Annotated in this window: 58 protein-coding genes (2 of these 58 running past the window's edge); 38 read left to right on the forward strand and 20 right to left on the reverse strand. The window is 41.1% G+C overall.

What is annotated here, in order from left to right; translation table 11 throughout:
* On the forward strand, window positions 1–662 hold the end of the coding sequence (locus EW142_RS05210) for a pyridoxal phosphate-dependent decarboxylase family protein (RefSeq protein ID WP_130610636.1). Its footprint begins 781 nt before the window's first position; 662 of the gene's 1,443 nt are visible here — the last part of the coding sequence; the start codon falls outside the window, past its left edge; the stop codon is at window positions 660–662.
* Here EW142_RS05210 and EW142_RS05215 read toward each other — a convergent pair.
* Window positions 655–2,454 carry a glycoside hydrolase family 15 protein gene (locus tag EW142_RS05215; protein WP_130610639.1) on the reverse strand — a complete coding sequence of 600 codons (1,800 nt, stop codon included), beginning with the start codon at window positions 2,452–2,454 and terminating at the stop codon, window positions 655–657. The two genes, EW142_RS05210 and EW142_RS05215, sit on opposite strands and share 8 nt — an antisense overlap.
* Before the next feature lie 100 nt (window positions 2,455–2,554).
* Between EW142_RS05215 and EW142_RS05220 the strand changes: the two genes are divergently transcribed.
* From EW142_RS05220 to EW142_RS05310, 19 genes are all read left to right on the forward strand, one after another.
* On the forward strand, window positions 2,555–4,765 hold the full coding sequence (locus tag EW142_RS05220) for a bifunctional alpha,alpha-trehalose-phosphate synthase (UDP-forming)/trehalose-phosphatase (protein ID WP_130610642.1): 2,211 nt from the start codon (window positions 2,555–2,557) through the stop codon (window positions 4,763–4,765).
* Window positions 4,762–6,294 carry a nuclear transport factor 2 family protein gene (locus tag EW142_RS05225; RefSeq protein WP_130610645.1) on the forward strand — a complete coding sequence of 511 codons (1,533 nt, stop codon included), beginning with the start codon at window positions 4,762–4,764 and terminating at the stop codon, window positions 6,292–6,294. Before EW142_RS05220 ends, EW142_RS05225 begins: the two co-directional genes overlap by 4 nt.
* A 6-nt stretch (window positions 6,295–6,300) precedes the next feature.
* Window positions 6,301–6,930 (forward strand): TMEM175 family protein, encoded by a 630-nt coding sequence (locus EW142_RS05230; RefSeq protein ID WP_130610648.1) that lies wholly within the window; start codon window positions 6,301–6,303, stop codon window positions 6,928–6,930.
* Window positions 6,927–8,258 (forward strand): M28 family peptidase, encoded by a 1,332-nt coding sequence (locus EW142_RS05235; RefSeq protein ID WP_130610651.1) that lies wholly within the window; start codon window positions 6,927–6,929, stop codon window positions 8,256–8,258. Before EW142_RS05230 ends, EW142_RS05235 begins: the two co-directional genes overlap by 4 nt.
* Window positions 8,259–8,269: 11 nt before the next feature.
* Complete coding sequence (locus tag EW142_RS05240; protein WP_130610653.1) at window positions 8,270–9,889, forward strand: M1 family metallopeptidase; 1,620 nt, start codon at window positions 8,270–8,272, stop codon at window positions 9,887–9,889.
* Window positions 9,890–9,913: 24 nt separating this feature from the next.
* The gene (locus EW142_RS05245) at window positions 9,914–11,452 is read left to right on the forward strand and encodes a M20/M25/M40 family metallo-hydrolase (protein ID WP_130610656.1); all 1,539 of its coding nucleotides are present in this window, start codon (window positions 9,914–9,916) and stop codon (window positions 11,450–11,452) included.
* Between the two features lie 32 nt (window positions 11,453–11,484).
* Window positions 11,485–12,063, forward strand: coding sequence for a YdeI/OmpD-associated family protein (locus EW142_RS05250; protein WP_130610659.1), 579 nt, complete (start codon window positions 11,485–11,487; stop codon window positions 12,061–12,063).
* Window positions 12,064–12,078: 15 nt separating this feature from the next.
* On the forward strand, window positions 12,079–12,753 hold the full coding sequence (locus EW142_RS05255; protein ID WP_130610661.1) for a helix-turn-helix transcriptional regulator: 675 nt from the start codon (window positions 12,079–12,081) through the stop codon (window positions 12,751–12,753).
* A 60-nt stretch (window positions 12,754–12,813) separates the two neighbouring features.
* Window positions 12,814–13,188, forward strand: a complete 375-nt coding sequence (locus EW142_RS05260; RefSeq protein ID WP_130610664.1) for a hypothetical protein — start codon at window positions 12,814–12,816, stop codon at window positions 13,186–13,188.
* Window positions 13,188–13,589 carry a DUF1801 domain-containing protein gene (locus EW142_RS05265; protein ID WP_130610667.1) on the forward strand — a complete coding sequence of 134 codons (402 nt, stop codon included), beginning with the start codon at window positions 13,188–13,190 and terminating at the stop codon, window positions 13,587–13,589. The genes EW142_RS05260 and EW142_RS05265 overlap by 1 nt, the downstream gene beginning before the upstream one ends.
* A gap of 84 nt (window positions 13,590–13,673) precedes the next feature.
* Window positions 13,674–16,961 (forward strand): amidohydrolase family protein, encoded by a 3,288-nt coding sequence (locus EW142_RS05270; RefSeq protein WP_417935742.1) that lies wholly within the window; start codon window positions 13,674–13,676, stop codon window positions 16,959–16,961.
* Window positions 16,962–16,996: 35 nt separating this feature from the next.
* Window positions 16,997–20,212, forward strand: coding sequence for a VPS10 domain-containing protein (locus tag EW142_RS05275; RefSeq protein WP_130610672.1), 3,216 nt, complete (start codon window positions 16,997–16,999; stop codon window positions 20,210–20,212).
* A 14-nt stretch (window positions 20,213–20,226) separates the two neighbouring features.
* Window positions 20,227–22,149, forward strand: coding sequence for a S9 family peptidase (locus EW142_RS05280; RefSeq protein WP_130610675.1), 1,923 nt, complete (start codon window positions 20,227–20,229; stop codon window positions 22,147–22,149).
* A 3-nt stretch (window positions 22,150–22,152) separates the two neighbouring features.
* Window positions 22,153–22,842, forward strand: a complete 690-nt coding sequence (locus EW142_RS05285) for a DUF2490 domain-containing protein (protein ID WP_130610678.1) — start codon at window positions 22,153–22,155, stop codon at window positions 22,840–22,842.
* A gap of 48 nt (window positions 22,843–22,890) precedes the next feature.
* The gene (locus tag EW142_RS05290; RefSeq protein WP_130610681.1) at window positions 22,891–24,111 is read left to right on the forward strand and encodes a bifunctional alpha/beta hydrolase/OsmC family protein; all 1,221 of its coding nucleotides are present in this window, start codon (window positions 22,891–22,893) and stop codon (window positions 24,109–24,111) included.
* A gap of 47 nt (window positions 24,112–24,158) precedes the next feature.
* Window positions 24,159–24,653 carry a YdeI/OmpD-associated family protein gene (locus EW142_RS05295; RefSeq protein ID WP_130610684.1) on the forward strand — a complete coding sequence of 165 codons (495 nt, stop codon included), beginning with the start codon at window positions 24,159–24,161 and terminating at the stop codon, window positions 24,651–24,653.
* A gap of 109 nt (window positions 24,654–24,762) precedes the next feature.
* Window positions 24,763–25,350: a superoxide dismutase family protein gene (locus EW142_RS05300; RefSeq protein ID WP_130610687.1), complete on the forward strand. Its 588-nt coding sequence runs from the start codon at window positions 24,763–24,765 to the stop codon at window positions 25,348–25,350.
* Between the two features lie 67 nt (window positions 25,351–25,417).
* A complete protein-coding gene (locus EW142_RS05305; RefSeq protein ID WP_130610690.1) occupies window positions 25,418–25,624 on the forward strand; it encodes a (4Fe-4S)-binding protein in 207 nt (68 codons plus the stop codon).
* A 14-nt stretch (window positions 25,625–25,638) separates the two neighbouring features.
* A complete protein-coding gene (locus EW142_RS05310; protein ID WP_130610693.1) occupies window positions 25,639–25,938 on the forward strand; it encodes a GNAT family N-acetyltransferase in 300 nt (99 codons plus the stop codon).
* Window positions 25,939–26,061: 123 nt separating this feature from the next.
* Here the strand turns inward: EW142_RS05310 and EW142_RS05315 are convergent, their stop codons facing one another.
* Window positions 26,062–26,709, reverse strand: coding sequence for an OmpW/AlkL family protein (locus EW142_RS05315; RefSeq protein WP_130610696.1), 648 nt, complete (start codon window positions 26,707–26,709; stop codon window positions 26,062–26,064).
* A gap of 196 nt (window positions 26,710–26,905) precedes the next feature.
* Here EW142_RS05315 and EW142_RS05320 point away from each other — a divergent pair, with 196 nt between their 5' ends.
* Together EW142_RS05320 and EW142_RS05325 are read left to right on the forward strand one after the other, a co-directional pair.
* Window positions 26,906–27,457 carry a mechanosensitive ion channel domain-containing protein gene (locus tag EW142_RS05320; protein WP_130610698.1) on the forward strand — a complete coding sequence of 184 codons (552 nt, stop codon included), beginning with the start codon at window positions 26,906–26,908 and terminating at the stop codon, window positions 27,455–27,457.
* Window positions 27,458–27,571: 114 nt separating this feature from the next.
* Entirely contained in the window at window positions 27,572–28,756 is a 1,185-nt protein-coding gene (locus tag EW142_RS05325) for an LETM1-related biofilm-associated protein (protein WP_130610701.1), read from the forward strand.
* A gap of 83 nt (window positions 28,757–28,839) precedes the next feature.
* On the opposite strand, the gene EW142_RS05330 is transcribed toward EW142_RS05325, so the two are convergent.
* The 7 genes from EW142_RS05330 to EW142_RS05360 all read right to left on the reverse strand — a co-directional run bounded on the left by EW142_RS05330 (window position 28,840) and on the right by EW142_RS05360 (window position 33,008).
* Window positions 28,840–29,595 carry a LytR/AlgR family response regulator transcription factor gene (locus EW142_RS05330; protein ID WP_130610704.1) on the reverse strand — a complete coding sequence of 252 codons (756 nt, stop codon included), beginning with the start codon at window positions 29,593–29,595 and terminating at the stop codon, window positions 28,840–28,842.
* Between the two features lie 6 nt (window positions 29,596–29,601).
* A complete protein-coding gene (locus tag EW142_RS05335; RefSeq protein WP_130610707.1) occupies window positions 29,602–29,940 on the reverse strand; it encodes a 2TM domain-containing protein in 339 nt (112 codons plus the stop codon).
* 3 nt (window positions 29,941–29,943) lie between these two features.
* Window positions 29,944–30,261, reverse strand: a complete 318-nt coding sequence (locus EW142_RS05340) for a 2TM domain-containing protein (RefSeq protein WP_240740160.1) — start codon at window positions 30,259–30,261, stop codon at window positions 29,944–29,946.
* Window positions 30,252–30,554, reverse strand: coding sequence for a 2TM domain-containing protein (locus EW142_RS05345; RefSeq protein ID WP_130610710.1), 303 nt, complete (start codon window positions 30,552–30,554; stop codon window positions 30,252–30,254). The genes EW142_RS05340 and EW142_RS05345 overlap by 10 nt, the downstream gene beginning before the upstream one ends.
* Window positions 30,555–30,592: 38 nt before the next feature.
* A complete protein-coding gene (locus EW142_RS05350) occupies window positions 30,593–30,871 on the reverse strand; it encodes a 2TM domain-containing protein (RefSeq protein WP_130610713.1) in 279 nt (92 codons plus the stop codon).
* A gap of 175 nt (window positions 30,872–31,046) precedes the next feature.
* Entirely contained in the window at window positions 31,047–32,375 is a 1,329-nt protein-coding gene (locus tag EW142_RS05355) for a 2TM domain-containing protein (protein WP_130610716.1), read from the reverse strand.
* A 6-nt stretch (window positions 32,376–32,381) separates the two neighbouring features.
* On the reverse strand, window positions 32,382–33,008 hold the full coding sequence (locus EW142_RS05360) for a tetratricopeptide repeat protein (RefSeq protein ID WP_130610719.1): 627 nt from the start codon (window positions 33,006–33,008) through the stop codon (window positions 32,382–32,384).
* A 367-nt stretch (window positions 33,009–33,375) separates the two neighbouring features.
* Here EW142_RS05360 and EW142_RS05365 point away from each other — a divergent pair, with 367 nt between their 5' ends.
* The 5 genes from EW142_RS05365 to EW142_RS05385 all read left to right on the forward strand — a co-directional run bounded on the left by EW142_RS05365 (window position 33,376) and on the right by EW142_RS05385 (window position 37,502).
* Complete coding sequence (locus EW142_RS05365) at window positions 33,376–34,143, forward strand: hypothetical protein (RefSeq protein ID WP_130610722.1); 768 nt, start codon at window positions 33,376–33,378, stop codon at window positions 34,141–34,143.
* Between the two features lie 59 nt (window positions 34,144–34,202).
* Window positions 34,203–34,718: a nuclear transport factor 2 family protein gene (locus EW142_RS05370; RefSeq protein ID WP_130610725.1), complete on the forward strand. Its 516-nt coding sequence runs from the start codon at window positions 34,203–34,205 to the stop codon at window positions 34,716–34,718.
* Window positions 34,719–34,841: 123 nt separating this feature from the next.
* Complete coding sequence (locus tag EW142_RS05375; protein ID WP_130610728.1) at window positions 34,842–36,029, forward strand: acetyltransferase domain-containing protein; 1,188 nt, start codon at window positions 34,842–34,844, stop codon at window positions 36,027–36,029.
* 42 nt (window positions 36,030–36,071) lie between these two features.
* On the forward strand, window positions 36,072–36,827 hold the full coding sequence (locus EW142_RS05380) for a DUF6090 family protein (protein ID WP_130610731.1): 756 nt from the start codon (window positions 36,072–36,074) through the stop codon (window positions 36,825–36,827).
* A gap of 63 nt (window positions 36,828–36,890) precedes the next feature.
* A complete protein-coding gene (locus EW142_RS05385; protein WP_130610734.1) occupies window positions 36,891–37,502 on the forward strand; it encodes an FMN-binding negative transcriptional regulator in 612 nt (203 codons plus the stop codon).
* A gap of 5 nt (window positions 37,503–37,507) precedes the next feature.
* Here EW142_RS05385 and EW142_RS05390 read toward each other — a convergent pair whose 3' ends face one another.
* Window positions 37,508–39,328, reverse strand: coding sequence for a PorP/SprF family type IX secretion system membrane protein (locus tag EW142_RS05390; protein ID WP_130610737.1), 1,821 nt, complete (start codon window positions 39,326–39,328; stop codon window positions 37,508–37,510).
* 315 nt (window positions 39,329–39,643) lie between these two features.
* Here EW142_RS05390 and EW142_RS05395 point away from each other — a divergent pair, with 315 nt between their 5' ends.
* Window positions 39,644–40,120 (forward strand): GNAT family N-acetyltransferase, encoded by a 477-nt coding sequence (locus tag EW142_RS05395; RefSeq protein WP_130610740.1) that lies wholly within the window; start codon window positions 39,644–39,646, stop codon window positions 40,118–40,120.
* A gap of 3 nt (window positions 40,121–40,123) precedes the next feature.
* On the opposite strand, the gene EW142_RS05400 is transcribed toward EW142_RS05395, so the two are convergent.
* A complete protein-coding gene (locus tag EW142_RS05400) occupies window positions 40,124–41,221 on the reverse strand; it encodes an adenylate/guanylate cyclase domain-containing protein (RefSeq protein ID WP_130610743.1) in 1,098 nt (365 codons plus the stop codon).
* A 151-nt stretch (window positions 41,222–41,372) separates the two neighbouring features.
* Between EW142_RS05400 and EW142_RS05405 the strand changes: the two genes are divergently transcribed.
* Both EW142_RS05405 and EW142_RS05410 read left to right on the forward strand, forming a co-directional pair.
* Window positions 41,373–41,795 (forward strand): DoxX family protein, encoded by a 423-nt coding sequence (locus EW142_RS05405; RefSeq protein WP_130610746.1) that lies wholly within the window; start codon window positions 41,373–41,375, stop codon window positions 41,793–41,795.
* Window positions 41,796–42,058: 263 nt separating this feature from the next.
* A complete protein-coding gene (locus tag EW142_RS05410; RefSeq protein ID WP_130610749.1) occupies window positions 42,059–43,951 on the forward strand; it encodes an Ig-like domain-containing protein in 1,893 nt (630 codons plus the stop codon).
* Window positions 43,952–44,007: 56 nt separating this feature from the next.
* Here EW142_RS05410 and EW142_RS05415 read toward each other — a convergent pair whose 3' ends face one another.
* Window positions 44,008–46,170 (reverse strand): TonB-dependent receptor, encoded by a 2,163-nt coding sequence (locus tag EW142_RS05415; protein ID WP_130610752.1) that lies wholly within the window; start codon window positions 46,168–46,170, stop codon window positions 44,008–44,010.
* A gap of 209 nt (window positions 46,171–46,379) precedes the next feature.
* Between EW142_RS05415 and EW142_RS05420 the strand changes: the two genes are divergently transcribed.
* Together EW142_RS05420 and EW142_RS05425 are read left to right on the forward strand one after the other, a co-directional pair.
* On the forward strand, window positions 46,380–46,799 hold the full coding sequence (locus tag EW142_RS05420) for a DUF2141 domain-containing protein (RefSeq protein ID WP_130610755.1): 420 nt from the start codon (window positions 46,380–46,382) through the stop codon (window positions 46,797–46,799).
* Window positions 46,800–46,948: 149 nt separating this feature from the next.
* Window positions 46,949–47,890, forward strand: a complete 942-nt coding sequence (locus EW142_RS05425; protein WP_130610758.1) for a hydrogen peroxide-inducible genes activator — start codon at window positions 46,949–46,951, stop codon at window positions 47,888–47,890.
* Window positions 47,891–47,952: 62 nt separating this feature from the next.
* On the opposite strand, the gene EW142_RS16860 is transcribed toward EW142_RS05425, so the two are convergent.
* The gene (locus tag EW142_RS16860) at window positions 47,953–48,153 is read right to left on the reverse strand and encodes a hypothetical protein (protein ID WP_130610761.1); all 201 of its coding nucleotides are present in this window, start codon (window positions 48,151–48,153) and stop codon (window positions 47,953–47,955) included.
* A gap of 106 nt (window positions 48,154–48,259) precedes the next feature.
* Here EW142_RS16860 and EW142_RS05435 point away from each other — a divergent pair, with 106 nt between their 5' ends.
* Window positions 48,260–49,558, forward strand: a complete 1,299-nt coding sequence (locus EW142_RS05435; protein WP_240740161.1) for a D-alanyl-D-alanine carboxypeptidase — start codon at window positions 48,260–48,262, stop codon at window positions 49,556–49,558.
* Here EW142_RS05435 and EW142_RS05440 read toward each other — a convergent pair.
* The 6 genes from EW142_RS05440 to EW142_RS05465 form a co-directional block, all read right to left on the reverse strand.
* On the reverse strand, window positions 49,555–50,139 hold the full coding sequence (locus EW142_RS05440; protein WP_130610764.1) for an NUDIX domain-containing protein: 585 nt from the start codon (window positions 50,137–50,139) through the stop codon (window positions 49,555–49,557). The genes EW142_RS05435 and EW142_RS05440 overlap by 4 nt on opposite strands.
* A 41-nt stretch (window positions 50,140–50,180) precedes the next feature.
* Window positions 50,181–50,834 (reverse strand): DUF2461 domain-containing protein, encoded by a 654-nt coding sequence (locus EW142_RS05445; protein ID WP_130610766.1) that lies wholly within the window; start codon window positions 50,832–50,834, stop codon window positions 50,181–50,183.
* 45 nt (window positions 50,835–50,879) lie between these two features.
* A complete protein-coding gene (locus tag EW142_RS05450) occupies window positions 50,880–51,242 on the reverse strand; it encodes a four helix bundle protein (RefSeq protein ID WP_130610769.1) in 363 nt (120 codons plus the stop codon).
* Between the two features lie 107 nt (window positions 51,243–51,349).
* Window positions 51,350–52,147 (reverse strand): TIGR00266 family protein, encoded by a 798-nt coding sequence (locus EW142_RS05455; protein ID WP_130610772.1) that lies wholly within the window; start codon window positions 52,145–52,147, stop codon window positions 51,350–51,352.
* Window positions 52,148–52,299: 152 nt separating this feature from the next.
* The gene (locus tag EW142_RS05460; RefSeq protein ID WP_130610775.1) at window positions 52,300–52,629 is read right to left on the reverse strand and encodes a YegP family protein; all 330 of its coding nucleotides are present in this window, start codon (window positions 52,627–52,629) and stop codon (window positions 52,300–52,302) included.
* A 153-nt stretch (window positions 52,630–52,782) separates the two neighbouring features.
* A complete protein-coding gene (locus tag EW142_RS05465; protein WP_130610778.1) occupies window positions 52,783–53,238 on the reverse strand; it encodes a DUF4442 domain-containing protein in 456 nt (151 codons plus the stop codon).
* 168 nt (window positions 53,239–53,406) lie between these two features.
* Here EW142_RS05465 and EW142_RS05470 point away from each other — a divergent pair, with 168 nt between their 5' ends.
* From EW142_RS05470 to EW142_RS05490, 5 genes are all read left to right on the forward strand, one after another.
* A complete protein-coding gene (locus tag EW142_RS05470) occupies window positions 53,407–53,889 on the forward strand; it encodes a DUF4870 domain-containing protein (protein ID WP_130610781.1) in 483 nt (160 codons plus the stop codon).
* A gap of 146 nt (window positions 53,890–54,035) precedes the next feature.
* Window positions 54,036–54,365, forward strand: a complete 330-nt coding sequence (locus EW142_RS05475) for a PadR family transcriptional regulator (protein WP_130610784.1) — start codon at window positions 54,036–54,038, stop codon at window positions 54,363–54,365.
* 9 nt (window positions 54,366–54,374) lie between these two features.
* Window positions 54,375–56,111: a PspC domain-containing protein gene (locus tag EW142_RS05480; protein ID WP_130610787.1), complete on the forward strand. Its 1,737-nt coding sequence runs from the start codon at window positions 54,375–54,377 to the stop codon at window positions 56,109–56,111.
* Between the two features lie 86 nt (window positions 56,112–56,197).
* Window positions 56,198–56,920 carry a head GIN domain-containing protein gene (locus EW142_RS05485; RefSeq protein WP_130610790.1) on the forward strand — a complete coding sequence of 241 codons (723 nt, stop codon included), beginning with the start codon at window positions 56,198–56,200 and terminating at the stop codon, window positions 56,918–56,920.
* A gap of 201 nt (window positions 56,921–57,121) precedes the next feature.
* Window positions 57,122–57,568, forward strand: coding sequence for a hypothetical protein (locus tag EW142_RS05490; protein WP_130610793.1), 447 nt, complete (start codon window positions 57,122–57,124; stop codon window positions 57,566–57,568).
* 75 nt (window positions 57,569–57,643) lie between these two features.
* Here EW142_RS05490 and trxB read toward each other — a convergent pair whose 3' ends face one another.
* Window positions 57,644–57,671, reverse strand: the 3' portion of a protein-coding gene (gene trxB, locus EW142_RS05495) for a thioredoxin-disulfide reductase (protein WP_130610796.1). It continues 941 nt past the right edge of the window; 28 of the gene's 969 nt are visible here — the last part of the coding sequence; the start codon falls outside the window, past its right edge; it ends in the stop codon at window positions 57,644–57,646.

Raw genomic sequence — 57,671 nt, forward strand, 5'->3', positions numbered from 1 at the left:
TCTGGTTTCATGTGGATGGAGCCCATGGCGGGGCCGCTATATTCTCGGAAAAGTACATGCATCTACTAAATGGAATCGAAAAGTCTGATTCGGTGGTCATTGACGGACATAAAATGATGCTTATGCCTACGATTACCACTGCGCTTGTTTTTAAAGACGGAAGTGATTCGCACAGTACGTTTAGCCAAAAAGCAGACTATCTACTGATAGATACAGAGGAGGAAGATTGGTATAACGGGGGAAAGCGTACTTTTGAATGTACCAAAAGTATGATGAGTTTACACTGGTTTATTATTCTCAAAATGTACGGAGAAGAGGTTTTTGATTCCTATCTCACCAGGCAGTACGATTTGGCTCGAGAATTTGCGTCTTTTTTGACCAATGAAACTGACTTTGAACTTGCTGTTGAACCCATGTCCAATATTTTGTGCTTTAGATGGATAAAACCTGGAGAAAATCTTGCTGCAATAAACTCCATAAACGAATCCATACGCCAAAAGCTTTTGGATAAAGGTGAATTTTATTTGGTTCAGACCAAACTAAAGGGTGTGCATTACTTGCGCACTTCGCTTATGAATCCTTTCACCACTATGGACCATCTAAAAGAGTTGGCACATCAGATAAGAAGCATTGGAAAGAATCACGTGAAAACCATCAACTAATCGATTCCAAAATTCGCTCCTCACTTTTCTTTCTTGAAAAATTTATGGCGCATTCAATCAAAGCAAGATGAGAGTAGGCTTGTGGGAAATTACCCAATAACCTTTTGGTCTTAAAGTCAATATCTTCACTAAAAAGACCTAGGTGATTGCTATATCCCAATAAGCGCTCAAAATGGGCAAGGGCTTTTTCCTCCTCTCCAATTTTAAAAAGGCTATTGATGAACCAAAACGTGCATATGGTAAAAGAAGAGGAAGGTAATCCAAAATCATCCTCGTTTTTATAACGATACAACAGTCCGTCGTTGCTCAACTCTTCCTCAATGGCATGTACGGTGGACACAAACTTGGGGTCCTTCGCATGAATGAACCCGTAGGATTCCATCAATAAAACAGAGGCATCTAAATGTCGTGAACCATAGGATTGGACAAATGCGTTCTTTTCCGGGTTCCAAGCATTTTCATGGATATCCTTTTTGATTGCCTGTTCCAGAATGGTCCATTTTTCAATTTTCCTTGACTTTCCAAACATTCGGGCCACTTTAATGGCTCGGTCGATGGCCACCCAACATAGCATTTTGGAAAAGGTAAAATGTTGGTCCTCACCCCGAAATTCCCAAATGCCTTTATCGGGTTCCTTCCAGTGTTTCTCTACAATCCAGACAATCCCTTTGGTAATGCTCCAAAGTTCCTCCCCATTTTCAATATCGTTGCTAAACTTTACCAATTGCTCGTAGATGACATCCATCAAAATGCCATAGATATCATTCTGTCGCTGTTTGTAAGCCGCATTTCCAACCCGTACCGGTTGAGAACCACGATACCCTTCCAAATGGTCCAAGGTTTTTTCGGTCAATGTCTTTTCCTTGTTGATACCATACATGATTTGAAGTTTTTCGTCCTTGTCCGGCATCAAATCAATAATAAACTGTAAGTATCGCTTTGCGGAATTCTTGTGCCCTAGTTCCGAAACTACTTTAATAACCATTGAAGCGTCGCGTATCCAGCAAAATCGATAATCCCAGTTGCGAACCTCACCAATTGTTTCTGGCAGCGAAGTAGTAGCTGCGGCTAAAACGGCACCTGTTTTATCATAGGTTAAAAGTTTTAGGGTGATGGCACTACGCATGATTTCACTATTGAACTGCTTATAGTTTGGTGTACGATCAACCCAATCGAGCCAATATATCTTGGTGCGCTCCAACTCCAATGATATTTTTTCCGTAGTTGGTTTCAATATCTTTTCGTTATAGCAAATCGAGAAATAGCCATCTTCCTCCAAAATAATTTCCTCTCCTTTTAAAACAGTCTGTTTATTAAAAGAGGTATACATAAAAAGCGTATCAAACTTTTGTTTGTGGGTAAGGCTTACAATGAAATCCCTTTTGACATGATTTGAGGTTTGGCCCAGGGCATATTCCAATTTAGGATCATACAAAACACTGAACCTTGGTTTCCCAGAAACGTATTTGATATACCTAACAATTTCAGGTGGTGCATTGTATTTTCCGTTAGGCTTATGGTACCTGGGCATAAAGTCATGAACTTCAAAGGTATTCTCACCATCCGAGTATCGCGTAATCAAGATAGCAGTGTTCCTGTGATATTTTTGATGGATTTCATAATTGTGCTTGGTGATGATCTCAAAACTCCCCCCTTTCTTTTCATCAAGAAGCTTTGCAAATACTGAAGTGGAATCAAATTGAGGTAAGCAGCACCAATCAAGAGAGCCGGTATCGGAAATCAAGGCAGCACTTCGACAGTTGCCAATTATTCCGTAATTTAGGTTATCCATACTGAGGATTTGTATTTCTGTTGGTCAATTCAGGTTTTTATCCAATCATAAAGCGAAAAAATAGGAATTTTATTACATTTTGCCCTAAAATCCTTCTTTCATGAGTAAAACTATAATTATTTCCAATAGACTGCCAGTTCAATTGCAAATAAGTGATGGTGGCTTAAACGCTATCCCCAGTGTTGGAGGTTTGGCCACTGGAATGAAATCGGTGCACACGGGCGGTGAAAGTTTATGGATTGGGTGGTCTGGACTGACCATGGAAGAGATTCCTGAATCCCTTGAAAAGGATATTGATGAAGCACTTGCCGAACATGGTTGTTCTAAAGTAAGGCTCTCTTCAAAAGAAGTTGATGGCTTTTATTTTGGGTTTAGCAATCGGACCATATGGCCGTTGTTCCACTATTTTTTGGAATATTCCGAATTTGAGCTGGATTTCTGGAACACTTACAAGGCGGTAAATCAAAAATTTGCCGATGCCATATTGGAAAAATCGGGAGAGGACGATACTATTTGGGTACATGATTACCAACTTATGTTGGTTCCGCAAATGGTGAAACAAAAAAGACCCAATACCTCCATAGGTTTCTTTCTACATATCCCATTTCCATCTTATGAAATTTTTAGGACGCTCCCCTGGAGGGAGGAGGTCTTGGAAGGTTTGCTCGGTTCAGATTTGATTGGTTTCCACACTTACGACTACGAGCGGCATTTCTTAAGTTCAGTGAGAAGGCTGCTGGGATTGGAAGTAAGTTTCAATGACATTTATCTTGAAGATCGTGTTATTAAAGTGGATTCATTCCCCATGGGAATAGATTACAACAAGTTTCATGAAGCGGCCAAAGCCAGTGTTTCCCTAAAGGGAGTACAACGTTCTGACCTCCAAAAGAAGTTGGACGCCCACAAAGAATCAGCCCCGGACACCAAATTAATTGTGTCCATTGACCGGCTCGACTATAGTAAGGGTATCGCAAAACGAATCAATGCCTTTGAATATTTTTTAAATAAATATCCCGAGTACAAAGAAAAGGTCCGCTTGATTATATTGGCCGTTCCCTCACGATCCAATGTTCCACAGTACAAATTGCTGAAACGGGAAATTGATGAGCTTGTGGGTCGCATTAACGGGGAGCTCTCTACCGTGAACTGGACCCCGATTTGGTATTTCTATCGCTCTTTGTCTTTTGAAAGCCTTATCGATCTTTATGTTTCCAGTGATATTGCATGGCTCACACCATTGCGGGATGGAATGAATCTGGTCGCCAAAGAGTACATTGCCACACGGACCGAAAAAACGGGTGTTCTGATTTTAAGTGAAATGGCAGGATCGGCCTATGAAATGAATGAAGCCCTACTCATCAACCCTAACAATTTTGAGGAACAGGCAGACACGCTCAAAAAGGCCATTACCATGCCCAAGGAAGAGCAAATCGCACGGAATACTTTTCTTCAAAATAGATTGGGACGCTACAATGTTGAGGTATGGGCCAATGAATTCATGAATGCCTTGAGACAAAAAAGCCTTGTTGGTGATGTTAACGTTACCCAAAAAATTTCTGATACCATACTCAAGAATTTGGGTGGCCAATATGCAAAAGCGAAAAAAAGATTGGTTTTCTTGGATTATGATGGAACCCTGACCGGTTTTCACAAAGACCCCCAGAAAGCCTCTCCCGATGATGAGCTATATAGGTTATTGGACAAGCTACAGGAACAAGAAAACACCACCTTCTTTTTGATCAGCGGTAGGGACAAACAAACCTTTACCAAATGGTTTCTTGAAAAAAAATACAACATGATCGTGGAGCATGGAGTTTGGATTTCACGAAATGGTGAGGAGTTCAAACTCTTGGAGAAGGTCAAGGGAGAATGGATGGAAAAAATTAAACCGGTATTGGATTCCTTTGTAGACCGTACCCCTGGATCTTTTATTGAGGAAAAGAATTATTCGTTGGCATGGCATTATCGCAATACTGATCCAGATTTTGGGGAGAAAAGAGCTACGGAACTTAACACCGTTCTCCGAAGTCTGATAGGCACCGACGATATTAGTGTGCTCAATGGTAACAAAGTGATGGAGGTAAAAAGCAGTAACGTGAACAAAGGAAGGGCCGCAGTACGTATGCTCGGGGAAGATAATTATGATTTTACTTTCGCCATCGGTGATGATTGGACCGACGAATTCATGTTTCAAGAGCTTCCAAAAACAGCGATTACCGTAAAAGTAGGTCTTAAAAAAACCCATGCGAAATATCATGTGGAAAATACAAAACGAGTCCGTGAGCTCTTAAAACTTTTTGCTGACCAATGATCAACAAACTAACACTGATAGTATTTCTGGGAATGGCTATAATTCTAAATTCCCAGACCAATACAGAGGTTTACCTTTTTGATTTGGATTGGAAAAATGGAGAAATCTCGCTTTCCAATCCAAAAAACATTTCCAACAATGATGGTTATGACAACCAACCCTCTTTTTGGGACGATGACACCGTACTATTCTCCTCAACACGAGCGGGGCAAACGGATGTCAAACAATTTTACATAACAAAAGGAAGCACCTCGAAGTGGATAACCAACACGGCCGCAGGTAGTGAATATTCCCCCTTACGAATTCCTGGTTCAAATAATGTTTCCGCTATTCGATTGGATTTGGATGGGCTACAGAGACTTTATGAGTACGATATCAAAACAGGTGAATCGGAGCTGTTAAGTGATTTAAAGATAGGCTATCACGTCTGGTACAATGACCATATTTTGGTATCAACTGTGCTGATCGATAATCGAATGGATTTGGTGGTCAGTGATCTTAGCGATGGCAATCAGTTTACAGCAGATAGAAATGTTGGACGGTCGTTGCACAAAATACCGGGAACTGACCTTATTTCTTACATCCATAAATCTCAGCGAGAAAAAGTAGCTTGGACCATCAAATCCCTGAATGTAACATCTCAAAAATTGGATACCATACTGACGCTTCCATCCCGTGTTGAGGATGTGGCATGGCTTTCAGATGGAACCATATTGCTACCGGATAACAATAGGATTGCCAGATATAATCCAGCAAAAGATAGTACTTGGCAAGATTTTCATGTTTTTAATCGGGATCAAGTCTTTAAAATATCCCGAATGGCTGTAAACCCGAGTGGTACTCGGTTTGCGTTGGTCACCGATGTTTCCCCAACAGAAATTGTACAAAAGCAAGTGGATACATTCAACAAAAGAGATTTGGATGGTTTTCTTTCTTGTTACTCCGATAGGGTATTGGCCCGGCGTTTTCCAAATGACACCATGTATATTGGAAAGGATAAAATGATGGCCAGTTATGAACGTTTTTTTGCCAATACCAAAAGTACACGCGTAGAGGTGGTAAAACGGATTTCTATTGGCGACAAAATCATTGATGAAGAAGAAACCCTGGTCGATGGACGTGAGGGACATCAGGTCGCATTGTATACCATCAAAAACGGGCTTATCCAATCCATGAGCTTCATTTTTCCAAATCAGGGAATTGGCGATGCCGAATCTATAGTAAAGGAGCAACTAGTGGCCTACAATGCCCGTGATATTGACGCCTTTATGGACACCTATTCAGAAGATATCAAGCTTTACAATTTCCCAAACACGCTTGTTTCGGAAGGAAAAGAAAAAATGCGTGAAAGTTATGGTTCTTTTTTCGATAACACCCCTGACCTTAATTGTGAAATCAAAAACCGAATGGTTGTAGGAAACAAGGTGATCGATGAGGAATATGTCACAATAAACGGTACACCTGTAAGTGCTGTGGCCATTTACGAAGTGGAGAACGGCAAAATTGCCAAGGTCACTTTTTTGCAATAAGCTTTCATGAAATTTTCCCATAACATAAGCAGAGTCGAAGCGTTTAGTGATGCTGTTTTTGCCTTTGCGGCCACCCTTATGGTGGTATCCATAGATCTTAACGAGAATTTCATCCTAATGAAAAGTAGGGCTTTTAGCCTATTGACTTTTGGGGTAAGCTTTTTTGTTCTGGTCGCTCTATGGATGGTGCATTACAATTATTTTCGGAGGGTCGGCTATATTGATAATTGGGTCATTGCCCTAAATTCCATGCTTTTATTCATGGTTTTGTATTACGTTTTCCCTCTTAAATCGCTCATTAATACTTGGATTGGAGAGGACAAAATTACTCTGCAGAATCTTTCAGAACTCTTTCAAATGTACAGCGTTGGCTTCCTTCTAATTTTCTTGTGCTTTGCCTTGATGTACCGAAGGGCCTACAAAAAAATGAAATCTCATGAAAAATGTATCACGGCACTTTTTTATAGTCGTCATTTTGGTATTTATGTGATTGTTGGTGCTATTTCAGTAGCAATCTCTATTTTTAAGCTTGGAGTATCGTTTGGCCTCCCTGGAATGATTTACTTTCTTTTGGGACCTTTCTGTTATCTTCATTCCAAATGGTTCGATAAAAAATTTAGAAATAACACTTTATGAAAAACCTTATTGTTTCCCTCTGCTTGGTAATGGGCTTGGGTTCATTTGCTCAAACCGATTCTCGAATATATGATATCATCAATGCAGTGTCGGCCGACAGAATCGAAAAAGATATTACCACCCTGGCCAACTTTGGAACTCGACATACCTTAAGCGATACGGTATCGCAGACGCGAGGTATTGGTGCCGCCAGACGCTGGATAAAGTCCGAATTCGATAAAATAGACTCGAACTGCAACGATTGCCTAGAGGTTTTCTATCAAAAGGATTTGGTGAAAAAAGGTGACGGGCGTCGTATCATCAAAGATGTTTGGGTGGTCAATGTGGTTGCCATTCAAAGAGGGACCAAATACCCCAATCGCTACATTATTATGAGTGGGGATATCGATTCTAGGGTAAGTGACCCCGTTGACTTTACTTCAGACTCCCCCGGGGCCAATGATAACGCCAGCGGCATGGCAGGAACCATTGAGGCTGCACGGGTTCTTTCCAAATATAATTTTGAGAACAGTATTATCTATGTGGGTCTTTCCGGTGAGGAACAAGGCTTGTACGGTGGCAGGGGTCTTGCCGCTTATGCCAAGGAAAACGGTTGGGAGATTATTGGAATCCTCAACAACGATATGATAGGCAATATCACTGGGGTTGATGGTGTGGTCAGTAACCGGGATTTCCGGATTTTTTCAGAACCGGTCCCTCCTACCGAAACAGAGGATCAACGAAGGGCACGACGCTTTTATGGCGGTGAGGTAGATGGAATTTCAAGACAATTGGCACGCTACGTGCACAAAACCACAAAAATCTACATGCCCGAAATGAACCCCATGCTCATTTACCGTCTAGATCGGTTTGGCCGAGGAGGGCACCATAGACCTTTTAATGATGCAGGTTTTGCCGGCATCCGAATTATGGAATCACATGAAAATTATACCCAGCAACATCAGGATATTCGCGTTGAAGACGGAATTGCTTATGGTGATGTATTGGAACATGTAAATTTTAACTACGCTAAAAAATTGACTGCGGTCAATGCCATCAATCTGGCATCCATAGCTTGGGCACCGCCCTCACCACAAAAGGTTGAAATTGGCGGTATTGTTGAGCCCTCGGCCAAATTGAAGTGGAGCAAGGTGGATGGTGCGGCCGGCTACAAAATTTATTGGCGCGACACCACTTCACCTATCTGGGATAACTCCAAATACGTAAGGGACGTAACAGAACATACCCTGGAAGGTATTGTTATCGACAATTTCTTTTTTGGCGTAGCGGCCGTTGGTAAAGATGGTCATGAAAGTCCGGTTGTATTTCCCAATGCGGTTTTTAGATAATTCAAAACTTTATGAAAATAAGACAAAGGTTGCTCTTACTGGTCGGTCTAATCGCCACCCTTAGTGCAAGTGCACAAAACTTCACACGCCAAGATACACTTAGGGGCAGTATAACTCCCGAAAGGGCTTGGTGGGATTTGAACTATTACAATCTGAACCTGAAGGTTCAACCCGATAAACAATTCATAGCAGGATACAATATCATTCGATACAAAGTGCTGGAAGAAAATGATGTGATTCAGATAGACCTTCAGGAACCTTTAAAAATAGATGCCGTTTCCCAAGATAAAGAGGATTTGGACATTACCTCCGAAGGAGCTGCCCATTTTATCCATTTGAAGAAAAAGCAGGTACCTGGTGAGTTCAATGAATTGTACGTTCAATATTCCGGCAATCCAAGAAAGGCAAGAAAAGCACCATGGGATGGTGGTTTTTCATGGAAAAAGGATACTCATGGAAACCATTTTGTTGCCACTTCCTGCCAAGGATTGGGAGCAAGCGCCTGGTGGCCCAATAAAGATCATATGTACGATGAGGTCGACAGCATGCGCATAAGCATCGACGTACCCAAAGACTTGATCGGGGTAGCCAATGGTAAACTACGCGACTCCTACTCCTACGGAGATTATACCAATTACGAGTGGTTTGTTGCCAACCCCATAAACAATTATGGGGTGAATGTAAATATTGGTGACTATGTGCAGTTTGGGGAAAAATATGAAGGTAAAAAAGGTACGCTGGATTTGGACTACTATGTTTTGAAAGATAACTTGGAAAAAGCCAAAGAACAATTCAAACAGGTACCCATGATGCTCGATGCCTTTGAAGAATGGTTTGGTCCATATCCCTTTTATGAAGATAGCTTCAAATTGGTAGAAGTACCTTATTTGGGTATGGAACACCAGAGTTCAGTTACCTATGGAAATGGTTACAAGAATGGATACCTTGGAAATGATCTTTCAGGGACGGGTTGGGGTTTGAAATTTGACTTTATTATCATCCATGAAGCGGGACATGAGTGGTTCGCCAATAGCATCACCTATAAAGATCCCGCTGATATGTGGATTCATGAAGGATTTACTGCCTATTCAGAAAGTCTTTACCTAGACTACCACTACGGAACCGAGGCAGCTTCAGCCTATGTCATCGGCACCAGAAAAGCCATATTAAATGACAGACCCATCATTGGTGCATATAATGTAAACAACAGAGGGTCGAGCGACATGTATTACAAAGGCTCAAACCTATTGCACACCCTCCGGCAATTGGTCGAGGATGATGAGTTGTGGAAAAAAACACTAACGGGCCTCAATACAGAGTTCTACCACAAAACGGTTACCACACAACAGATTGAAAACTATATCAGCAAGAAAACGGAAAAGGATCTTTCCGCTTTTTTCAATCAGTATCTCAGGACCACTATGATTCCCAAGTTGGAATATAAAATGGAGGGAAATAAGATTACGTATAGGTATGTTGACGTTGTTGAAGATTTTGATATGCCGATTCGGGTTTTTGTGGACGAAAAGGAACACTGGCTTTTTCCCAATTCAGAATGGAAAACCGAGAAGCTAAAGGGAACTGATTTGGAAATAGACAAGAATTTCTACATTGAGGCAATTCGCATTTAATCAATCTTAAGAATTAAGCAAACCATGGGAAATATCAATTTTAGCAAACTAGTGAGGACTTTGTTCCCTTTTCTTATTGTTTTCTTACTCCCCTTGACCGGAATCACCCAAAAACTGAATCAAGAAGAACTCAATAAGGCCGCCAGTGCTTTCACTGTTTCTTCTTTCCCTTTACTCAAAGAGCTGCTTAGTATTCCCAATGATGCCTTTTATCCCGAGGACATTGAGAAGAATGTGCAATGGTGTGAATCAGAATTTTCCAAAAGAGGCTTTTCAGCTACTCGCATTCCAACCGAAACCGTACCCTTGCTTTTAGCAGAGCGTAAACAGAAAAAGGCCAAGAAAACCGTACTTATTTATTTGCAGATTGATGGCCAACCTGTTGACACGACAAGATGGTTCCAAAAAAGCCCCTATTTGCCGGTGCTTAAAAAGCAAACCCAAGGGGAATGGAAAGAGATGCCATGGGAATCCGTTGCCTCCTATGAAGATGATTGGCGGGTTTTTGCGAGGTCTGCCAGTGATGCCAAAGGTCCGGTTGCCATGTTTTTGTCCGCATTGGATGCAAGCAAGGAATTAAAGGTGGAGCCCAATTACAACATCAAGGTCATTATGGATTTTGAGGAGGAACTGGGGTCCCCTCAATTACCCAAGGCCGTTCTCGAAAACAAGGGTCTGTTGCAGGCCGATATGCTCATCATTTTCGATGGGCCTCGCCATATTACCAACAAACCAACCCTTACTTTTGGTGCACGCGGAATTGCAACCGTTCAGTTGACCACCTACGGTCCAGTGGTACCCCAACACAGTGGTCATTTTGGCAATTACGCCCCAAATCCTGCATTACGGCTGTCCAAGTTGCTTGCCTCGATGAAGGATGATGGTGGGCGGGTTACCATTCCTGGGTTTTATGATGGCATCAGCATAAGTTATGATACGGAGAAAATCCTAAAAGCAGTTCCTGATAATCAGGAACAAATCAAAGAAAGGCTTCAAATTGCCACCACCGACCAAGTTGGAGCTTACTATCAGGAAGCCATACAGTACCCTTCCTTGAATATTAGAGGTATGCAATCCGGATGGATCAACGAAAAGGTACGGACCATTATTCCTGCCTGGGCAAGAGCTGAGATTGATGTTCGCTTGGTACTGGAATCCGACCCAGAAAGATTGATAAAACTGATCAAGGATCATATTGCCGCCCAAGGGTATTTGGTTTTGGAAAGAGAACCCTCCAAAGACGAACGACTGAAACACGAAAAAATAGCCACCTTTACCCATGAAATTTCTTATCAGTCATTTCGAACGGACTTTGATTCGGAAGTTGGACTGTGGCTACGAAGTGCCCTGAAAAGGGCCTTTAACGAAGATCCCATAATGATTCGAATGAGTGGGGGCTCTATCCCGATATCGCCTTTTGTGACCACCTTGGGAATCCCTGCGGTAACCGTTCCGACGGTAAATCGGGACAACAACCAACATAGTCCAAATGAAAACCTCCGTTTAGGTAATTACCGGGAGGGTATTAAGACCATGATAGCAATTTTATCTGAAAAACTGTAAAATCCTAGATCAACTTAAAATAAGGATTGGGCATGACGGACGAATTAGATCATCTCTATTTCAAAAATGATGGGGAATGGCGTGATTGGCTCCATAAAAATCACAAGAATTCCAAAGGGATTTATTTGATTTTCTACAAAGTGGACCACAAAATGGAAAGCATGCGATGGGAGGAGGCCGTTCGCGTAGCGCTCTGTTATGGGTGGATTGACAGCACCGTAAAAAGCTTGGGAGAGGGTAAAAGGCGACAGTACTTTTGCCCCAGAAAACCGAAAAGCATTTGGAGCAAAGTCAATAAGGACCATATCACTGACCTGATTTCAAAAAGGCTTATGCACTCCAGTGGACTTGCAGTCATCAATGCAGCCAAAGCGAATGGCTCTTGGGCAGCATTGGACGATGTTGAAAATGGTGTCATTCCAGAAGATTTGCAAAAAGCCTTCAAACAGAACAAAAAGGCCCTAAAAAACTTTGAGAACTTCACCAAAGGACAACAGAAAAGCTACTTGTATTGGCTTAATCAGGCCAAGCGCGAAGAAACTCGCCAAAAAAGAATTAAGGAAATCATCCACCTTTGCGGGCAAAATATTAAATCCAGAGCACAGAGATAGCTATTTTTGTTTGCCATGAAACGTTTGCATCGACTTACTTCCTTACTCATTAAACTTCAGGCTTCGAAATCGCTCAAGGTTCGCAAGTTGAGCGAGGAATACAATGTGACCCCACGTACCATTTACCGGGATCTAAAGGCTTTGGAAGACGCCGGCGTCCCCATTGGCTATGAGCCTGGAGAAGATTATTTCCTCCTGGAAGGTTACCAGATTCCGCCCATACATTTTACATCGGAGGAAGCAAGTGCCTTGATTACCGGGAAAGCCCTTGTGGATCAAAATAGCGATAGTTCATTGGTGTCTAATTATACCAAAGCCATTGAAAAGGTGGTGGCAGTACTTCCCTCAGGAAAAAAAAGGGATGCCTTACTGCTGGAGAACCGATTGGCCCCATCGATTCAGAAAAGAACCTCATCTAGTGATAACCTCATATCCATACAGAAAGCAATCACAGAATTTCAAAGGGTTGAAATTAAGTATGTGAATGCGCAGAAAGTAATGAGTCATCGCAAAGTAGAACCTCTGGCCTTGTATTTCACCCAAGATCATTGGATTTTGGTAGCCTTTTGCCTGTCGAAACAAGATTATCGAGAATTCAGGCTTGACCGCATTACAGATTTAAAAGTTCTCCCCGAGTATTTCCCTCCCAATAGCTTTGCTCTCAACGATTATTTTAAAAAGTATCAATAATTCCAAATACCCGCGACATAGGGTTGTCACTGGTCGTATTTAGCTTCGCCAAAACAAACAATGAAACAAATAATAATCGGTGTGGCTTTGATGCTAATGAGCTATGGCTGCACACAAAATGAACAAGAAATGAAACAAGCAAGCTGTATGGAGGTCGTAACCTTTAAAGTGAACCCCAACAACACCAACGAACAATTGAAACAAGCCATGGAGGCCACAAACCAATTCATAAAGGAATTTGATGGTTTTGTAAGTCGCAACACCTCTATGAACGAAGAAGGGGAATTTGTGGATGTTGTACTTTGGGAAAGTAAAGCAAAAGCATTGAAGGCTGCTGAACAACTTATGCAAAATCCGGAATTGGCCAAAAACTTTGCATTGATCGATCCCAAGAGTATAGTGATGAACCACTACACTATTTTTTCAGCACAATAATGAACAAGTTTCAAAAGGTGGCATTTGCCAATGTTGAAGAATTTCTTGATTTTCTTCCAGAAGATGAATTGCAAATAGTAAACTTTCTGCGCCAACTAATACACAATTGTTTTCTGGAATACAAAGAGAAGTTGGCTTACAATGTTCCCTTTTATTATCGAAACAAACGCATATGCTGTATATGGCCGGCTTCTGTACCCTGGGGCAACCTTTCCCAGGGTGTGGCCTTGGCCTTTGTTCGAGCCAAAGAAATAGATCCCACTAACGAATTGCTCGGCATGGACCAGAGAAAAACCGTGGGCAGAATTGTTATAAAATCAATGGATGAATTACGGGGAGATAACTTAGAACTCATAAAGTTCTTGCTTCAGGAAGCCTATCGAATTGATTCAAATTTATAGGCACTTTAAGCATCCGGCCTTAACACCATTTTAAGAAATCGACTTGGCCTTTTTGGTATCTTTAGCTGATTAAACCAGCTAATGATGAAATACCTCCTCTCGCTACTAAGCCTTTTACTTTTCCTGCCCCTAATAGCCCAAGAAGAAAAAAAAGAAGATAACAAGTGGGAGGTCGCAAATCCAGAGGGAGATTTTAACTATCAAGAGCACAAGTTTACCACAGACGAAGGTACCTGGATGAACCTTGATGTAAGCCCCAATGGTAAGACCATAGTATTCGATATGATGGGAGACATCTACAGTATGCCCATCTCTGGAGGAACGGCGACAGCGTTACGAACAGGAATTCCTTTTGAAATTCAACCACGCTTCAGCCCCGACGGTTCCAAAATTTCTTTTACCAGCGATGCCGGTGGGGGTGATAATATTTGGGTAATGGATAAGGATGGCTCCAACGCCAAACAAATAACCAAGGAAAAGTTTAGGCTGCTCAACAACTCCTATTGGATGCCTGATGGTAATTACCTTGTTGCTCGCAAGCACTTTACCTCACAGCGTTCGCTGGGAGCCGGTGAAATTTGGCAGTATCACATCACTGGGGGGTCAGGACTTCAGGTCACAAAGCGAAAAAATGACCAACAAGATGTCAACGAACCCAATATCTCTCCCGATGGCCGTTACCTCTATTATAGCGAGGATATGTATCCGGGAGGGTTCTTTCAGTACAACAAGGACCCCAACAAGCAGATTTACGCTATTAAGCGATATGATTTTGAAACCGGTGAAACCGTAACCATCACCGGAGGCCCCGGTGGGGCAGCACGTCCCCAAGTCTCACGTGATGGGAAAATGTTGGCTTTTGTGAAACGGGTGCGCACCAAAACCGTACTTTTCCTTCATGACCTACAAACGGGTGAGGAATGGCCCATTTTTGATGGGCTCAACAAGGATCAACAGGAAGCATGGGCCATTTTTGGGATATATCCCAACTTTAGTTGGATGCCCGACAATCAAAGTTTGGTGTTTTGGAACAAAGGAAAAATATATCGAATTGATGTCAACAGTCTTCAAGTGACCCCCATCCCATTTTCCGTAAATGCGAACATCAAAATTGCGGAAACCTTGAAGGTTGATTCTCCAGTGGCCCCAGATCAGTTCACGGCTAAAGTTATTCGTCATGCGGTGACCTCTCCGGACCAAAAAACATTGGTATTCAACGCACTGGGCTATTTATGGAGTAAAAAATTACCAAATGGTAAACCAAAACGATTGACCAACGGTACCGATTTTGAATTTGAACCTGCCTTCTCTCCTGATGGAAAGACCATTGCATTTGTCACTTGGAACGACCAAGAGCTGGGAAGCATTTACAAAATACCTACCACTGGTGGAACCATGACCCCTTTGACTTCAGAAAAAGGAATTTACCGTACCCCCTCCTTTAGTCCCGATGGTAAAAAATTGGTATATCGGAAGGAACCGGGCAATAGTGATCAGGGCATTAGTTTTGCCAAGAACACCGGTCTATACCTCATGAATTCAGATGGTTCCAACAAAAAGTGGATTTCAGATGAGGGTGAATACCCCCTGTTCACAAAGGATGGTCAACGCATTTTTTATCAAACCGGAGGATACTATTTTGGAAATCTAACCAAACAGCTAAAATCAGTCAACTTAAATGGCAAGGATGAAAAAGCTCATGTAAAGTCCAAGTATGCCAATCGATTGGTTCCTAGTCCAGACAATAAATGGATTGCCTTCACACATTTGCATAAGGCCTACATCGCTCCTTTGGTGTTGAATGGTAAGGAGCTAGATCTGGACAACAAGTCAAAGTATGTCCCTGTTTCCCAAATTTCAAAAGATGCCGGTATTAATCTGCATTGGTCCTTGGATAGTAAAAAGGTTTTCTGGACCCTAGGCGATGAATATTTTGCAAATGACATTAAGGATCGCTATACTTTTCTGCCCAATTCTCCCGAAAAAGTTGCGAAGCTCGATAGTGTTGGCGTTAAGGTAGGTTTGATTCAAAAGGCGGACAAGCCTTCAGGTAGAATTGCTTTCACAAATGCGCGCATCATCACCATGGAAGGTGATGAAGTTATTGAAAAGGGAACTCTGATTGTCAATGAAAATAGGATAGAATACCTTGGGGCATCGGAAGACATCAATGTTCCATCCAATGCGAAAGTTTATGACGTTTCTGGGAAAACCATTATGCCAGGCATCGTGGATGCCCATGCTCATATTGGCGGATTCAGGTACGGGCTTACCACACAAAAACACTGGCAGCTTTATGCCAATTTAGCATTTGGCGTGACCACAGCTCATGACCCCTCGGCCAATACGGAGTCCATTTTTGCCATGTTGGAAATGATAAAAAGTGGAGACATGATAGGTCCTAGAATCTATTCCACTGGAATCATTCTTTATGGTGCGGATGGTGACTTTAAGGCCGTCATCAACAATTTGGATGATGCTCGCTCAGCTATTCGAAGAACCAAAGCTTTCGGTGCAAAATCAGTGAAAAGTTACAACCAGCCCCGACGTGACCAAAGGCAACAGGTAATGCAAGCGGCAAGGGAACTTGGAATCAATGTGGTACCCGAAGGAGGTTCAACCTTCTACCATAACATGACCATGATCATGGACGGTCATACCGGGATTGAGCACAACATTCCAGTGGCACCTGTTTACAAAGACGTAAAAGAGTTATGGAAAACCAGTAATTCAGGTTATACCCCTACCCTAATTGTGAATTACGGGGGAATGAACGGAGAATACTTCTTTTATCAAAAAGACAACGTTTGGGAAAACGAAAAACTGCTCAAGTATACTCCGAGAGGATTGGTTGATGCACGGGCAAGATATCGTACTATGATTCCCGATGAAGAATATGAAAATGGACATATCCTTGTATCAAAAACCGCTACCGAATTGACCAATGAAGGAGTGAAGGTGAATATGGGTGCCCATGGACAGCTTCAAGGACTTGGAGCACACTGGGAACTTTGGATGTTGCATCAAGGTGGAATGACCAATTTACAAGCTTTAAAGGCAGCTACCATCAATGGGGCTGAATATATAGGGGCAGGCCAAGAAATAGGCTCCTTGAAAGTGGGTAAGCTTGCCGATTTGATAGTGCTGGACGAAAATCCCCTCGAAGACATCCGAAATACCGAAACCGTAAAATATACCATGGTCAATGGTCGCCTATACGATACAGGCACCATGAATGAAATTGGCAACACCCAAAGGGAACGAAGCAAATTCTGGTGGGAAAACAACAAATACAGTACGGCTTTTCCTTGGCACCAAGATGTACAAAGTTTCACACAACCTGGTTGCGGCTGCCATGTAGGTCATCATTAAAAACTAAACTCATAAAACTAATTCTCATAAATCCTATGAAAAAACTACTACCCTTCCTTGTATTGTTGATTACGGCAAGCGCTTCCGCTCAAGAGTTCACAATGGACCTCGTTCAGGACATGAAACCCCGAAATATTGGGCCTGCAGGAATGAGCGGCAGGGTCACGGCCATCGACGTTGTGCTTTCCAACCCAGATATTATGTATGTGGGAACAGCCTCAGGAGGCCTTTGGAAATCAACTTCCGGAGGTATCAAATGGGAGCCCATTTTTGACAAACAAGTCACAGGTTCCATTGGTGCTGTAGCCATCCAACAATCAAATCCATCAGTTATTTGGGTGGGCACAGGAGAAGGAAATCCAAGAAACAGTTTGAACGGAGGCTACGGAATTTTCAAATCTTTGGATGGGGGGAAGACATGGAAATCCATGGGATTGGAGAAAACACGTCACATCCATCGGGTCATCATTGACCCAACAGACCCAAATATAGTATATGCAGGTGCCATTGGTTCTCCATGGGGTGTGCATCCGGAACGAGGTGTCTACAAAACCACAGATGGAGGTGCAACCTGGGAAAAAATCCTGTTTGTCAATGAAAAGACCGGTGTGGCCGATTTGATCATGGACCCTACCAATCCAAACAAGTTGATTGCAGCTATGTGGGAACACAAAAGAGACCCTTGGTTTTTCAAATCTGGAGGTAACGGCAGTGGACTGCACATAACCCATGATGGTGGAAAGACCTGGAAACAACTTACCGAGGAAGATGGATTGCCTAAAGGGGAATTGGGACGTATTGGAGTTGCCATGGCCACGAACAAGCCGAACGTGGTTTACGCACTTGTGGAGGCTAAAAAGAATGCACTATATCGCTCAGATGATGGAGGCTTGAAATGGAAGAAGATCAACGACAAAAATGACATAGGAAACCGTCCTTTTTACTACTCTGAAATTTATGTAGATCCAGAAAATGAGAACCGGGTGTATTCCATTTTCACCTATGTGAATGTATCGGAAGACGGCGGGAAGAATTTTAAACAGTTGATGCCCGCCTACCAAGTGGATAACGGGGTACATCCTGACCACCATGCATGGTGGATTCACCCCGATAACGGCCAATTCATGATTGACGGAAACGATGGCGGTATGAACATTACCAAAGATGGTGGAAAAACATGGCGTTTTATTGGCAACCTTCCTGTTGCCCAGTTTTATCATATCAATGTGGACAATGAATATCCTTATAACGTTTATGGTGGCATGCAGGATAATGGCTCTTGGCGTGGGCCGTCCTACGTATGGAGGGCGCAAGGTATACGTAACAGCTACTGGCAAGAAATTGCCTTTGGCGATGGTTTTGATGTGGTCCCCGACCTCGATAACAATCAATTCGGATATGCCATGAGTCAACAAGGGTTTGTGTCTCGATACGATTGGAAAACGGGTAACAATTATATTGTCCGTCCAACCCCACCCGATGCCACAACCAAACTTCGCTTTAACTGGAATGCAGGTATTGGTCAAGACCCATTCGACAACGGCACTGTGTACTTCGGTAGTCAGTTTGTTCACAAAAGCACCAACAAAGGACTTACGTGGACCACGATTTCCCCAGATTTGACTACCAATGACAAGCAAAAACAGAAACAAAGTGAAAGCGGCGGATTGACCATGGATGCAACTGGAGCGGAAAATCATTGCACCATTTTGGTCATTGAACCTTCACTAGTGGAAAAAGATATGCTTTGGGTAGGTACCGATGACGGGCGAGTTCACTATACACAAAACGGTGGTTCGAACTGGACAGAGGTTACCGATAATATCAAAGGTTTGCCTAAAGGCAGTTGGATACCGCAAATTAAAGCTTCCAAAACCAATAAGGGAGAGGCCCTTTTGGTAGCCAACGACTACAGACGATTCAATTACACCCCTTATGCTTATCGCACTAAGGACTATGGCAGAACTTGGACTCGAATTGTGGATGGAAATGATGTAGAAAGTTATGCTCTATCTATCGTAGAGGATGAGAAAAATCCAAATTTGATGTTTTTGGGGACGGATGATGGTCTTTACATTTCATTTAATGCAGGAAATGAATGGCAAAAATGGACTGAAGGCTTCCCCACCGTATCCACTAAGGATTTGGTCATCCATCCCAGAGAAAATGATTTGATTATAGGAACTTTTGGAAGGGCCGCGTGGGTATTGGATGATATTCGCCCTTTAAGATCTTTGGCCAGCAATACTTCAGATTTACAAAAAGAAATAAGCCTTTTTGAAAGTCCAGATGCTTACTTGGCGGCCTATCAACAAGCTACTGGAAGTCGTTTTGGGGGTGATGCTCTATATAACGGAGAAAATCGCAAGCGCGGTGCCATGATCACCTATTATTTGAAGGAAGGATATAAAAAGGAGAAGGAAGCTAAAAAAGAAGAAGGCAATGGAGAGGAGGATACATCTTCTGCTGACAATATGAAAGAAAAGAAACATACCAAAGATTCCATTTCCTTCAAGTTTTATGATGGGGATCGGCTAATACGCACCCTTAAACATAAGACCCCCGAAAAGGCTGGGTTCCATAGAGTTTATTGGGAATTGGATGAAAAAGGTCCGGATAGACCTGCACGTAAAATTTCCAAGAATAAAAAAGAGAATGGTGGTATCAACGTACTACCAGGAACCTACAAAGTAAAGGTGCAATATGGGGAAATGACGGATTCCACAAGCGTTACGGTAAAGGCAGACCCCAGATTGCCGGTAAACCAAGCTTCTCTGAAAGAAGTGTACGAAACCGGCAAAAAACTGGAGGCCTATACCCAAAAGGTGGCCGATGCGGTTAAACAGCTGGTGCAGAGCAAAGATTTGGCGAACAAATTCTCCAAAGAACTTAAAGAATTGGATGAAGAAAAATTTAAAGATCAAATCAAAGCATCAAAAGATATCGTAAAGCAGATTGATTCGGTAATAGCTTTGTATCTTGGTAAGGAGGACAAACGCCAAGGAATCACTCGAAATCCTGAGATATCCGTTGTTCAACGTTTAAATACTGCAGGATTCTATGCAAGAACACGTAAATCAGGTATCACGGAAACCGAAAGAAGCTTGGTAAAGTACGCCGAAGACGACTTAAGATCGACCTTAGGAAAGACCAATACCTTTTTCTCAGAAAAATGGAAAGCTTATAGAACATCTATAGAATCACTCGACCTATCACCGTTCAAGGAAACGGAAACTTTTACAATCAACTAAAAAATAAACAGAACATGAAAAAAGCACTGTTTTGCATTTCCCTAGTACTCCTGTGGAACTGTAAAGAAAAAAAAGAAGAACCCGCCAGCATAGCTGAAACTCTAAAGACCTATACCATTGATCAGATGATGGACAATGAGACGGTTTTCGGAGGAAGTTTTTCCCCAGATAAGTCCAATTTATTGGTAACCAGCAACAAAACTGGAATCTATAACATGTATCAGGTTGATTTGGAAACCGAGGAATTTCATCCCATCACGGCATCGGACAGTTCTTCTGTATTTGCTGTTTCCTATTTTCCAAAAGACTCTCGTATGTTATTCCGAATGGACAACAATGGTGATGAGGTCTATCAACTGTATCTCAGAGATACCACAGGAACGGTTTCCAATCTTACTCCTTATGAAGGCGCCAGAAGCCTATTTTATGGTTGGAGCGACGATGAAACCGCATTCTATTTTGGCTCAAACAAACGGGATAAACGATTTAACGATGTATACAAAATGGATTTGGGCACCTTGGAACCCAGTCTTATGTATCAAAATAATGATGGTACGAATGTATCCTTGATTTCTCGGGATGAGTCCTATCTGGTTTTGGTTAAATCCATTAACACCAACGACAGTGACATTTTCCTGTATGATGTAAAAAGTGGCGAAAAGAAGAAAATCAATACCACCCAAAGTGGTAATTCCCCAGCTGATTTTTCGTTGGACAACAAATATGTGTATTACACAACGGATGAAGGTTCTGAGTTTGCCTATTTGGTACGATATAATATTGCAGAAGGCACTAGCGAAAAGGTTCTGCAAAAAGACTGGGATATTGTAGGCTCCTATTTCACAAGAAATGGCAAGTATAGAGTTTCTTACATCAATGAAGACGCAAAGAATACCATTGAGGTCATGGACACTTCCACAGGTGAAAATATTGAACTGCCCCAATTTGAAGGTGGTGATATTACCAATGTATCTTTTTCCCGAGATGAGGAAATGATGCGTTTCTATGTTGGTGGTTCAAATACACCATCCAACCTATACACTTACAATTTAGGGTCCAAGGAGCAAAAAAGACTCACAAATACCTTAAACGAAGAAATTGTTCCGGAACATTTGGTGGCCGCCGAAGTTATACGATTCAAGTCGTTTGATGGTCTTGAAGTTCCAGCAATCTACTACAAGCCCCATCAAGCTTCGGAAGAGAACAAAGTCCCAGCCTTGGTTTGGGTGCATGGGGGTCCTGGAGGGCAATCCCGTCAAAACTTCAGTTCGCTTATCCAATATTTGGTGAATCACGGGTATGCCATTCTTGCCGTTAACAATCGAGGAAGTAGTGGGTATGGAAAATCTTTTTATCAAATGGATGACCTAAATCATGGGGACAAAGATTTAAAAGACTGTGTGGAAGGCAAAAATTGGTTGGCCCAACAAGCGGATATCGATTCAGAAAAAATAGGAATCATTGGAGGCTCTTATGGAGGTTATATGACCATGGCCGCCCTGACCTTTGCTCCTGAGGAATTCGACGTAGGTGTCAACATCTTTGGGGTGACCAATTGGTTAAGAACCCTAAAAAGCATTCCGCCGTGGTGGGAGTCCTTTAAGGATGCCCTCTACAAAGAACTGGGAGATCCGTACACCGCTGATTCCGTAAGACTGCGAGAAATCTCTCCTTTATTCCACACTGATAAGGTCACAAAGCCCCTAATTGTATTGCAAGGAGCGCAAGACCCCCGAGTGCTTCAGGTAGAATCGGATGAGATCGTTGCTGGTGTCAAAAAGAATGGGGTTCCCGTAGAATATGTGCTTTTTGAAGATGAAGGCCATGGTTTTGTGAAGAAGGAAAATCAGATTGAGGCTTACAGTAAAATTCTTGAATTTTTGGATATTTATCTCAAAGGAGAAGAAGGAACTCCAATTAATGACAGTACCCTTTAAGGTATGAGATTATTCCTGTTGGCTTTTTTCAGTGGTGTACTTTTGATAAACGCTCAAGAAAATGGCGAAGACCAGTTTGGAGGTTGGTATATGTATTTCGGGATGAACCGCATTTCTGAAAAACTCAGTGTCCATTCCGAAGCCCAATTTCGGTATTACGAAACCTCTGGCAACTTCAATCAGTTGTTGTTACGAACTGGTTTAAATTACCATATCAATCCAAATGCCATTGCAACAGGTGGCTACGCCTTTATTAAAACCGACGGCTCCTTCGAAGAACCGGAAAACGGGAGAGACAGTAGGGAACATCGTATTTTTCAGCAATTTATTCTGAAGAATAAAGTCTGGGAATTCTTGTTTGAACATCGCTATCGCCTGGAACAACGATTCCTGGATTTTGGAGATTTCACGGATACCCAGCACAGGGCAAGGTACCGCATTCAAGTTACCTTGCCCTTGACCGATGTTTTCTTTCTAAACTTTTATGATGAACTATTCATAAACCTACAGGACGATCTGTTTGGCCAAAATCGGTTGTATGGGGCTTTGGGAATTCATCTTACCCCCAATAGCAGTGTCCAGTTAGGATATCTTAGGAATCAATTTACGAGTGCCGTTTTTGACCGACTGCAGATAGGATTTTTCTATAATCCCGACTTAAGGGGTATCTTTAAGAAAAAGGCGAAGAGCTAGTCAAATGTTGTCGATGCTCATAGCCATCATCAAACATTTAGCTAGAAAATGAACACCCAAAAAGTAGAATTCCAGAATCGAGAAGGCCAGAAACTAGTCGGACGGCTTGAACTTCCTGTGGACCAACATCCGCATAATTTTGCACTGTTTGCCCACTGTTTTACCTGCAATAAAAATCTATTGGCCGTAAAAAACATCAGTAGATCTTTGGTGTCAAAAGGCTTTGCGGTACTCCGGTTCGATTTTACTGGACTAGGGGAAAGTGAAGGGGATTTCGCAGACACGAACTTTTCAGGCAATGTAGAAGATTTGGTGGTGGCGGCCAATTACCTAAAAGAAAACTATCAAGCCCCTACCCTATTGATAGGGCATTCTTTGGGAGGTGCGGCGACTATTTTCGCAGCTGCTGATATCGATTCGGTGCAAGCTTTGGCAACCATTGGCGCGCCGGCCAATCCAGTGCATGTAAAACATTTGCTTCGAAGTGGAATTGAAGAAATAGAAGCAAGCGGTAAGGCGGTGGTGAATTTGGCAGGAAGGGACTTCACTATAAAAAAACAATTTCTTGATGACCTTGAAACCAAATCCTTGTCTGCCACCGCAAAAGCTTTGAGAAAACCATTACTTATCATGCATTCCCCTCAAGATGACACGGTGGGCATCAAAAATGCGGAAGAAATCTACGTTGCGGCGCATCATCCCAAAAGTTTTGTTTCCTTGGACGGCGCCGACCATCTTTTGAGTAAAAAAGAAGATTCCCTTTATGTGGGAGAAGTAATTGCCGGATGGGCCAAACGCTACTTAAACGTTAAGGACAAAGTGGATACCTCATTGAACAGCAAACACCAAGTGGCGGCCAGTTTAGGTCAGGAAGATGGATTCACAACTCCAATGAAGGTTGGTGACCACTACATGGTTGCGGATGAACCCGCTGATTTTGGAGGAAACAATTTTGGTCCTTCGCCCTACGAACTGGTTTCAGCGGGGCTTTCTGCCTGTACGGCAATGACAGTCCAAATGTATGCACGACACAAGGGATGGCCATTGGAAAATATTGAAGTTCACACCTCTTATAGTAAGTCGCACGCCCAAGACTGTGCAAACTGTGAGGCCGATTCAGCTAAAATTGATACCTTCCAAAGAGAAATTAGATTGACCGGGGATTTGGATGAGCAACAAAAGGCCAAAATGATGCAAATAGCTGACAAATGTCCTGTTCACAGAACGCTCCACAGCCCTACCCAAGTCATTAACACGCTTTTAGATTAGTTTGAGAACATTCAGCTTTGTGCAATTTTTAAATTCTGAACTCATACATGAAAAGTCCAGTTTTTGAGGTTAGTATTGGTGGTGAATTTAATAGTATTCATACCCTTGTGTTGCCCTCTGAGATTGTAAATCCTTTCGTGGAAAAAGGACATAAAAGAGTAAAGGTTACCGCTAGTTTCGAAGATAAATCGATTACTTTTTATGCTGCGATTCAAAAAAGACAAGGAAAGTACTTGATGATGTTTTGCAAAAACAATCAAAAGAGCTTGGGGATTTTTCCCAATGATTACTTTCAAGTACAGCTCTTTGAAGACACTTCAAAATATGGTGTGGAAATGCCTGAGGAATTTGATGCGGTTCTGCTGAGTGATTATGAGGCCCATCAGATTTTTGAAAGTCTCACCGACGGAAAAAAAAGAGGAATCATTTATATGATTTCCCGGTATAGGAATCCACAAACCCGTATTGACAAGTCCCTGTTACTTTGTGAGAACCTAAAACGCGGTATTCGCGATAGCAAGGAATTGCTTAAAAAATTTTAAGTCAAACTACTTTATCGGAAGCCAAAATGGAGTGCACTTCAAATCAATGACAGGCTTGACACCTCCTTAAATTATCAGTATCTTGGAACAAAACCTAAAAACACATCGAATGAGAAAAATAATAGCACTTCCCTTAGCCCTTTTACTGGTAATGGCCCTAAGTTGCAAGCAAGCCAAAAAAGAAGTTGAATCCGCCGCGGAAGAAGTGGAGGAAACTGTTGAGGAAGTCAAGGAAATTGCGGAGGTGAAGACCATCACCTTTGAAATGGAACCCAAAAGCGATAGTGAAGTTTCGGGCACTGTTACGTTTACCGAAGAGAACGGTACTGTAATTATGAAAGCCAACTTTTCAGGCTTAACCCCTGGCGAGCATGCCATTCACCTGCATGAGAAGGCCGATTGCTCGTCTGCCGATGGAAAATCCACGGGTGGACATTGGAACCCCACTTTTCAGCCGCATGCCAAATGGGGGGCTGAGGGAGGATATCACAAGGGAGATATTGGCAACTTTGTTGCTGACACCGAAGGTAATGCCACAGTTGACTTTGCCACAAACGAATGGTGTATCGGTTGTGATGATGAAACGAAAAATATTTTGGGCAAGGCAGTCATTGTTCATCAAGGTGTAGATGATTTCACCTCGCAACCCAGTGGTGCGGCCGGGGCAAGAATAGCTTGTACTGGCATCATTCAGTAAGTATTGTAAAATTTAAAGAGTCGTCTCAAAAGGCGACTCTTTTCTTAATTTAAAAAAACTTTTGAAAATGGATAATTCCAAGGAATATAGTAATGGGGATATCACGGTAGTTTGGAAACCAAAATTGTGTGAACATGCCGGAGTTTGTGTGAAGATGCTTCCAAAAGTATACAACCCTAAGGAACGGCCCTGGATCAAGGTTGAAAACGCCACCACCGAAGAATTAAAGAACCAAATCAGCCAGTGCCCATCTGGAGCGCTAAGTTACTATTAGCCCAAATACCAAAAATGAATTCTGACTACACACTTATTGACAATTCGGATGCCAAACAATTTGAATTCAATGTAGACGGCCAAATTGCCCGAATCGAATATATCCGAGCCAAGGAAAAAATCTATCTCACACATACAGAAGTGCCGCGCTCCTTGGAAGGCAAGGGAGTTGGGTCCGCTATTGTGCTTAAAGCATTGGAATGGGTTAAAGAAAGAGAATTGACCCTTGTTCCCCTTTGCCCATTTGTAGCCCTGTATTTAAAAAGACATCCCGAATGGAAATCCTTGGTGTTGAAGGGCATCAATATTGGTTGAACATTTCCAACCTTCTCATAATATAAAAGGTTTCCTGAGAGGGTAAACCTTTGACTGCGTAGAAAAAGAAAACGGCCTGGCAAAGCCAAAACCGTTTTCTCATAACGAATTTAAAAAACCCCTCTACAGTTTTACACCCACACCAAATCCGAAAATCCAAGGATTAATGTCAACATCGGCGTCTACCGTTGCGGAAAGAGCGGTGGTCGCATCAACAGTGGCATCGGTTCCCAAGAACAGTTTTTTGACATCCACGTTGAGGAACCACTTGTCATTGAGCATATAATCAAATCCACCTTGCAAGGCAAAGCCCAAAGCAGAATCATAATCAATATCATCCACTACCGGACCTTCATCAACACCGTAGAAAATGGTAAAGTTAACCCCAGCTCCTAAGTAAGGGACCAAATCTCCACCGGTAAAGTGATATTGTCCCGTTAAGGTTGGAGGAAGTAGCCAAACTTCTCCTAAATCGATATCGCCAACAGCAGTTCCAACGGCTTCGACATCATGCTTGGCAGTCGCCAAAATAAGTTCTACGGACCAGTTCTCATCAAAGAAATATGAAATATCAAGTTCGGGTACAAATGCTGTGGAAATCGAAGCATCGCCACCTATTGCCTCAATATCTGCACTTTCATCAGGAGTAACCACAATACCCCTTAACCTAAACTGCCATTTGCTAAAATCATCATTTGAAGTATCTTGAGCATTGATTATACCCGTAAAGCACAAAAGTGCCCCCAATAAAGTAATCTTTAGTTTTTTCATTGCCTTGTGTTTTAAGTCTCGCAAAACTACGGTGGCAATTACCGGAAGAATATGATGTTTATCATAGGATGAATATCCAAATTTTCAAGGTTTGGAAACCCTGCTTACAAAGATCTAATGAAGCCAATAATGGATTTAAATGAAGAGCAAAAGCAAATAAATAATTGGCTAATTTGCATGAAAGAAAACTTGTGTTATGGTTGATATTGTGTCCTATAAAAAAGAACTGCTCCTAACCGTTATTTTGATTGTGTTCATCGTGGTTTTGAACATGCTGAACAAACGCGCGATTCGACGATTTGGTCGAACCAGCGCCATTGATATGAACAGTAGAAAAATTATTTTTTATCTCAGTAACCTCTTGTTTTACGGACTTGCCTTGATCATTATTACCCTGATATGGGGCGTAGACCTGAAAGAGTTCTCGGTATTTATTTCTTCTGTTCTGGCCATTTTAGGTATTGGTTTTGTGGCACAGTGGTCCATTCTATCCAACCTTACGGCAAGTGTTATTCTGTTTTTCAGCCACCCCTTGCGGCTTGGAGACCGCATTCATGTTATGGACAAAGACTATGATTGGACAGGTGTTGTAGAGGATATCAGTGGTTTTTATCTTTTTATGCGAACCGACGAAGGTAAGCGCATCTCCATTCCCACCAATCTGGTGATTCAAAAGGGTATTGAGATTCTGGCACACAAAAATCAAACTGAGGAAATGCCAAACCAAGTGGAGTCAAACAAAAACTAGGTCTTTTTAAGATAAATCGAATCAAAAAAATCATAAAAACTCCTTGGCTTTCTATCATCATTGTCTCAAAAAATCACACAATTTGTAGTACTTTAGAAGCCTAACCTTAACCTAATGAACCCTTCTGCTTCGGGCTGGATCAACAAATTTGGACATGTTCTCAAAGAAGAGCCTCTTGAGCGCATGAATTCTGAGACCCTTTATAACCAATTAAAGGAGATTGGGTTTGTCTATGGAATCCACCTGGATGTCTTCCCTTTTGTCAATGTAGAACATCGACTCACAGAGGACGAGGTAGCCAAGATCAATTTATTTGTTGCACTGTATCTAACCTTTAGATTGGAACGAAAGCAGGTAGAGTTTTCCGATTTTGTTGAAACTGTATTCGATTATTACAAAACTTTGGAGGTCGGCAACATTTCCTTCCTCAGCAAAATACTCAGCGCCAAGCACACTGATTCACAACTTGAAAAGCTGATTGACTCTAGAATCTACTTAGGAGGGAATACTTTCAACCGCGCTTTTGGTAACAGTATCACCAACTCGCTCTTGTTTGTTGATGTTCTCATTTTTAAGGCATATCTCCGAGGTGAATCGTCGATTGTGGAGCATGCCAAACGATTAGAGTATGTAACCATGAATATTGCCTATCATGCACTTAATGCAAAGGAGACCAGTAAAAATGATGCGAAACTAATTCAGCTTTTGGCCTCGTCTTTGAGTTTTGTGGACCTTAGTACCGAGGAATTTGATGGCACCTACGGTGATTTGTTGGAACAAAATTTCACGTATGAGGAAAAAAACTATTTCCTCGATATGGCCTGCTTAACCATTTGGGAAGATAAGTTGATTGACTTTACCGAATCTGATTACATTTTTGAGCTTGGAACGTATTTGGGCAAAGAGGAAAAAGAGGTCAAATCAGCATTGGATTTTGTCGTTGATTTCTTTGATAAAAACAAAAATCGAATTGGCTATTTAAGTGAAAAAAATGTTGCTTTTCAGTTTTATCAGGGAATGTCAAAAAACGTGAGCAAACTGATTTTACGCAATAGCAAAAGATTAAAAAAAGAGTTGGCTGAAAGTAAGGAACTGGTCTCCTTATTATCAAAATCTGCCGTCAAAGATTTAAGTCCAGATGAGAAGAAAAAAGTTCAAAACCAGCTTTTGGACATCTTCAAAACCATTCCTTCTTTAGCGATTTTTATGTTGCCAGGAGGGGCCATCCTGCTTCCCATTTTTATTAAACTTATTCCAAAGCTGCTGCCTTCTGCATTTGACGACAATCGGGTGGAATAAGTAGTGATTTTCACTAAAAAAACTACTATAAGAAAAATTTATAGTGGCAATTAACTTATTATTTATCAATTATTTAATCACATTTATTCCAACCATAACTTGAAGTCCTTAACTCGCTCCCTACTCACTATGATTTCATGCTCATTAAACCGATTCAGCTTTAGTTGGAGGCGAGAATTGGTATAGGAAATGATGTCTTTTATATGGTCAATGTTCACATAAAATTTTCGGCTCACCCTGAAAAAATATTTTGGGGAAAGTTCCTCTTCCAAGTTTTCCAAGGTGGTGTCCAAAAGGTAATTTCTGCCATCTGAAGTTGCTGCATAGGTTCCCTTATTTTCACTGTAAAAACATTCCACCTCATCGGCATTTATAATTTTTAGATGTTGCCCCACTTTGGCCGTAAACCTTTTTTTGTATTCTCGTTCAAGAGGGTTGGTCAGAAGGTTTTTAATGTCATTGAAATCGACCGATATTTTTTGAGTTTCCGGTTTAAAGTTCTGGTACTTTTTTACAGCCGATTCCAACTCTTCATCGTCTATCGGTTTTAATAAATAATCGATGCTATTTAGTTTGAAAGCTTGCAATGCATATTCATCATAGGCAGTTGTAAAAATGATGGCACTTTGCACCTCGATCACATCGAAAATTTCAAAGGAAAGACCATCGGAAAGTTGAATGTCCAAAAAGATTAGGTCGGGCTGGGAATTATTTTGGAACCATTCAATGGATTCATCTACCGAATGCAACATGGTGGATACCTCTACATTAAGTTCAGATAGAAGTCTGTTCAATCTTCGGGCCGCCGGTTTTTCGTCTTCAATAATGATAACGTTCATTTGAGTTTATTTTTTTGAATCAAAAGCTTCATCGGATTCCATGATTTTTCGAATTTGCCTCTCCTCCCATCGTCTCACTAACCCAAATTGGAAATAAAACACCTTGATTCCATGAATCAAAAGTCCGATACCCCAAACCACGGGAGTAATGATCAGATCCGCGTACGCCCAATCAAAAAGATTTATTTCATTCCAACCATTGGGCCTTAAGTGTCCCAGAAAGTACAACTTGATAAAAATCAGCACCAAATTTATGACAATGTAGACCGACAAGTGTGTGTAAAACCCTTTGATGCACTTCACCCTTTTTTTGGCGCGCTCGTAACTTGATAGCTTGTTTTCCATAACCTACTTGTATTTATCCATTTCTTTTTTATCCTCTTCAATATATTTTTGAATCTGCCTTTCTTCCCACTTCTTTCCAAATAATGGGTTAAAGCCGAAGGTCTTTGAAGCATGAAACGCCACGCCTATGCCCCATCCGGCCAGTGGGACAAAATGGCCCCATTTCCAAAAGTTATCGGTACTGAGATAAATGTTCACCAAAATAAAGACATTGATTATGATATAAATGGCAAAGTGGATATAGAAGCCTTTTAGTTCCTCAATCCTTTTTTTGGCCCGTTCCAGTTTTCTTTGCTCCATGCTTTCCATAACTACCTCCATTTTTTCGTTTTTTCCTCTTCTTCCATATACTGCTTGATCTTGCGTTGCTCCCAACCTTTTCCAAAGAAAGGATTAAGATTAAAAGTGCCGATGGCATGAAAGGCCACACCTATTCCCCATCCTAATGCAGCCCATAAAAACCACATATATCGAAACCCGTTGGTTAAGTAATTGATGAGTGCCAAGGCCGAGATGACCAAGACATAGGTGGTAAGGTTGGCGTAGAATTTTTTCAATTGCGTAACGCGCTCTTTTGCCTTAATGTATTTGTTTTCTTTATCCAGTTGTTCCATTTGATTGCGATTAGTTGTTTCTTAAAGATACTGATTCATTAAAATTCAGTATCATTCATAAACTCATGAATTTTGCGTTGTTCCCATTCCTTTCCAAAGAAAGGGTTTTTACCGAAAGCGTCCATCCAATGGCCCAACAAGCCAAATCCCCATCCAATGGCCGGGAACAGTACCCAAGCAAATGACGTGGTTCTAAAGTTTAGATAGGCTAGTGCGGGTATTATTATGCAGTAAACCGCAAAATGGTTATAAAATGATTTGATATTATTTACCCTTTCTTTCGCCTTTTTATATCGTTGTTCGCTGATGTTTTCCATGGTCTAAAATTAATTACAGCTCAAACTTACAGCACCTTTTTGCCTATTGGAAAAGAAGCTTCGCGAAATGTCGAATTTTAGGGATGAGTTGAAATTGACTTAGGGTAAAGGGCGAAAGGTTAGTGGTGTTACGGGAGGGAGCAGATACGAGGAGATTATTTGTGTGTGGAATTAGCTAGAAATCCTCTTTATCCATCAATTCTTGAATTTTGCGTTCCTCCCATCGCTTGCCCCACAACGGATTGTATCCATATGCCTCCATCCCATGGGCAACGACGCCAAAGCCCCAACCTATGGTTGGAAACAAGGCCCAAAGGAACTCGGTGGTTCTTAAGTTTAACCACCATAAAAAGGGAATTACCAAACAATACGAAAAAAGGTTACTGTAAAATCCTTTTATGGCCTCCACCTTTTCTTTGGCCTTTATGTACCTTTTTTCGGCAATAAAGCTTTGTTGGGTCTCAATTGGGGAAAGCTGTTGTGTTAGCATAGGAAGTGAAACGCTGAACTTTTTTGTTGTTTTGTCGATAAGCATTTCCCTATCGGTAAGGATTCCATAGCGTTGCTTGATATTTTGTAACCCAACCCCACTACTCTTTTTTACAACTTGTTTTTCTTGAAGATTATTGGTCACCACCAAGGTTCCATCCTGCTCAAAAACTTGAATATGTAATGGTTTGGCCGAAGTGACCACGTTGTGCTTCACCGCATTCTCCAATAATAATTGAAGCGATAGTGGGACAATTTTTGCATCGGGCATGTTTGATTTCTCTGGAATATCAAAAACGATACTGTCCTCAAAACGCATTTTTAGCAATCGAACATAGGTTTTGGCGAAATTCAGCTCTTCATCCACGGTCACTAAATCCTTATTTTTCTGTTCTAGGACATACCGATAGACTTTCGACAAGGAGGTGGTGAATTTTTGAGCTTGGCCCGGGTCTTCCTCAATAAGGCTGGTAAGAACATTTAAACTGTTGAAGAGAAAGTGGGGGTCCAACTGGTTTTTAAGGGCATCAAAACGTGCTGAGGCGGTACCCGCTATTATTTTTTGCTCCTTTACCTGTTTCTCCTTGTGATATTTATAGTAATATCCTGCGTAAAAGAGAAGGGTGACTACCATCGCAATAGCAAAACTGAAATAGTAATACCCCGGTCGCTCGCCCATCAAAAATTCATCCCAAGGTTCGCCATAGAAGAATACAAAAAGTACAAAGCGCGAAATGAAAATACCAATCAAAGAGGCTATAATGTTACCGAGAATGGCCAGGGGAAGAATCCGTATCGTGAAGATTTTTTTACTGTACTTCTTCAACACAAACCTAAAAACGAGGGCGTTGGACATATATATAATGATAGTAAACACCATCCCAGTCCACAATTGCTGCCATATAAACTGCCATGTCATGTCGCGGCCACTGAAAAAAAAGATGATCAGGATAACAAAAAATATTGCTATCCCAACCAAAAATGCCCCAATTAGATGTTTTAAAAAAAAGCGCATATATGTTTATCCTTTACAACTGGCCAAAACCCTTTCGGCCCTTTCTTTGCCCCATTTCGGGTAGAAAGGTATTTCCGATTTAAAGGTAGCAAAAAGTTCCAACGCCTTTTCCACATCCTTGCAATATGGGGTGGTGTCCTTACCAAAATATCTCGCGGAACCCATATCCCATTCTGCCTTTGAAAATATAACCCTGGGATTTTCCGGTGCCAACGCCATCGCCTGTTGATACAGCTGTACGTTTTTGCCCGATAGGGTCATGCCATAGGTAGCGCCGTCAAAAGAAATCCAAGCTGTGTTGATCAAGGCCTCCTGTACAAGGAGCTCTGGATTATCGGGAGAAATTGCTTTTGCCAAATCCAAAAATTCTTTGGCTTTCTCCAATTGTTGGGTCAATTTTTCTTTGTCCTTTTCCCCAAATGAAATCAACGTATTGATCTGCGCCACATAATAATGTGGCAACCAGTTGTCTGGTTCCGCCATGGCAATACGCTCAAAAAGGTTGGAGGCATCAAGGATTTTTTGATTGCCCCATAGCTGAAAAGCCTTTTCCATCCCCTTAGCATATTGATCTTGGGCGTTCGAAACAAAAGTTCCGGTAAGTACGATGATAAGAATGATTAGTTTTTTCATGACTGTTCGTTTTGATTTAGTGTCGACCCAAAATTGAAACATTGTATTTACCGATAACAAAAAGAATAACTGAATTGTAGGTATTTGGGGATGGACTGTACAGAGCATGTAGGAAAGCTCACTAAAAATCATCCTATTTATTAACATTTTTGATATTTTCAATGGTTTAAGTAATTCATTTCCAGTTTTTTGCTATATTGAAATGTTAAAATAATCTCGTCCCTCCTTATTTTATCAAGGTTCCCCACTCGAAAGCACCTTTACTTGCAGAAGAAGGTTCCGTGCAGATGTAGTTTGAGACAAAGCAAGATGTAGACCAAATGGTATTGCCTTTTGGTGAACTAATGCAACCAATAAATTCTACATAATGAAAACGCTATCCTCATGGCTAATTCTAGCCTTATTAATTTTGACCTTTACCTATCCAGCATATGGACAGGAAAAAACCACTCAAATGTTTTGGGTACATGAAGATCGGGTACGCCCTTCCATGCTTATGGACTACGAGAGTTCAGCCAAAACATTGGTGGATAACTGCCAAAAGCATGGTGTTGAGACCCTAAGCTGGATAACCACCTCAACGGATGATTTCAGGTACCTCTACGTTTCCCCTATCAATTCAATGGCGGATATTTCCTTTGAGGGCTTTGGACCACTTAGGGAAAAAATGGGGGCGGAAGCCTTCGATAAAATGTTTGCCGATATGGACAAATGCTACACGTCCCATGGAGATTATGTGCTGACCTTGGACACCGAACTATCCTACATGCCCGAGGGCATCACACAGACCCCGGAAGGTGAAGACTATCGCCGTTTTTACTACTTAAAAACTACTCCTGAGCATGTGAGTGCGATGGCCGAGGCCATGAAAGGCGTAAAAAATATGTTTGCCGATAAGGGTGCAAAAACCCATTATCGCGTTTATCGCAGCGGATTTGGCAACATGGAAAACTACTTCATGGTCGCCGTTGCTGCCAAGGATGGAGCGCACTTTGAAACCAGAAGTGATGAAAACGATGCACTCTTGGGCGAGGAAAGGCACGCCGTTTTTGGTAAGGTCATGCAATACGTCACAAGTATGGAAGAAATAACCGGTCAAATGCGACCTGATTTGGCCTACTCACCAACTAAGTAAACCAACCTGGCCCTGACACATATGTCGGGGCTTTTTTATTCACATTAAAACCTCTAAAAATGAAAAAACTACTATTACCCTTAGCCATTGTTGCATTAGTAGCCTATGCATGCCAGCAAGGACCTGTACGTTACACCCAAAACTCCCCTGAAATCGATACCATCAAAAAACTGATTTCGAACTACAATGCCAAAAACTTCGATGCCAGTATGTTCGCCGATACCTCCAAAACCTACTACAACACCAAGGATAATCCAATGTCAGCCGAAGAAGCCATGACCTATCACAAAGAGAATGACAATAACTATGCGAGCCGGGGATTCCTTTCAGACCACCAAGAATATGAAATGGTACTGACAGATGATGGCGAAAGCTGGGTCAACTGCTGGCTCGATTGGAAAGGCACCCTGAAAGCCAATGGGAAGGAAGTGGTTATTCCCATTCATTTGACCTATCAGTTCGTAGATGGAAAAATTGTGAGAGAATATGGATACTGGGACCCTACCGAAATTGTTCTTACCCTACAGCAGCTCGAAGCAGAAGCCGTTAAGACAGAGCAAGAAGAAACTGAATAATACCAATGTTTATCCAAACATCGTGATTGCCACTCGAAGAGGCCTAGAAAATCTAGGTCTTTTCTTTTTGAAGGTCATAAGGACCTGACAAAATATTGACTAGTTTTAACCAACAATCAATCAATGGCCTTACCAAAATCCAACAGAATTGCTTCCATTGACATATTACGTGGCCTAGTGATGGTTCTAATGGCTCTGGATCATGTTCGGGATTATTTCCATATCAATGCCTTTACCGGGAACTATCCCGAAAACATGGAGTCCACAACACCTATTTTATTTTTTACACGCTTTGTGACTCATTTTTGTGCCCCTGTCTTCGTTTTTTTGGCAGGAACCTCAGCCTATTTGTATGGGCAAAAGAAAAGCAAGGGTCAGTTGTCCAAATTTTTGATTACCCGAGGATTCTGGCTCATTTTTGTTGAAATATTCATCAATAATTTCCTTTGGTGGTTCGATATTTCCTTCGAGTTCGTAAACCTTCAGGTAATTTGGGCCATTGGCGTATGCATGATTTTTCTTGGGATGGCCATCTATCTCCCGCTCCGTGCAATCTTAATTTTGGGACTTCTTGTTGTTTTTGGACACAATACTTTGGACTCCATTACCTATGAGGGCACCAGTTTTCATGCACTTCTGTGGTATGCGGTCCATCAAATGAACTTCTTTGAGGCATGGGATGGTTTTTTTATGGCCTTTTCATATCCCGTTTTGCCATGGATGGGAGTTATGTTGCTGGGGTATTGCTTTGGTTCACTCTACAAAACGGGCTATAATCCCAAAAACCGGCAACAACTATTGCTGGTCATGGGAATAAGCTCCATCGTGCTTTTCTTTTTGCTACGTGGCATAAATGGCTATGGAGATTTAACCCCATGGGCCACCCAAGAAACCACGGCCAAAACGGTGATTTCATTTTTCAATGCTACCAAGTATCCTCCTTCCTTGGTTTTTTTGTTGATGACTTTGGGACCGGCCCTCCTCTTTGCATATGCCATTGAAGGCATGCAAAATAAGGTTGCCAACTTTCTTACGGTCTTTGGCAGGGTTCCCTTCTTCTATTACATCATCCATATCTTGGTAATTCATGTCGCAGCAATTGTAGGGCTTTTGCTTACCGGAAAAGATTGGAGGTTAATGATTCTGGATAATGAAACGGTAAATTCGGGCATTCTGCAGGGATATGGATATCCTTTGGCCATCGTGTACCTGGTTTGGATTGCTATTGTTCTCTTTCTCTACCCCATATGCAAAAAATACATGACCTATAAATTGGGCAATAAAGACAAGTGGTGGTTGAGCTATTTGTAGTAAAATGGTATCTTTCCTTGAATAACTTGAACCGCCCAGCCCATGTTGCGTTTTTTTAGGCAGATTCGCCAAAAATTACTTGCCGAAAATAAGGTGTCTCGTTACTTGGTCTATGCCATTGGTGAAATCGTGCTAGTGGTCATTGGGATATTAATTGCCCTACAAATCAACAATTGGAATGAACAACGAAAAACAGCCAATGAAAGATCAAAACTTATCTCTGCCCTAAAATCCGATGCCCAAACCACAGCTGAACGATTGAAGGTAAGTTTGCAAATGGCTGATGATATCAATCAGGACTTGTTAAAGATTTTGGACATTTTGAATGTAGAGCAGGAGTCGGTTTCCATGGATACCTTGAAAACGTACACCAGTGCCGTTTTTCAGGTGGCCAATTTCAGACCCGCCATGTCAGCCTATGAGACTGCTCTTTCTACGGGAGATATCGGTCTTCTTAAAAACGATACCCTTTTGGATACATTCATAGAGTTTAAAAATAACTACGACTGGTTTGTACTGCATCAAAACATATCTGGCGATATGGTCTACTTGGGAAGCGTTTGGAAGTTCCGCCAAAAATTGGGTAGCACCCGAATTTTCATGAAGAACATGGGAGATTACCCCAAACGATTTGGACTATCCGATGATGAATTCTATCAATCTCTGCTGGAAAAAGATGTATACGCCACCTTTGAAAGTATGCAATGGTTGATACGCAATCAGTATGAAGCCTTATATCGTGCAAATGAAGCCAATGCTAGAATCATTGACATTCTAGAAGAGCAATCCCAAAATTAATGATCTGTAAGTGATTGAAATTCCCTCCAATTTCTGAACTTCGTAGGCCGTAATTCATGTTCCATGTACATTCCCAATCATTATAAAAATGAAAATCTAGATGAAATCAAAGATTTTCTGGTCAACAATAGCTTCGGAATTCTCATCAATCTGCTCGAAGGAAAACCTTGGGCAACACATATACCTTTGGAATTGACCAAGGATGCAGATGGGAAGGATGTATTGGAAGGCCATATTGCCAAGGCCAATCCGCAATGGAAATCCTTCAAGGATTCGCAAGAAGTACTTTGCATTTTTAATGGGCCTCATGCCTACGTTTCATCGTCCTGGTACAAAGAAGAGGAAGTACCTACCTGGAATTATATTGCCGTTCACATTTATGGAAAACTCAAGATTTTGAGTGAAGAAGAAACCATGGATGCTTTGCATCGCTTGGTGGAAAAGTATGAGCGAGACTCAAAAAATCCAATATCCTTGAAAGAAATGTCCCCAAAGACGTTGCGTCAGGTAAAGGGTGTGGTTGGATTTCAGATAGAGGTTTCAGAAATACAGGCGGCCTATAAACTTTCACAAACCCGGACGGAAGACCACGCAAAAATAATTGATGAGCTTTCGGAACGAAAAGATGCTGGAAGCCATCAAATCGCAAAAAACATGAAGGGTTTTACATCTTGAATCCCCTATTCATTATCCAAGAAATGATTTTTGGCCCAGTTGGAATACCTCGGATTCTCTACATGCATAATCCACATTTCATCGGTATATTTTCCTTTCATTTTTGAACGATAGGCTGCATAGGCATTGTCGTTTTCCAAAAACTTGGCGAGATATACGTAGTTCAATCCGTTATCGGGGTTTTTAAAATATTGAGGATTCAAGCCTTGATCTCTTAGCTTCTTGATAAAACGTTTCAAGTAGACTTCGTTTTTGAAAACATTGGCCACAATGTAATGTCCCTGACCCACTCCATCGAGCTTTATAAACTTTTCGATGGGTTTATAGGCGCCACCGGTAAAAGCCCCCTTGATTTCCTCTTTTTTCGGTTCGCTTGCAACAATTTCGGTCTTGTCACGGACCTGTTCCCAAACTAGTTTTCTTTCCTCTTTTTTCGGTTTGGCGGCAAGTTTGGTTTTATCTATGGCATTTTCCAAAGAATCAAGATCTTCGTTTTTTGCCAAGTATAGTTTTTGGGCAGCGGCTTCAACCTCAGGATGTTCATTACCTGTATGCCGTTTAACCAAACGCATTACACGTTCAAACCGGTTTTCCAAGTCCCTTTGTCGGTTTTGCTCCAACGAATCCATTCGAAAAATCAATTCATTGATGATGGCATAATTATCCGCTTGCTGTTCTTGAAGCTTTTTCACCTGCTCCTCCCAAAAGGCCAAATCCTCCTGGTTGGTTGGTCGAAGTTGGGTTTGGGCCTTCAACTTGGATTTAGGTGTCTTTTTCTCCGGTTTGGCATCGGCCACAAAGGTGCCTTCCAGAGGTTTCTTTGTATTCGTTTCCTCATTGGAAGCCAAGGTGTTTTTTGTCATGAGAGGAACAAAAGAGAAGGCTATCGATACTTCATGGGTTACTCCAAGGTTGTTCAGGTTGCTGTTGACATTCTTCTCGAAATTATATCCAAATGATAGCCTACGATTTAGATTGAATCCAGTGCCGGCAGATAGTCCGTAAAATTGATCATATCCACCTTGTAGCCATCCCAATTTGGGAAGGTCAAGTATGAGGCCTCCCCCAAAAATAGGGTCTTGTTCGGCCTCAAAACGTGCCCTTGCCAAAGGCATTAATCGACCATTTTGAAAAATTCCCGCACCATTTTCAAACTCATGGGCGTATTGCAAGTGACTTGAAAAGGTTTTTTCATTGAAATCGGTCAACGATTCTCCTGTTTTGATATTGTAATCAAAAAGATTCTGGGCAAAAACACCAAAATCGAATTTCCCCATCGAAAGGTTGAGCCCTGGTTGAAAAGAAATGATGGAAGTTTGTGTGGCATCGCTCAAAAATGGGTCTTCTTCCAAAGTAACTGCTCGATCGGCATCAAAACTGCTCACATAATATGGGATGTTGACCCCAAAACTTAGGTTGCTCTTTTGACCCAATTGAATTCCATGGGAATAGTTGGCCATTATCCCTAGGTTGGTAATTACACCTTCCTGCTGGTTATAAAGGCTTATTCCAAGTCCAACCTGGTCGTTTATTCTTCCACTATAACTCAAAAAGTAATTCTGGCGGTTATCATTGAAATCCGCGCCTTGGCTACGGTGGAAAAGATTAATGTAGGACTTGTCTTCCCGAACTGCCGAAAAGGTGGGGTTGATCAAAAATCGATTGAACTTCAAAAGATTTTGAAATGGTACGTCGTAACTCACATAGGGATTGCTGTCTTGAGCATCAACTTTGCACAAGAGCATAAAAACAAAGAGTAATGTGAAACTACCTTTTGAATAAAGACATAGGGTCTTGTAGAATATAGATAGTAGATGTTTGTCCATAGCCTTTGATTTTGCGTAGGTTAAAGGACCTGAGGGGAACAGGTATATAAATGGTATGATTTGTATGGTTTCTCATTGCAAGATTTGGGATACTTGTAAGAGTTTTACTATAATGCTATGTAATAATAGTCATTTTATCGGTCAAAAACCAATTTTATCGATAAACGGAACTATTACTACGCTGGTTGGTTCTTATTTCGCTGTTTTACAATTAGTTCACTAAGTAAAACTCGATTTTACTGATAAAATTGTGTTCGGTATTTCAATGGTTTTCAGATATTGAAATATCTTCGGTGGTAATCTTACAGATTTGATATGACTCGCAACATCGACATACAGATTGTACCCTACAGCGAAAAATTCAAAAAAGCCTTCAAGGATTTGAACGAGGAATGGATCCGAGAATACTTTAAAATGGAAGAACTGGACCACAAGTATTTAGACCGTCCAGAGACTTACATTCTTCAGCCAGGTGGCTATATTGGAGTAGCTTTGCATCAGAATCAAGCGGTTGGAGTCTGTGCGCTGATCAAATCCAATGATGATACTTATGATTTTGAGCTTTCGAAAATGGGCGTATCTCCAAAAATTCAAGGCCAAGGTATAGGTTGGCTCCTAGGGGAGCACATTGTTGAGGAAGCAAAAAGGAGAGGCGCAAAGACCATATACTTGGACAGTAATACGGTTTTGGAACCTGCAATCAAGTTATATCGAAAACTGGGATTTGTGGAAGTGCAGGGATACAACTCCTTTTACGAACGATGCAATATCAGAATGGAACTCAAGCTATAAGACTTATATGGTATTGACCAGTTGGTAAATTTGAATGGTCTCCGATTTCCCCCTCAACTGAAGACTATCCACTTTTTTAAATTTTGAAATGGTATCTGGTTGCAGCTTCTTTACCAGCTGTTCTGAAATCAACAGATTAGTGCCATAGGTATTACATTCTCCTTGAATTCGCGCGGTGGTGTTCAGTACGTCCCCTGTGTAGATAACATCTTTTTTTAGTATCCCAATTTCTCCAGTTGTTACCAAACCCATGTGAAAACCCGCCTTAAAACGCGGACCAACGGCATATTTTTTTTGATAATAGGTTTCTCGAGCTTCAAAGACTTTTGAAATTTTATGGTAGCATTCGATACACTGATCTTTATGTAATCCCTCTTTTTGAGGCCATGTAACTACTATTTCATCTCCTACGTATTGATATACTTCTCCCGAAGTTTCCATTATTGCATCGGACATATCGGCATAGCAGTTCTTTAATAAGCTAAAATATCGAGCATGGCCTATATTCTCAGCAATGGTCGTGGAGGATTTCATATCCAGAAACATAAAAATTCGAATTTCTTGTTTGGGCTGGTGGTACTTTCCCAACAAAAAGCTCAAAAACACCTTATCGCCCATGTACCATACCAATTCAGCAAAAAGCAAACTAATAAACACACAGGCCGACATATAGGTAACCACACTCCAAAATGAGAAGTTGAGTACAAATAATAAAACACTTTCAACCACTTCAGGACTGGTTGGAGCAGTCCCGAATCGATAAGCGTTTATACCAAAGGAAATGAGCGCTACAAAAAGTATAATAAAGGCCAGGTAGAACAAGGTCTTTAATACGATTTTTAACCAAAGTGGAGTTCCTCCGAATATCTTTTCCAACCATGCAACCTCCACCCATCCCTGAATCCACCCCACAACAAAGCCTCCAATCGTGGTGTATATTAGCGAACTCTTAAAATCATACTTGTTTTTAGTACTGGGATAATATTCAAGATTACCGAGGATACCCAGCTCCAAAATGCTATAAACGAGAGCAAATACCGTCCAAAAAACTGCAAAGAAAAATGCCTTTTTTGCAGTTTGAAAGTTCTTAGGGTGCATCATTGTGATTAAAGATAGCTAATCTCCTCTTACTCGGCTATCGAAAACCTCCTGCCTTTTCCATACAAATCAGTAATGCTTTTCTGTGAAATGATTTTTCATATCTCATTAAAAATGAGTATATTATAGTGTTCAACCTTTAAATTTCAAACTCATGGGGACTGTTAAGGATTTAAACAAATGGGCCAACGCCCATACGTATTATCCCTTGGATCTGGTGCGTGTGGCCCTTGGGGTCGTGCTCTTTATCAAGGGTGTGGAATTCATGACCAATTATGAGCAAATGACATTGATGACCAAACCCTTTCAAGGGGTTCCAGGCTCAATGATGATGTTGCACTATATTGTTCCGGCCCATTTTGTCGGGGGCTTTTTAATAGTCATTGGACTGTTGACCCGCTGGGCCATTATTGCACAATTACCCATATTGATTGGTGCCATTCTCACCAATTTCTTGGGAGAAATGAACACATTAAACCTGATTTTGGCCACCTTGGTGTTCTTGGTGAGCATATTCTTTATGGTATATGGTTCGGGAAAACATTCGGCAGATTATTATCTGAAAATGCAGAAGTAAACATGTAATTGGTATCAATAAATTTAACTGGAGAAGTTACATAAACTGAAATAGTATACTTTAAAAGGTTAAACCTTAAATGAGTTAAACCCGCCAAAGTCACCACAAGAAACTACCACGGGCCTGTAAACCTATATTTTGGACTTGGAGTTATACAAGATCAAACAAAAAGTATTGTTTGCCTAGAAAGACAATACTTGTATTTAGTCGATTTAAAGTTTTAAAAAGATTATTTTTTTCCTTCTTTTGGAGAAAAATAAGTCATGCCAAATCGCTTCCTCCCAAGACCCATTTCTCTTTTAATCTTTGCAGTAATACAACTACTTATCTTTCAAGGATGTAGCGGAGAAGATAACGAAGAAACTTCACCTGAAACTGTTGTAGAAGAACCTGAGAAGGAAGAAGTAATTGGGCAACTAAGCGAGGAAGACATTGTATTGGATATCGAAGCGGAGTCTGTTTTAAAGAATTCCACAATTGAAATAACTCTTCCAGAAAATGCAAATGTCGACAGTGTAAAAGCTTACATTAATGAAGATTTATTGACAACACTTACTTCTCCACCATTTGTGGTGCCGTTTGAGCCCATGTCTTATGAAGACGGGGATTACCAATTAAAAATTGAAGTTACACAAGAAGGCGGTACGGTTACTTCAAAAATCATTGAAGTTAAGATTGACAATACCGGCCCCGTACTTCTTATACAAAACTTGGAAGAAGACCAAAAGGTTTGTGATGAACTTGTAGTGTCTCCTCAAATTACTGATGAGATTTCAGAAATCTCTAAAGTAGAGGTATTTCTAGACGATACGATAATAGAAGTCTTTGAAAATACTTCGGACTTCGACTTCACAATAAATAAAGATGGTCAAGAACTTGGCAATCAATTTCTAAAGTTTGTAATGCAAGATTCTGCAGGTAATGTATCCCGTGATTCCCTAAACATACTATTATCGAAAAAAGTGGTTTCTCTAAATTTTCCAGACAATTTTATCCGAATGGGAGTTGACAAGGTTCATGCTATACTCTCTGATGAAAATGGCGAGTTCTTGGATGTAGTAACCCACAGCTCGGGGGTTTCTGAAACGCTGTCCCTCTGCACAACGGAAATAATCAGCGAAGACCAAGAGCTCATGCTGACCTTCGTGGAAGATTTCCAAAACACAATCTTGAACTTCTATGTGTATGGAAATCTTTCCAAAAATGTTTTAGGTGGTCAGATTTCATTTACCCAAAGATCTGCTGGATTGCAAACGGCATCCGTCGATTTGGAGCTACCAGATTATGAAGATGGCTTTTATTTAAGATTTTCCACTGCATGGAGTTCTGGGATCTACTTCAACAACACCTTATCAGGATTTGTTTCAAAGACCTTTACAAATAATGAATTAGGATTCGACAAGACTTTTGTAATGAACTTTAATAGAAATTTGGGACGTAGCTATCAATGGGCATTTGTTGAGAACATTGATGAAAAAACCTCGTTATTGTCAACAGATTTTAGCAGCACCGACGTGATACACGATTTCCTCACAGTGAATGGCACTTTTTCCAGCCCCTTTCTAAGCATTTACGGATTTGAAAGTGAGGCCCATTACCGCTCGATGAGTGGACATATGATATACTGGAATGCTGCTTTGAGCAGTATAAATGGAAACGATTATTCATATGCCGATATTTTTGATTACACCCTATATTCAATTAAAGTTGATAATTACGGGGTAGATGGGACCGGTAGACCTCCCGAATCGATTTCTGTGCCCAGTGGAAATGTCTATTTTAATTTTTCGGATAATCGAATTGAATTCAATGGGACACCTGGCTATGAAGTAGGACGTGTTCGACTACAAAATTTTGAAAATGAAAATATAATTGTTGAGTTCATTTTTGATGGCCAAGAATCAGGGGTTGTGGTCCCTAAATTACCTCAAGGTCTATTTTCTCAAAGTGTGAACGATACTTTTGAAATGCAAAGATTAGAACCTGTTCAAGGTGCAGCTGAGAACTATGAAAACATTTCGGATTATGAATCGTATATCTCTGAAATTCTGGTTCCCTCGGTACCCTTTTATTTGGTTGCCCCCAAAAGAGAACGCATTTTTGCCCAATCTGGCTTGTTACCGATTTTTGAGTTTCCATTTCACGAAAGATTATAGAATAAAATCTTAAAGCTTGTTTTGGCAGACTTTTGAAAAAGACTTTTAATTGTTGCCTAAAGATTATCCAATTGATTGCTTTTGCCATCTATACTTATGGTCCAAAAGAAGCCTACAAAAAAGAAGCTATCCGCGGCCGGTGTTATCGACCTTCGGTCAAAAACTCCCTGCGTATTGGGCGCGTTGGCATATTGATAATTGTTGATGTTTTTAAAACCTGTTACATTATTTATTGAAAAGTAAAGTATCTTCTGTTGGTCGATAAGATAAGACCAGTTAATGCTGATATTATTGAAAGAACGGGTTGTTTCAGCCAAAAATTCCGGAGTGTTTGGATTGTCGTAGGGTCTTCCAGAATTATACGTATACGCCAACCCAATTTGTGACCGAAGCTTGTCTACCCAATATTTGGTCACAACCGAAAAATTGTGTTTTGGAGCAAAGTTGGGGGTCGCCCTTTCTCTAAAATTTCGATAATCCCTTTCCGTATCCAAGTAGGAATAGGAGACCCAATAATCCAAATTATTGATGCTTTTATTGTCACGCCAAAATACATCCAATCCCGTGGCATAGCCGTCTCCTAAATTGCTAAAATTTGAATCAAACCGAGGTTGTTCAGTATCAAACTTCACCAAGTTCCGGTAGTCCTTGTAATACGCTTCGGCCCTTAAGGTCTTCCCGTCGCCCTGATATTGGTAATTCAATATGTAATGAGAGGTTTTTTCACTTTCTACTGGTTGATTGAACCTTAGGGTCTCATTTAGCGGATTTTGATAGAAATCCCCGTAGGCCATGGAAAATTGACCTTTTTCTCCGGTCTTGTAGGCCAAGGAAATTCTAGGGGCCAAGCTATATGAATCTATGACAGAACTTCTTTCTCCACGAAGACCTAATTTCATGGCGAAACTGTTACTAAAGAAGATGTCAGACTCCATAAACGCAGCCCAAATACGATCATTAAAGTTGTTTTCTGCTTCAAAACCATCGGTTGCTGTAAAAGTCTCGTCATAGTCAACAAGAAAGACTTCAGCCCCTCCAGTTAAGTTGAAACGGCTGTTGAAACTCTTCCTGATTTTTACCTTCATATGTGAAGCAGTTTCCTGGGCATTGACTGTATCCTCTTCCAAACCAATATCATTTGTATCCGAAGAGATAGCAGCCCCAGTGGAGAGGGTCCAATTGTTTTCAAAAAAGTATTTGTAGGAAGCATTGAAATAAAGATTGTTATTGGTCAATTGGAATCTCACAAAATCTTCGAAATTGATATCCTCCTGTTCGATATCCAGGTCAGCATGATTGAACCCCGTGTAGAGTTTGAACATGCTTTTGTCTCCCTTACTTCTAAAAACGGCCTCTCCGGCAATAGATTCATAGGGACTGTTCCAACGTATACCTTGGGTGGAGGGAATCAACGATTCGTAAGGTGCCAGATTGATATAGGAAGTGTTCAGGCTTAATGATTGATTTCCCCAAATTTTAGTGTGGCCCAAACCCCCACCAACGGACATCACTTGGATATCCGTTTTCTCTTGGTCAGGAACATCCGTGGTGTTCAAAAGCAGTACACTGGACAATGCTTGACCATACTCCGCGGAATAACCTCCTGTGCTAAAGGTAATTCCCTTAAAAAGAAAAGGTGAAAATCTTCCTCTTGTGGGAATATTGTTGGCCGTTGCATTAAAAGGTTGAAAAACACGGAGTCCATCTATAAAAACTTGGGTTTCCGTGGCATCCCCTCCCCTAACAAACAATCGGCCATCCTCATTTACCGTAGTAGTTCCCGGCAGGGTTTGCAAGGCAGCCACAAAGTCACCGACAGCGCTTGCCGTGGTAACGATATCCAGAGGTTTGAGCACAGAAACCTTGGAGTTATCCCCAGCTTCGAAGGTTCCTGCAGTCAATGTTACCCCAGTAAGAGAATTGATGGATTCCCTTAGCTGGATTTTTAAATTATTAAGGTAGCCCACATCCCCCAGTTCATAATGCGGCTCGTAAGAAAGCATGGAAATAACCAAGGTCCGTGTTCCTGTTTCCGTTGTAGTGAAAGAGAAAGTCCCGCTCTCCGTAGTAGATGCACCATCGTAGGTTCCTTCGAGATAAACGTTAGCCCCAACGATAGGGTTATTTTTTAGGTCGGTAACGGTTCCTGAGATTACCGTTTGTGCTTGAAGCGTTCCTAGACTCAAAAAGAGTACAACTAAAAGAACTTGGTTTTTCATGACTGTTCGGTTTTTGATGAAACAAAATTGGGAACAGCACACACAACATTGGAATAAGGATTCCCCAACTGTGGAATTTGTGCGATGAATTGCAATTCAAATTTTGAAAGACAATTCAGTTAAGAAAAACTACAATTGGGTAAAACTCAATTTTAAAAAAAGATAGAGTACTGGAAATTTGGAGCATCATTAACATCAAAACAGTCATTATGAAATCTACAGTACTAACTTTTGTATTATTAGTCACAAGTCTATTTGGATTTGCACAAGAAGAAAAAGGAATCACCATTAATGTGGTCATTGATAATGTGGCCAGCGATGAAGGCAAGGTTCTGGTTAGTTTGCACACCGCCGATACCTTTATGAGAGGTGGAGGTATTCAAGACCTAGAGAGCACCATTGAAAATGGAAAGGTTGAGTTCACTTTTGAGGATGTACCTGCCGGAACGTATGCAATTATGGCTCTTCATGATGTAAACGAGAACTACAGAATGGATTATGAAGCCGATGGGAGGCCCAAAGAAAGCTATGGAATGTCTGGTAATGAAATGATCATGGGACCTCCAAACTTTGCTGACGCAAAATTTGAAGTTGAAAATGAGAATTTGGAATTAGCCATTCGCTTTTAAACGATAGCCACCTAACCCATAAGGCCTTCCATTTATATAAATGGAAGGTTTTTTATTTTCTACTAGGTTTTTATCTATAATCAACAACAATAGATTTTTAATTTTCCATAGTTTTGTCTTATACTTGTAATCGAAGCAAAACTTAACCAATGACCATTACCCAACTACAATATGTATTGGCTGTTGCGGAGTATAAGAACTTCACTTTGGCCGCGGAAAAAAGCTTTGTGACCCAACCTACCCTGAGCATGCAGGTGCAAAAACTCGAGGACGAACTCGATGTTCTCATTTTTGACCGGAGCAAAAAACCCATATCCATTACCGATGTAGGACAAAAAATTGTAGATCAGGCAAAAAACATCGTTGCTGAGGCAGAACGAATTAAGGATATCGTCGATCAAGATAAAGGCTTCATTGGGGGCGACTATACCCTAGGTATCATACCTACCGTGATGCCTACCTTATTGCCCATGTTCCTCAATACCTTCATCAAAAAATACCCTAAGGTCAATTTGATTATCAAAGAACAATCAACCAATTCACTGATTCGCAATATTTTGGATGGCCATTTAGATGCGGGCATCGCTGCTACTCCCCTAGAAATTGAATTCATCAAAGAACGACCCTTGTATTATGAGCCTTTTGTCGGTTACGTTCCAAAAAATCATCGTTTATCGAGCAAGGACACTCTTACTACCGAAGATCTTGACGTAAACGACATCCTCCTGTTGCAAGATGGTCATTGTTTTAGAGATGGTGTGATTAATCTATGTACATCGCCCAAAAACAACAGTCAGGAAAAATTCAAAATTGAAAGTGGAAGTTTTGAAACCTTGGTAAGCTTGGCAGATGAAGGTATGGGAATGACGCTACTTCCCTACCTCAATACCCAAGATCTGGATGAGAAAAGAAAAGGTAGGTTAAAGCAATTTGACAATCCTTCCCCTGCAAGGGAAATCAGCTTGATTTATCATAAAAGTGAGCTCAAAATACAGATAACCGAGGCACTCAAAGAGGTTATTTCCGGAATTGTAAGAGGGGCCATTGCCTTTCAGGACGTGAAAATTATAAGCCCTCTAAACAAAAACTAATCGAGTTAAACTATACGGTTTTATTTATGGGAAATATAAAGGGCCGCATAAAGCGGCCCGTATTAGTTGTAATTTATCAGTAGTAGTGTGGGTTGTAACTCCGGTTTATCCAATATGTAATATTGTAACCAGATTCTAAGTTCCTCGATTTCATTCGGCAATAGCCTTGAAACTGCTTTTTTTAATTCTTTGGCGAAAAGTTTAACATCAAAACTTACCTTTTGAAGGACTGTTTTGGTGTAATCTAACATAGCTCTAGGCATAAAAATTTGCTTGTTTAGTTTAAAGGTTATACCCCAAATTTAAGAAAAAACGCACTTTTGTTCGCAGTGAAGCCGTTAAAAATTGAATAATTTCGTGTTAAATCTGATGAAATACATGATTAATCCAATTACCTATTTTTTATTCAACTTTTTGAAAATCATAGGTTTATGTTTTCTTTTTATACTCACAGGATGTGGTTCATCCCGTTTGGGGAAATTCGAAAAAACCCTAAACGAAGGAAGCTTGCAAAATTCGTTTCATGGAATGGTGGTTTTTGACACCGAAACCCAAAAAACCATATACAACAGCAGAGGTGACAGCTATTTTACCCCGGCTAGCAATGTGAAAATCTTTACCCTGTTCACAGGAATTAGTCGATTGCCCCAAAGAATGCCAGCCTTGCAATACCTTGAAAAAGGCGATACGGTTTTCATCAAAGGAACTGGGGATCCCTCATTTCTTCATCCCGTCCTGATGGACAGTACAGCACTGCATTTTTTGTCCAGTCATAAAGAAATTAAGGTCTACCTGCAAAATTCTAAGGAAGATCGGTATGGACCCGGTTGGGCCTGGGAAGATTTCGATACCTACTTTTCCCCTGAGAAGGGCCCGCTTCCCCTTTACGGAAATGTGCTAACCGTTTCCAAGGGGGATAGTCTTCAGGTTTACCCCGAAGTTTTTAAAGACAGTGTTCGTCTTTTACCCAATGGGGTACGGCGAAGCGAATTCAAAAATGAATTCTATTTGAATCCAAAAAGGAAGGATACTATATCCATTCCCTATCGTACCTCCGAAGGATTGACCCAAAAGTTGTTGTCAGATGTATTGCAAAAGGAGGTGGTTTCAATAAGAGAATACCCCGAGGGTGATTGGAAAACTTTATATGGAATTGAGACCGACACCATTTACAAGCTGATGATGCTGGACAGTGATAATTTTTTGGCCGAGCAGTTGTTGATGACGGTCTCATCCACAACTTCAGATACTTTGAGCACTTCAAAGTCTATCCGGTATATGCTTGATAATGACCTAAAGGATTTGAAGCAACCACCGCGATGGGTTGATGGCTCTGGACTTTCACGCTACAACTTGTTTACTCCAGAGTCAATGGTCCAAGTTTTACAGAAACTCTATAGGGAACTTCCCGAGGAAAGACTTTTTACACTTTTCCCTCTATGGGATGCCTCCGGCACTATCGAAGAATGGAGTTATCCCAACACCTCTCCCTTTATTTATGCCAAGTCAGGTTCACTTGGCAACAACTACAATTTAAGTGGCTATGTAAAGACTAAATCAGGAAAAATATTGATTTTCAGTAGTATGAACAATCACTTTAGAGTTCCCTCTTCGGAAGTAAGAAGCAAAATATTTGAAATTCTATTACAGTTGTACCATCGACACTAATCGAAAAGCCCTTCAATTTGGGCATATTGCAATAGCATAATGGTTTTAGCATCTTTTATTTCCCCTATTTGTATCATTCGAAGAGCCTCTTCAAAAGGCATTTCCAACACCTCAATGTTTTCAGTCTCATCCTCGGCCCCACCACCCTCACTCACCTTCATGGTATCTTCATAACGCCCAATAAAAAAGTAGAGGATTTCTGTAACGGAGCCTGGGGACATATACGATTCAAATACCTTTTCAACAGTGGTAATCTTATATCCTGTTTCTTCCTCAACCTCCATTTTAATGGTCTCTTCGGCATTTCCTTTTTCCAAGATTCCCGCACAGGCTTCAATCATCATCCCATCCTCGTTGCCATTTAAAAAGGTGGGCATTCGAAATTGGCGCGTCAGTATAACAGTGCCCCTTTTCAAATTGTAAAGAAGGATTACTGCCCCATTGCCCCGGTCATAGGCCTCCCGGATTTGAGTCTCCCACGAACCATCTTCTTTTTGGTAATCGAAGGTCACTTTGTTTAAAAAGTACCAATTGTCGGAAAGAAGTTCTTTTTTAATGTTTTTTACTTGACCATACTTCATATTGAAAGGGTAGTGTGTGAAATGGAGGTAGTTTATACTTATTAGACGGATGCTGCGTGGTTCAAATATCGTCGGAATGGCAACATTTCCAAATAAACCTGCTTAATCTTTTCGTTAAATCCAGGTTTCAGCACTTCTTCCCTCGACAATTCGTGTACGACTGCAAAGGTTTTGTTCTTCAACAAATCAATATGCGGGTGGTCATTGGCAAAACCTTTTGGAGCATTGGTCAATTTTTCATCTTCATACAGTTCGCCAAATGTTTTTTTAAACGAAGGTTTGTGCAAAATAGCCTTGAGCTCCTCCCCGTTGTAGTCAATACCTTCGCGAATACTTCGAAGTGTTTTGGGTTCGGGGCGCCAGAATCCACCAGCCAACAAGCATTGCTTCACCCCGACCTCGATATAAAAGTCCGCCGAATTGGGAGCTTTGTCCAACCCGGCTCCAAAATGGTCCTTGTAAATGGGTTTGTGCGGATGAAACATTAAATTGTTATTGATCCGGTTGATTCCCTTTTTGCCTGGAGTGGGATAGTATTCGTCATCCAACTGGGCCATAGTGTAGTCCAATCCGTCCAACCAAACGATGAAATCATCCCGAAGGGATTTATACCATTTTCGATTGGCATCCATCCATTCTTTGTTGTTGTTTTTTTGGAGCTCTGTTAGAAAATCGAATAGTTCGTGGAAGTTCATTTGCTAGGTGCTTGGTGCTAGGTGTTTGATGATGGGTAAAAGATATTACAACTTCGTCCTAAAAGCTATTATCATGTTCATAAGCTTGTAACAATCCAAGTAAAGACCATCAAAAATATCGGTTGAAATATAGTTTCTGTTTTTTGCTTTGTGCAAACAAGTCACAACTTCAGCTAGAGACCGAACAGCGTATCCCAAAAACCTTCGAAACTCAGGTATGGATTGTATGATTGAGCCCTCAGAAATGTTTAGGGCGACAGAGTCAATGGCTCTACATATTTGAGATGATAAGTTATAAAGTTCTTTTCTCGGGAAGCTATCGGCATGGTTGGTAATCTTTTCACCCAGCTCCATTGCATCTTGCCAAATATGGAGTCTTTCAAACTTAAATTTTGTTTGGTAATGCATAACAGTAGGTTAAAAATGTGAATTGCCAATATACCAAAAACCTGCTTGGTCACACTTGTCAAACACCAAGCATCAGGCACCAAGCACCAAACATTAAGAACTCAACATCAAAACCGATTGTCCCCCATAACAATATCCCCAAGACCTCCTAGAATGCTACCTTCACCTTTGTCTTTTCCGCCTCTTGGGATAGAAGCCAAAACCCGTCCAGCCAGTCGGCTAAAGGGCAATGATTGCACATATACCGTCCCTGGGCCCCGTAATGTGGCAAAAAACAAACCTTCCCCACCAAAGACGGTGTTCTTGATGCCTCCTACAAATTCAATATCGTAGTCCACAGTTTGGGAAAAGCCTACAATGCAACCTGTATCCACTTTTAAAACTTCACCGGGACCCAGTTCTTTCTTGGCCATAGTGCCCCCTGCATGTATAAAAGCTAATCCATCGCCCTCAAGCTTTTGCATAATAAATCCTTCCCCACCAAAAAGACCTCGGCCCAATCGCTTGGAGAATTCAATACCTACCGAGACACCTTTGGCAGCGCACAAAAAGGCATCTTTTTGGCAGATAAACTTGCCTCCCTTTTCAGAAAGGTCAATAGGAAGTATTTTGCCAGGATAAGGCGACGCGAAGCTCACCTGCTTTTTGCCCTGCCCCACGTTTAAAAACGCGGTCATAAAAAGGCTTTCCCCTGTGAGCAGTCGTTTTCCTGCAGAGAATAATTTGCCCAAGACCCCAGAATCTTGATTGGACCCATCACCAAAAATGGTGTCCATCTTTATGTCGGTATCCATCATCATAAAGCTTCCGGCTTCCGCCACAACAGCTTCTTGGGGGTCGAGTTCAATCTCAACATATTGCATTTCTTCCCCGTAAATTTGATAGTCTATTTCGTGTGCGTTCATTTTTTGATTTTAAAGATTTCAAATAATCAGTTGCCAACTTTTATGTTTTGTTACATAGAAGCTAACGTTAAGCCAAAAATAAAAAAGGCAGCCTGAATGGGCTGCCTTTTCAAATCACATTTTGGTGATATAAAAAATTCTTCTGTATGCCTTTATGAATTGTCCACCACTTCGGCATCAGGAGCGTTCTTCTTTACCGAAGCAATCCCGTTTTCCATAGCATCTGTTGAGGAATACATTTCACTCTTTCCTATAACCTGACCGTTTGTAGCGTTCAAAGTAAAGAAAGGACTTCCATCTTTTGCAGTTTTGCGCTCAAAGCGTGCATCGTCTTGCGAATTCTTTTTAACAGACTCAATCCCATTTTTACACCCATCCTTGCTTTCGTAGCTTTGGCTAGTTAAAATAACCTGCCCATTACCCGCCTTTAGGTTAAACATGGTTTTACCTGAGCTTCCTGTTTTGATTTCGAATTTTCCCATTTGGTATTTAATTTCTAATTAGTGTTATAGTTGAAGTTGAAAATTACTAAAAAAATAGTGTTTCTCGATCTTTCTGAACTGGAACTCACCATATTATTTGCAATTCATCTTGATTGTTTGACACTTTTTCCTAAAAAAAGTCACAATAACATGCTATTTTTTTAATCGAATGGTCCACTCAAAGTTAAAAGTGGACACCATTACCCCATCGGCATTAACGCCTACGGATTTCATCCAAAAGGTTTGGCCTTCACCAGTGGCAATGGTTTTTTTAATGGCATTTTCTATTAAGTGGCCATCTTCACAGGTAAAGGTTATTCTTCCCGTTGCCTTTTTGGTAAAGCTCGCATTGTTGTTGGCCACTAACATGGAAATTTTTTTGCCACTTTGTTGAATCTGGGAGATGACCATGGCCCCCGTACTTAACTCTGCAGCCATACCTTGAACTGCCCAAAACATCGATTTGAATGGATTCTGATTCAGCCATTTATGCTTCACGGTAGTTACAGCTTTTTTTTCATCTATAGATTTTAACCGAACACCGCACCACCAGGCGGAAGGAAGCTTAAAAAAAGTGAAGGTGTTGAATTTACTGGGTTTAGTGGCCATGTTTGTGATTTGATTGCTGTAAATGTATCGAAAATATCTTTAGTATATTTTGTTAAATATATGTTAATTTATAGTACTTTGTTTTGCATAGTACCATCTTTTGGATATATATTTGCATCGTAAGCTAATGGGTAAACCCATATTACTATCAAAAATCATCAATTAAAAATGGCAACAACTTTAACCAAACACGAACGGAATCTGTCGGCGATCATACACGCCTCCACCTTCTCGAAGTACTTTATCCCCTTTGGAAACTTTATTTTTCCATTGATTTTGTGGACGGCCAACAAGAAGGAATACGAATTTGTGGATTACAACGGAAAGCAGGCACTCAATTTTCAGATTAGCATGTTGTTATACTCCATTGTGGCCAGTTTGATTACCATTCCTTTTTTTATCGGGTTTTTGCCAGATTTGTTTGACTGGAATTTTTTTGGATTCCACCGTTTAAGCGATTTCAACAACCTAAATGTTCATATCAGTAGCGACGATTTCCGGTTTGGAAGGCTTTTTTGGCCCGCGGGTATCTCAGGGCTGATTCATTTGGCCTTAATCGTTATCAATGTGGTATATACCATCTTGGCGACCATTCGAACCAACGAAGGACAGACTTTTAAATATCCGTTTACCATAAAATTCATCAAATAATCATGTAACGAGTTTATTCATCAATCAAAACAATCATCAATCAATCATCAATCAATCATCAATCAAAAAACGAACCTAATCAATCAAGAAAACGATTTGAACCATCAATCAAAAACGAACAGTTAACATAATAGAACCATGAAGTTATGAACATAGAGAATACAAAAGCACAAATGCGCAAAGGGGTTCTAGAGTACTGCATTCTTTCGATTTTAAAGGAAAAGGATAAATATGCTTCCGAAATTTTGGGAGCTTTAAAAGACGCCAAGATGCTCGTAGTTGAAGGCACCATTTATCCCCTACTGACCCGACTTAAGAATGCCGGTTTGCTCAATTACCGCTGGGAAGAGTCCACTTCGGGGCCGCCTCGCAAATACTACGCGCTTACCGAAACAGGCCATATGTTTCTAAACGAACTGAACGGCACCTGGGATGAATTGAGAAATGCAGTCAATCTGGTAACCAACACAAAATAGAATCAAAAAATGAACAAGACAGTAAATATAAATTTAGCGAACACGCTCTTCCATATAGACGATGTTGCTTTTAATAAACTCAAGAGATATCTCGAGTCTATAAAACGATCCTTTTCAGGTACATCGGGGAGCGATGAAATTATAGCCGACATCGAGGCACGAATTGCCGAGCTCTTTTTGGAGAAAATGGAAAACGAACGTCAGGTCATCACCCAAAAAGAAGTGGATGAGGTCATTGATGTCATGGGGCAACCTGAAGACTATATGGTGGATGAAGACATTTTTGAGGATGAACCTCGTAAAGCGACCTCCACCACAACACGAAGCTCGAAAAAATTGTATCGAGACATCGATCAAAAATACATAGGTGGTGTCTGCGCCGGACTGGAATACTATTTGGGAATAGACGCCCTATGGATACGACTTATATTCATTTTAGTTGCAGTATTTACAGGCTTTGGACTGATTGCCTATATCCTGTTATGGATTTTGGTACCCGAAGCTGCCACAACCTCCCAAAAATTGGATATGACGGGGGAGCCCATCAACATCAGCAATATAGAACGCAAAGTTAAAGAGGGGTTTGATGATGTTGCGGACAAAGTAAAAAGTGTCGACTACGAAAAAGTCGGCAGTAAGGTCAAAAGCGGCTCCAAGACCTTTTTCGATACCATAGGGGAGATTATCATGTTCTTGTTCAAGGTATTTGGCAAGTTCATAGGTATCCTTCTCATTATAATAGGTGCAGCAACCTTAATATCACTTTTTGTGGCCTTGTTCACCGTGGGCATGTTCAATGCTGTGGATTTCCCGGGAGTTGATTTCTACGAAATCGTGAACACCACAGGAGCCCCTGTTTGGGTGGTTTCCCTACTGTTGTTCTTTGCACTGGGTATACCTTTCTTCTTCCTTTTGTATTTAGGACTGAAGATATTGGTGAACAACCTAAAATCAATCGGTAACATTGCCAAGTTCTCCTTGCTCGGACTATGGCTAATTTCCATCGGTGCCTTGTTCGCACTAGGTGTAAGGCAAGCCGCTGAATTTGCCAATGTAGGCAGTGTTACGGTCAAAGAGGAGGTTGCCATGCTCAACCCCGCTGACACCCTAACCATTACGATGAACAACTACGACTATGATTTTGACAGAGATCAAGTTCGTTTCGGGAATATGACCTTCGCCTATGATGAAAATGGAGACCGGTTTTTGATTTCTGATGAAGTCGATATCAAAATCCGTAAAGCCAAAGACTCCATCCTAAAGGTCGATGTGCGGAAAGATTCGCATGGGAGCAGCACCCCAAAGGCGAGGGAAAGGGCACAACAAATCAACTATAACTATTCACTATCTGATAGTGAAATGGTTTTGGATGATTACTTGACCACCGATGTTTCCAATAAGGCCCGGGATCAAGAGGTAACCGTAACCATTTATGTCCCGGAAGGAAAGTCGTTGAATTTTGACGACTCTTTGTACGGTCATATCGGCAGGGGTATCAAAAATGATAGGAATTATTACCGTAATAGCATAATTGGCCATACCTGGGTTATGGGTGAAGATGGTGAATTAAAGTGTCAAGACTGTCCTGAAGAGGAAGAAGCAAGCGACACTGAAAATGAAGGTGGAAAAATCATCATCAATGAAGATGGCATTGACATCGACCTTAAAGATGATGATGAAAGCTTTGAAATGAAAATCGATGAAGACGGCATTCGTATCAAAGCAAAGGAGAATGAAAACAATTGAGAAGTGATTTTCGACAATTGGGAGACATTTACTAGCAGAACATTATAGAAAACAACAATTTTGATCAATCATTAAAAACAACAATCATGACAACACTAGCAAGAATCGCAATCGCAGTATTAATGGCCCTTTTCGCCTCTTCCTGCAATTTTGACATTAACTTCGGAGCAGGGAAAAAAGGGAATGGCGTAGTCGTGGAAGAACCACGAAACATTACCGAAGACTTTTCAACCATCTCTGCTGCAGAAGGACTTGATGTATTTGTAACACAAGACAAGGACTTCAGTATCTCGGTTGAAGCCGATGAAAATGTGATAGACCTCATCGCTACAGATATCAGCGACGGGAAATTAAGGATCCATACAGTGGAAAACATCGGACGGGCCACCAAGAAAATATATGTAACACTTCCTGAAATACAAGGACTTAAAAGCTCAAGTGGCGCTGACCTTATTGTTCAAAACGTAATAGAGTCAGACAAGTTGGAGCTTGACGCCAGCAGTGGCTCTGACCTAAAGGTCGAGCTTGTGGCTTCAGAGGTTTCTGCAGATGCCAGCAGCGGAGCCGATATCAAACTCTCTGGTAGGGCCGAAGTACTTTATGCGGATGCCAGTAGTGGTGCCGACATAAGGGCCCGTGACCTAGAGGTAAAGAGATGCAATGCCGAAGCAAGCAGTGGATCGGATATCTCGGTGCACGTGACCGAATCTTTGGTGGCCGATGCAAGCAGTGGAGCCGACATTTCGTATACTGGAGAAGCAAGCGTTCAGAAAAGAAAGTCTGCTTCAGGAAGCGTTCACAAATACTAAAATTTAGCAGGGCTTAAACCCATCACATATAGGATAGTTTTTTCATAGCTAAATCAACCAAGCCAATTCAATTAAGGACTCAATAACATTTGGGTCCTTTTTTGTGTATTATACGCAATTCCAGGGCCTGTATTTTGACTATTTAGCAAAAAATATTGTATCTTATTGGTGAAAATTCACCGATAACTTAAACACTCTGCCATGAAAAAAATCTTTGGATTGATTCTGCTGATGCTGATTTTGGTTTCTGCCACTAATTGGTCATCCCCACCACCTGAAATGCTACATTCTATCGAAGGAACCTGGGAGCTGGATAGCTTTTATAGTTATGACGGGCAGGATATTACGGATACCATAGAAAAATCGGAAGGATATCGTCAAGTAAAGATGTACTCCAAAGGCAAGATCATGTGGACAAGATACGTCCCAGATGACCCCCATGGTAGATTTGGTTATGGTTCCTATAGAATTACGGAAGGTGAGCTTATAGAAGTCATTGAATATGGTGATGATGCGATGATGAAAGCTTTGGACACCATGCGTAATTTTACCTTCGAATTGATTTTAAAGGAAAACTCTTTTAGCCAAATAACCTTGGATGAAGAGGGAGAACGAACTTCATCTGAAAACTACGTTCGTATCGATTAGTACGTATCTCAAAAATACATTGTAATAAAAAAGGCACCTTAAAGGTGCCTTTTAGCTTTTATATGCAATCAAATCCTAAGAAGCAACAGCTTCCTTTGATTCA

This window comes from Flagellimonas allohymeniacidonis, from assembly GCF_004296335.1.
Lineage (GTDB): Bacteria > Bacteroidota > Bacteroidia > Flavobacteriales > Flavobacteriaceae > Flagellimonas > Flagellimonas allohymeniacidonis.

Excerpts from the sequence above, each read along its gene's own strand:
- EW142_RS05215 (WP_130610639.1), bottom strand. The coding sequence starts at position 2,454 with ATGGATAACCTAAATTACGGAATAATTGGCAACTGTCGAAGTGCTGCC.
- EW142_RS05220 (WP_130610642.1), top strand. The coding sequence starts at position 2,555 with ATGAGTAAAACTATAATTATTTCCAATAGACTGCCAGTTCAATTGCAA.
- EW142_RS05225 (WP_130610645.1), top strand. The coding sequence starts at position 4,762 with ATGATCAACAAACTAACACTGATAGTATTTCTGGGAATGGCTATAATT.
- EW142_RS05230 (WP_130610648.1), top strand. The coding sequence starts at position 6,301 with ATGAAATTTTCCCATAACATAAGCAGAGTCGAAGCGTTTAGTGATGCT.
- EW142_RS05235 (WP_130610651.1), top strand. The coding sequence starts at position 6,927 with ATGAAAAACCTTATTGTTTCCCTCTGCTTGGTAATGGGCTTGGGTTCA.
- EW142_RS05240 (WP_130610653.1), top strand. The coding sequence starts at position 8,270 with ATGAAAATAAGACAAAGGTTGCTCTTACTGGTCGGTCTAATCGCCACC.
- EW142_RS05245 (WP_130610656.1), top strand. The coding sequence starts at position 9,914 with ATGGGAAATATCAATTTTAGCAAACTAGTGAGGACTTTGTTCCCTTTT.
- EW142_RS05250 (WP_130610659.1), top strand. The coding sequence starts at position 11,485 with ATGACGGACGAATTAGATCATCTCTATTTCAAAAATGATGGGGAATGG.
- EW142_RS05255 (WP_130610661.1), top strand. The coding sequence starts at position 12,079 with ATGAAACGTTTGCATCGACTTACTTCCTTACTCATTAAACTTCAGGCT.
- EW142_RS05260 (WP_130610664.1), top strand. The coding sequence starts at position 12,814 with ATGAAACAAATAATAATCGGTGTGGCTTTGATGCTAATGAGCTATGGC.
- EW142_RS05265 (WP_130610667.1), top strand. The coding sequence starts at position 13,188 with ATGAACAAGTTTCAAAAGGTGGCATTTGCCAATGTTGAAGAATTTCTT.
- EW142_RS05270 (WP_417935742.1), top strand. The coding sequence starts at position 13,674 with ATGAAATACCTCCTCTCGCTACTAAGCCTTTTACTTTTCCTGCCCCTA.
- EW142_RS05275 (WP_130610672.1), top strand. The coding sequence starts at position 16,997 with ATGAAAAAACTACTACCCTTCCTTGTATTGTTGATTACGGCAAGCGCT.
- EW142_RS05280 (WP_130610675.1), top strand. The coding sequence starts at position 20,227 with ATGAAAAAAGCACTGTTTTGCATTTCCCTAGTACTCCTGTGGAACTGT.
- EW142_RS05285 (WP_130610678.1), top strand. The coding sequence starts at position 22,153 with ATGAGATTATTCCTGTTGGCTTTTTTCAGTGGTGTACTTTTGATAAAC.
- EW142_RS05290 (WP_130610681.1), top strand. The coding sequence starts at position 22,891 with ATGAACACCCAAAAAGTAGAATTCCAGAATCGAGAAGGCCAGAAACTA.
- EW142_RS05295 (WP_130610684.1), top strand. The coding sequence starts at position 24,159 with ATGAAAAGTCCAGTTTTTGAGGTTAGTATTGGTGGTGAATTTAATAGT.
- EW142_RS05300 (WP_130610687.1), top strand. The coding sequence starts at position 24,763 with ATGAGAAAAATAATAGCACTTCCCTTAGCCCTTTTACTGGTAATGGCC.
- EW142_RS05305 (WP_130610690.1), top strand. The coding sequence starts at position 25,418 with ATGGATAATTCCAAGGAATATAGTAATGGGGATATCACGGTAGTTTGG.
- EW142_RS05310 (WP_130610693.1), top strand. The coding sequence starts at position 25,639 with ATGAATTCTGACTACACACTTATTGACAATTCGGATGCCAAACAATTT.
- EW142_RS05315 (WP_130610696.1), bottom strand. The coding sequence starts at position 26,709 with ATGAAAAAACTAAAGATTACTTTATTGGGGGCACTTTTGTGCTTTACG.
- EW142_RS05320 (WP_130610698.1), top strand. The coding sequence starts at position 26,906 with ATGGTTGATATTGTGTCCTATAAAAAAGAACTGCTCCTAACCGTTATT.
- EW142_RS05325 (WP_130610701.1), top strand. The coding sequence starts at position 27,572 with ATGAACCCTTCTGCTTCGGGCTGGATCAACAAATTTGGACATGTTCTC.
- EW142_RS05330 (WP_130610704.1), bottom strand. The coding sequence starts at position 29,595 with ATGAACGTTATCATTATTGAAGACGAAAAACCGGCGGCCCGAAGATTG.
- EW142_RS05335 (WP_130610707.1), bottom strand. The coding sequence starts at position 29,940 with ATGGAAAACAAGCTATCAAGTTACGAGCGCGCCAAAAAAAGGGTGAAG.
- EW142_RS05340 (WP_240740160.1), bottom strand. The coding sequence starts at position 30,261 with ATGGAGGTAGTTATGGAAAGCATGGAGCAAAGAAAACTGGAACGGGCC.
- EW142_RS05345 (WP_130610710.1), bottom strand. The coding sequence starts at position 30,554 with ATGGAACAACTGGATAAAGAAAACAAATACATTAAGGCAAAAGAGCGC.
- EW142_RS05350 (WP_130610713.1), bottom strand. The coding sequence starts at position 30,871 with ATGGAAAACATCAGCGAACAACGATATAAAAAGGCGAAAGAAAGGGTA.
- EW142_RS05355 (WP_130610716.1), bottom strand. The coding sequence starts at position 32,375 with ATGCGCTTTTTTTTAAAACATCTAATTGGGGCATTTTTGGTTGGGATA.
- EW142_RS05360 (WP_130610719.1), bottom strand. The coding sequence starts at position 33,008 with ATGAAAAAACTAATCATTCTTATCATCGTACTTACCGGAACTTTTGTT.
- EW142_RS05365 (WP_130610722.1), top strand. The coding sequence starts at position 33,376 with ATGAAAACGCTATCCTCATGGCTAATTCTAGCCTTATTAATTTTGACC.
- EW142_RS05370 (WP_130610725.1), top strand. The coding sequence starts at position 34,203 with ATGAAAAAACTACTATTACCCTTAGCCATTGTTGCATTAGTAGCCTAT.
- EW142_RS05375 (WP_130610728.1), top strand. The coding sequence starts at position 34,842 with ATGGCCTTACCAAAATCCAACAGAATTGCTTCCATTGACATATTACGT.
- EW142_RS05380 (WP_130610731.1), top strand. The coding sequence starts at position 36,072 with ATGTTGCGTTTTTTTAGGCAGATTCGCCAAAAATTACTTGCCGAAAAT.
- EW142_RS05385 (WP_130610734.1), top strand. The coding sequence starts at position 36,891 with ATGTACATTCCCAATCATTATAAAAATGAAAATCTAGATGAAATCAAA.
- EW142_RS05390 (WP_130610737.1), bottom strand. The coding sequence starts at position 39,328 with ATGGACAAACATCTACTATCTATATTCTACAAGACCCTATGTCTTTAT.
- EW142_RS05395 (WP_130610740.1), top strand. The coding sequence starts at position 39,644 with ATGACTCGCAACATCGACATACAGATTGTACCCTACAGCGAAAAATTC.
- EW142_RS05400 (WP_130610743.1), bottom strand. The coding sequence starts at position 41,221 with ATGATGCACCCTAAGAACTTTCAAACTGCAAAAAAGGCATTTTTCTTT.
- EW142_RS05405 (WP_130610746.1), top strand. The coding sequence starts at position 41,373 with ATGGGGACTGTTAAGGATTTAAACAAATGGGCCAACGCCCATACGTAT.
- EW142_RS05410 (WP_130610749.1), top strand. The coding sequence starts at position 42,059 with ATGCCAAATCGCTTCCTCCCAAGACCCATTTCTCTTTTAATCTTTGCA.
- EW142_RS05415 (WP_130610752.1), bottom strand. The coding sequence starts at position 46,170 with ATGAAAAACCAAGTTCTTTTAGTTGTACTCTTTTTGAGTCTAGGAACG.
- EW142_RS05420 (WP_130610755.1), top strand. The coding sequence starts at position 46,380 with ATGAAATCTACAGTACTAACTTTTGTATTATTAGTCACAAGTCTATTT.
- EW142_RS05425 (WP_130610758.1), top strand. The coding sequence starts at position 46,949 with ATGACCATTACCCAACTACAATATGTATTGGCTGTTGCGGAGTATAAG.
- EW142_RS16860 (WP_130610761.1), bottom strand. The coding sequence starts at position 48,153 with ATGCCTAGAGCTATGTTAGATTACACCAAAACAGTCCTTCAAAAGGTA.
- EW142_RS05435 (WP_240740161.1), top strand. The coding sequence starts at position 48,260 with ATGAAATACATGATTAATCCAATTACCTATTTTTTATTCAACTTTTTG.
- EW142_RS05440 (WP_130610764.1), bottom strand. The coding sequence starts at position 50,139 with ATGAAGTATGGTCAAGTAAAAAACATTAAAAAAGAACTTCTTTCCGAC.
- EW142_RS05445 (WP_130610766.1), bottom strand. The coding sequence starts at position 50,834 with ATGAACTTCCACGAACTATTCGATTTTCTAACAGAGCTCCAAAAAAAC.
- EW142_RS05450 (WP_130610769.1), bottom strand. The coding sequence starts at position 51,242 with ATGCATTACCAAACAAAATTTAAGTTTGAAAGACTCCATATTTGGCAA.
- EW142_RS05455 (WP_130610772.1), bottom strand. The coding sequence starts at position 52,147 with ATGAACGCACACGAAATAGACTATCAAATTTACGGGGAAGAAATGCAA.
- EW142_RS05460 (WP_130610775.1), bottom strand. The coding sequence starts at position 52,629 with ATGGGAAAATTCGAAATCAAAACAGGAAGCTCAGGTAAAACCATGTTT.
- EW142_RS05465 (WP_130610778.1), bottom strand. The coding sequence starts at position 53,238 with ATGGCCACTAAACCCAGTAAATTCAACACCTTCACTTTTTTTAAGCTT.
- EW142_RS05470 (WP_130610781.1), top strand. The coding sequence starts at position 53,407 with ATGGCAACAACTTTAACCAAACACGAACGGAATCTGTCGGCGATCATA.
- EW142_RS05475 (WP_130610784.1), top strand. The coding sequence starts at position 54,036 with ATGAACATAGAGAATACAAAAGCACAAATGCGCAAAGGGGTTCTAGAG.
- EW142_RS05480 (WP_130610787.1), top strand. The coding sequence starts at position 54,375 with ATGAACAAGACAGTAAATATAAATTTAGCGAACACGCTCTTCCATATA.
- EW142_RS05485 (WP_130610790.1), top strand. The coding sequence starts at position 56,198 with ATGACAACACTAGCAAGAATCGCAATCGCAGTATTAATGGCCCTTTTC.
- EW142_RS05490 (WP_130610793.1), top strand. The coding sequence starts at position 57,122 with ATGAAAAAAATCTTTGGATTGATTCTGCTGATGCTGATTTTGGTTTCT.